Genomic DNA, 57,201 nt, shown 5'->3' with positions numbered 1-57,201 from the left:
TGGCTCAGGCCAGGCTGGCCTATGACAAGGAGTGGTACTTCCCAGCCATCCGCACCATCAGCCAAGCCCAGTACTGGGATGATCTGGACATCCGCTTCCCCATGGCCCACAAGACGAGCCTGACCCGACAAGCCAAGCTGCGCGGGCTGCATTCGAGCTGGGTGTTCGCCATCACCCGTCAGGAAAGCGCCTTCATGGCAGACGCCCGTTCCCCGGTCGGGGCCATGGGGCTGATGCAGCTGATGCCGGGTACCGCCAAGGAGACCGCACGCAAGTTCAGCATTCCCCTGGCCAACCCGCAGCAGGCGCTGGTGCCGGAAAAGAACATCCAGCTCGGCGCCGCCTACCTGAGCCAGGTGCACGGTCAGTTCAATGGAAACCGCGTCCTCGCCTCGGCCGCCTATAACGCTGGTCCCGGTCGAGTACGCCAGTGGCTGAAGGGTGCCGACCATCTGGCCTTCGACGTATGGGTGGAGAACATCCCGTTCGACGAGACCCGCCAGTACGTGCAGAACGTACTGTCCTACTCGGTGATCTACGGCCAGAAACTCGGCGTACCGCAGCCACTGGTGGACTGGCATGAGCGGTTCTTCGACGACCAATAAGCATATTCCGCAGAAAACAAAGGGCGCCTCGGCGCCCTTTGTTCTTCCAAGTGCCAGCCTCTACTCCAGCACCTCCACCGGCATGCCCACGCGCAGCTCGCCTATGCCACGCGGCAGCAGGTTCTGGCCGAAGTACACCTCGCCATTGCGCTCGCGGTAGGTCTTCAGAGTGGTCAGCGGCTCGCGATCGGCGTTGCGCTCACCGGTCTGCGGATCGATGGTGGTGAGGATGCAGCGGCTGCAGCCCTTGGCCACCTCGAACTCCAGCTCGCCGATGCGGATGCGCTTCCAGCCGTCCTCGGCGTAGGGCTCACTGCCCTGCACCACCAGGTTCGGACGGAAACGCAGCATCTCCAACGGCCGCCCGACCCGCGTCGACAGGTCCTCCAGCGATGCCTGGCCGATCAACAGCAGCGGGAAACCATCGGAGAACGCCACCTTATCGCCGGGCTGGGCGTAGCCGGTGTCGACCTGGCGGGCGCGCGCCTCCGGCACCTGTACCAGCCGGCAGGGACGGCCGATGAAGCGGCTCAGCCAATCGGCTGCCGCGTCTCCGGCATCGGGCACACGAAGGCTGTCACGCCAGACGGTGACGCCACGCAGGTCGGTCTCGGGGTCAGGCACGTCCACATCGAGGCTGCCGAAACCCGGCGCGCTCAGGTTCAGACCACCATCGGCGTTGTACAACGCGCTCAGCTGGCTCATCTGAGGCAACAACCGCTGGGTCAGGAAGCGCCCGCTCTCCGGCTCCACCAGCATCCAGCGGCGGTCGCCGCGCAAGCCCAGCGCCTCCAGCGGTGAGCTGGCCAGGCTTTCGCCACGGGCGGACTTGAGCGGGTATCGGTAGAGAGCGGAGAGCTGCATGGGGGCCTCGAAGTGGATCAGGAATTAACCCTTCATTCATACAAAAGGGCGATGTGATGAGTTTCACGATTTTGCGTAGATTGCCGGTACATAAAACCAATAAAAAAGCTTTTGGTGTAGCCCATGACCAGTTCGACGCTCTCCGCTCCGCTGGAGCAACCTGTTCGCCGCTCCTCCAGTTCCACCGTCCTTTCCCTGCTCGCCTGCCAGCTGATTCTCCTCACTGCCGTGCTGGCACTGGGCGACAACGGCCTACGCATCGTTGCCCTGCTCCTGGCCGGCCCATTGCTGTTGCTGGCCTGGAAGCTCGGCACGGCACGCCCGGCGGAGCGCATGCTGACGCGACTGGAAGCGTTGGGTGGCACCCAGATCGACCTCTGCGACCGTGCGCAAGGTGAGCCCGATAGCCTGGACCACCTCACAGCGCGCCTGCGTCAATGCATTGCAAACCTGCAGCACAACAGCCTGCAGATCGCTCAGGCATCGGCCACCAGCCGCCTGCAGTCCGAACAGGCCGCACGCGAGGCGACGCAACAGCACAGCCTGTCGGAGCTAATCTTCCATGCCAGCGAGCAGACCACCGCGGCCCTGCAGGATATTTCAACACGCACCGGCGGCATCACCGAGATGAACGGCCGTAACCTGGACATGGCCCATCAGTCGCAGCGGCAACTCGATGAGGCCTGCCGGCAGATGCGTGACGTCAATAACACCATGGAAGGCTTTCGCCACAACATCGAGGCGCTCGCGGCGAGCACCACCAAGGTTCGCGAAATCCTGGTCACGGTGCAGGACTTCTCGACCCAGACCAACATGCTGGCGCTCAACGCCGCCATCGAAGCAGCTCGCGCTGGAGAAGCCGGGCGCGGCTTCGCGGTGGTGGCCGACGAGGTACGCAATCTTTCGCAGAAGGTCGGCAGTGCCGCCCAGCAGATCGGCATGCTGCTGGAGGAAATGACCGGCGCTATGAACGGCGCCGATGAGCAGACCCATTGCATGATCGAGCAAACCGCCTCCTGTGGCACAGTGGTCAGCAGCGCCAGCGAACAGTTCGAACTCATGGTGCACGACTTCAATCAGGCCAACGACGACCTGTTGATGGTCAGCAGCGCGCTGGAGGAGCTGCACGCCACCAACCAGGAGACGCACCAGCACAGTAGCCGCATCCGCGAGCTCAGCTTCGCCATTGGCCAGTGCATGAAGCAGAACTTTGCTCAGGCCGACGCCTTGCGTGACACCACCAATCTGCTGGTGCAGCAGCTGTGCAATTTCCGCCTGGGCAGCGGCCGCCTGGAGGCCATCACCGAGATGCTGTTCCAGCGTCGCGACCTGATCGAAGCCCGGCTCGACGAGCTGCATCGCTCCGGGGTCGACCTGTTCGACCAGAACTACCGACCGATCCCCAACACCAATCCGCAGAAGCACGACGTCGCCTGGGTCGAGCCCTATCGCCAGCGCATCCAGCCGCTACTCGACGAGTGGGATCAGGGGGGCAAGGACGGCGTGCTGTATCTGGTGCCGATGACCGAAGGCGGCTACCTGCCAGCGGCCCGCAGCGCAGCCTCGCAGCCACCGACCGGCAATCCGCAGATTGACGCGGCCAAAAGCATGCACCAGCGTTTCATAACGGTGAGCGAGAGCGAGATGAGCAACGTGCGCCAGTGCCAGCACCTGAGCATGGGCACCTTCGTGATCCCAGGCACCAGCACTATCGTGTTCGTGCTCTACACCTCACTCAGGATCAACGGACGTCGCTGGGGCACCGTCAGTGCCGGCATCCTGCCAGCCGCGCTAGGTGTTTAAGAAGCAGAGACCCTATTGCCTCAGGCATCGAGCTCCAGACGCTGGCGGATGACGTCGACCAGCTTGTCTGGCTGGAACTTGGAGAGGAAATTGTCGCAGCCGACCTTCTTCACCATTGCCTCGTTGAAGCTGCCGGACAGAGACGTGTGCAGCACCACGTACAGGTCCTTCAGGCGTGGGTCGTTGCGGATCTCGGTGGTCAGGCGGTAGCCATCCATCTCCGGCATCTCGGCATCGGTAAAGATCATCAGCAGCTTGTCGGTCATCACCTCGCCGGTATCAGCCCACTTTTTCAGTTGCTGCAGGCCCTTGAGGCCATCGCTGGCGCTGTGGGTACGGATGCCCAGCTGCGACAGGGTCTCGCGTAGCTGGTTAAGCGCCACGCTGGAGTCATCCACCAGCAGTACTTCACGGCCCTTGGCCTTGGCCAACAGCGGATCGGCCAGCTTCTCGTCGGATACCTTGGTGCTCATCGGCGCGATTTCCGCCAGCACCTTCTCCACATCGATGATCTCGACGATCTGATCGTCCACCTTGGTGATGGCGGTGAGGTAGTGCTGGCGCCCTGCTCCACCTGGCGGAGGCAGGATGGATTCCCAGTTGAGGTTGAGGATGCGATCCACGCCCCCCACCAGGAACGCCTGCACAGAGCGGTTGTACTCGGTGACGATGATGGTGCTGTTCTCGTTGGGAGTCAGCGGGCGCATGCCGATGGCCTGGGACAGGTCGATCACCGGCAGGGTCTGGCCACGCAGGTTGACCACACCGCAGACGTAAGGGTGACGGTGCGGCATCAGGGTCAGCTTGGGCAGCTGCAGCACCTCCTGCACCTTGAACACGTTGATGGCGAACAGCTGCCGCCCAGCCAGCCGGAACATGAGAATTTCCAGTCGGTTCTCGCCCACCAGCTGGGTGCGTTGATCAACCGTATCGAGAATGCCGGCCATCGCCTACTCCTGTTGTGTTTCATCAGTCTAGCCGAGCCTTGCGGTGGGCCTCTGCCAGATATCGGCCGCCCGCAGCGAGACTGAAGGCGGCCGAGTGCCATCATGCCAGCGACCGCACGGTCATGCCAGACACGGGTATCGGAGCCACCCTTACGCCGCCTAGGGGATGCCCCGATTTCGTCGATGCGCCTGCGCTTCTATCGTTGGCAGCATCCAGTCGACCACCCGAGGCCTCCGCCCCGTGCTTGCCTATTGCCTGCTCTGGTTCGGCCTGGCACTCGCCAGCGCCGGTACCCTGCTCACCCTGCCGTGGCTGGCCGGCGCTGGCCTCCTGCTCGGCGCCGGGGCTGCTCTACCGCTTAGGCCTAGGCCCAGTCCAGCCAGCCTCGCAGATACCGAAGCGACGCCCACACAGGTCGAACCGCCCGCCTATCCGCCGCTGCTGCAGGCCGTTTTGCCGGCCTGGGCCGACAATCTCGGCCAGGTCCGCCACGTGCTGCAAGACAACATCAGCCATCTGTTCGAGCGCTTCGCCAGTCTGAGCCAGCGCCTGGAACACACCCTCGGCCATTCCGAGAGCGTGATCGGCGGAGGCGGTATTACCGAGGGACTGCGCCACGCCAACCAGCGTCTGGACGAAGTCTCCGAGGCCTTTCATAGCGCCGGCGAACGCAAGCGCCAGCTGCTCGCCACCATCGGCAACCTCAACCAGTACGCCAGCGAGCTGCAGGCCATGTCCAAGCACGTGCAGGACATCGCCAGCCAGACCAACCTGCTGGCCCTCAACGCGGCCATCGAGGCAGCACGGGCCGGCGAATATGGCCGCGGCTTCTCAGTGGTGGCCGACGAAGTACGCAAGCTGTCCAGCCTGTCCGCCGAAACCGGCCAGCGCATGGTCGAGAAAGTCGGCGAGATCAACGGAGCGATCCGCGGCACCGTCACCGCTGCCGAGGAAATGTCCGGCAGCGAGGAAGGCAACCTGCGCTATCTCGACGAGGTCACCGGCGAGCTGATGCAGGGCCTGACCGGCAGCCTCAACGAACTCACCGAAACCACCCGCCAGCTGCAGCAGGACGTGCGCGTGACCCAGGCCGACATTCAGGAAATCGTCGTCAGCCTGCAGTTCCAGGACCGCGCCGACCAGATGCTCGACCACCTCCAGGCCGACCTCGGTCGGCTGCAGCGTACCGCCCAGGAAGACCAGCCGGACCTGCACCCCGAGCGCTGGCTGGCCGACCTGCGCCGCCAGTTCACCACCGCCGAGGAGCGCCACGGACGCCGCGGCGCGACGGTGGCCCGGCAAGACGACATCACCTTTTTCTGAGCATCGCCCTTTTCCGAGAGACCACCATGAGCAAGACCATCCTGATCGTCGACGACTCCCTGTCCATGCGCCAACTGGTGAAGATGACCCTCACCGGCGCTGGCCATCAGGTCATCGAAGCGGTCGACGGGCGCGACGCCCTGAGCAAACTCAACGGCCAGAAGATCAACCTGATCATCAGCGACGTGAACATGCCCAACCTCGACGGTATCGGCCTGGTCAAGGAGATCAAGGCGCGCAACGAATACCGCTTCACCCCCATCGTCATGCTCACCACCGAGAGCGAACAGGGCAAGAAGGCCGAAGGCCAGGCCGCCGGCGCCAAGGCCTGGATCGTCAAGCCGTTCCAGCCCCAGCAATTGCTCTCGGCCGTCGAGAAGCTGGCCAGCTGAAATGTTTGACCTGAGCCAGCCCGCCCCTGCCCGCCTGCGCCTTGGCGGCAGCCTGACCATCTACGAAGTGGCCGAGGTACGCGATGCACTGCTCGCTGCCTTCGCAGGCGGGCGCGATGAAACCTGGCAACTGGAGCTGACAGCGCTAGAGGAACTCGACAGCGCCGGCGCGCAGCTGCTCCTGGCGGCACATCGGCATCTGCGCGCGGCAGGTGGCGACCTGCGCCTGGCAGAGCCTGCCGAGCCGGTGCGTGAACTGCTAGTCCTGCTGCACCTGAACGACCTCCTGCCTACGGGAGAAGACCATGTTCGATGAGGATCAGTGGAGCCAACTGCTGCGCGGCTTCATCGAGGAAGGCCGCGACCTGGCCAAGCAAGCCGAGGAATACCTGCTGGTGCTGGACCAGGCACCGGACGACCAGCAGGCCATCAACGGCCTGTTCCGCGCCATGCACACGCTCAAGGGCTCTGCCGGGCTATTCACCCTCACCCCGCTGGTGAACTTCACCCACCACCTGGAAAATCTGCTGATGGCGGTACGCGACGGCCAACGTCAGCTAAGTCCACCACTGGTATCGCTGATGTTGCGCTGCCTCGACGAAATCAGCTCGATGCTCGAGCTGATCGACCCCGACAGCGGCGAGCTGCCAGTGGACGAAGCCCACCAGGGCCAGTTACTCGATGCCCTCGCCGAACAGACCGGGGCCCCACGGCTGATCGCCACCCAGGACATCGATGACGATTGTGTAAGCCGTGGCAGCCTGGAGCGCTGCACTACCTGCGATGCGGCGGGAGCCTGGCACATCTCCCTGCGCTTTCACCCGGATCTGCTGCGCAACGGCTTCGACCCCGCTTCCTTCGTCCGCTACCTGGGCCGACTGGGCGAGATTCTGCACCTGGAAACCCTCGCCGAGCAGATGCCCGATCTGGCCGAGATGGACCCGGAAAGCTGTTACCTGGGCCTGGAGATTGCCCTATGTAGCTCGGCCAGCAAGGCCGAGATCGAGGACGTCTTCGAGTTCATTCACGACTTCTGCACCCTGCGCATCCTGCCGCCGGACAGCGAGCTGGACGACTACATCCAGCTGATCCAGGACCTGCCGGAAACCGACGAGCGTATCGGCCGCATCCTGATCGCCAGCGGTCTGCTCACCGAACATGAACTGGCCGAAGGTCTGAGCCTGCAGGGCGATGCGCAGGACGGGCTCAAGTCGCCGCTCGGCTCGGTACTGGTCGAGGCCGGCATGGTACCGCCCAAAGCAGTCAACGCCGCACTGGCCAAGCAGCAGTCAGCCCGCGAAAAGGCGCCCCGCGAGAGCAGCCACATCCGCGTCGCCGCCAACAAGCTGGACGAGTTGATCAACCTGGTTGGCGAGCTGGTGATCAGCGCCGCTGGCGCCCAACTCCAGGCCCAGCTGCAAGGCAGTACCGACTGCATCGAGAGCAGCCAGACGGTCAACCAGCACGTCGAAGCCATCCGCGAGGCGGCGCTGAAGCTGCGCATGATCGAGATCGGCGACACCTTCAACCGCTTCCACCGGGTGGTACGCGACGTCAGCCAGCAGCTCGGCAAGCAGATTCGCCTGGACATCCACGGCGCCGACACCGATCTGGACCGCTCGGTAATCGACAAGCTGGCCGACCCCCTCACCCACCTGGTGCGCAACGCCATCGACCATGGCATCGAATCCGCCGAGCAGCGCCTGGCCGCCGGCAAAGCGGCCGAGGGCCGCCTGAGCCTCAATGCCTACCACGACTCGGGCATGATCGTGATCGAGGTGGAGGACGACGGCCGTGGCCTGAATACGGAACGCATCCGCGAGAAGGCCATCGAGCGTGGCCTGCTCGATCCGCAGACCAGCCTCAGCGAGGCGGACACCCACATGCTGATCTTCGCCGCCGGCTTCTCCACTGCCGATGCGGTGTCCGACCTGTCCGGCCGCGGGGTCGGTATGGACGTGGTGCGCAGCGCCATCGACGCCTTGCGCGGCAGCATCGAGATCGAGTCCCGCCCAGGCCTGGGCTGCACTTTCCGCATCCGCCTGCCGCTGACCCTGGCAATCATCGACGGTTTCCTGGTCGGCATCGGCGACGAGCACTTCGTCATTCCACTGGAACTGGTCACCGAATGTCTGGAGCTGGACGTCACCCTCGACGGCCGCTACGGCTACCTCAACCTGCGCGGCAAGCCGCTGCCGTGCATCGACCTGGCCGCTCATTTCGAGCTGCCGTCACACATCCACGGCCGGCGCAACATCCTGGTGGTCAGCCTCGGCCGGCAACAGGCCGGGCTGATCGTCGACCGCCTGCACGGTGAGTTGCAGACCGTAATCAAGCCGCTCGGCCTGCTGTTCCAGCACCTGCAGGGCATCAGCGGCTCGACCATCCTCGGTTCCGGGCAGATCGCCCTGATCCTCGATATCGCCAGCCTGCTGCGCCAACTGCAACAGCACATCGAAAGCGAATTCCGTTCCCCCCAACCGCGACCCGACCTGATGGGGTCGTAGGAGATCCACCATGCAATTCATCCGCAACATGAAGATCGGCGTACGGCTGATCGCCGGATTTACCCTGGTGGTGCTCCTCACCGCCCTGGTCGGCGCCCTGGGCATCATCAACCTGGCCAAGGTCAACGAACTGTCGGACCAGATGTACAGCCGCGAGATGCAGGCGCTGGACAGCATGATGAGCGCCAACATGGACCTCATCTACATGGGCCGCCACCTGCGCAGCAACCTGCTGGCCACCTCGCTGCCGGAACGCGAGAGCACGGCCGCGCAAGTGCACGAGGCGATCAAGGCACTGCACATGAACCTGGACAAGGCACGCGCCAGCTTCGACAGCGAGCAGTCACTGGCCAAACTGGCAGCGCTCGACGCCCAGCTCGGTGAATATGAGAAAACCGCGCTGCAGATGCTCGAAGCCAACAAAAACACCGATCTGGCCCAGAACAGCGCCTTCACCGCACTGATGCCGCAGCTTCGCGCCCAAGGCAATGCAGCCGACGCCACCATTGCCGAGCTGGTAGGCCAGAAGAAGACCCGCGCCAAGGAAGCCAACGACAGCATCACCGACATCTACACCGGCTCGCGCACCCAGATGATCGTGCTGATTCTGATCGCCGCCGGGCTGGGCTTCACCATCGGCATATTGGTTACCCGCTCCATCACCCGTCCGCTGAACCGAGCCGTCGGCGTGGCCGACAGCCTGGCCGAAGGTGATCTGAGTGTGACGGTCGAATCCGACAGCCACGATGAAACAGGCCGCCTGCTGGCCTCGATGAAGCACATGACCGAGCGTCTGCGCAGCGTCATGGCCGATGTACGCAGCGCCGCCGACTCGCTGTCCTCAGCCTCCGAGGAAGTCAGCGCAACCTCGCAGTCGCTGAGCCAGGCCGCCACAGAACAGGCCGCCAGCGTCGAGGAGACCAGCGCCTCGGTCGAGCAGATGTCCGCCTCCATCGCCCAGAACACTGACAGCGCCCGGGTTACCGACGGCATCGCCGGCAAGGCCGCCAACGACGCCGTGCAAGGCGGTAGCGCCGTGCGCGAGATGGTCCAGGCGATGAAGCAGATCGCCGACAAGATCGGCATCATCGACGACATCGCCTACCAGACCAACCTGCTGGCGCTCAACGCCGCCATCGAGGCCGCCCGCGCGGGCGACCACGGCAAGGGCTTCGCGGTGGTCGCCGCCGAGGTACGCAAGCTGGCCGAGCGCAGCCAGGTCGCTGCCCAGGAGATTGGCGGCGTGGCCGGCAGCAGCGTGCACCTGGCCGAACAGGCCGGCGCCCTGCTCGACGAGATCGTACCGAACATCCAGAAGACCTCGGACCTGGTCCAGGAAATCACCGCCGCCTCCCAGGAGCAGAGCAGCGGCGCGGCGCAGATCAACATTGCCATGGGCCAGATGAACCAGATCACCCAGCAGAACGCTTCCGCCTCCGAGGAGCTGGCCGCCACCGCCGAGGAGATGAACGCCCAGGCCGGCCAGCTGCTGGAGCTGATCGGCTACTTCCGCCTGGACAACCAGCCCGCCAGCTTCGTACAACGCCGCGCCGAGCCACCACGGCCAAGCAACCTGCGTGAACTGCGCCGAGCCGAGCGTCGCCCGCAGCAGGCACTGCCAGACGAAGGCCAGTTCGTCAGTTTCAACTGATGGGGGTTGCATGAACGCCATCACCGCTACCCGCAGCAACGAGGTACTGGACGACAGCGTCCAGCACCTGTCCTTTCGCGTGCGCCAGGCGCGCTACGCGCTGCCGATCGAACTGGTGCGGGAAATCATCGAATACGGCCAGGTCACAGCCGTACCGATGATGCCCTCCTTCATCCACGGCGTGATCAACCTGCGCGGCAATGTGGTGCCGGTGCTCGACCTGGCGGCACGCTTCGGCCTCGACCTGACCGAGCCGGGCAAACGCACCTGCATCGTCATCATCGAGCTGGAGCTGGACGGCAATGGCCAGGCACAGCGCATCGGCCTGGTCGTCGATGCGGTGGACGCCGTGCTCGATATCGACCCGCGCGACGTAGAGCAGGCACCGCCGTTCGGCACCGGTATCCGTACCGACTTCATCGCCGGCATGGCCCGCGACGAGCAGGGCTTCACCATCATCGTCGACGTGCGCCGGGTGCTGTCGCTGGACGACATCCGCCAGCTGAGCCTGGCGCAACAGGCGGGCTAATGGTCCATCGGCACCTGCCCAAGCTGTCCGACGGCGAGTTCCGCTACCTGCAGCAGATGATGGTGGAGGTGTCCGGCATCCACATGGCCGACAGCAAGCGCATGCTGGTGGCCGGGCGCCTGATGTCGCGCCTGCGCGAGCTGGACCAGGGTGATTTCTACGAGTACGTCAACTTCCTGCGCCAGCCGGCCAACCAGAGCGAGCGCCGGCTGGTGATCGACCTGCTGACCACCAACGAGACCTACTTCTTCCGCGAGCCCAAACACTTCGACTTCCTCGGCGAATGGGTCGCCAGCCAGCGCGGCCCGATCCACCTGTGGAGCGCCGCCAGCTCTTCCGGCGAGGAGGCCTACAGCATGGCCATGACCCTGGCCGAACACGCCCGCACCCCGCACTGGTCGATCTTCGCCAGCGACCTCAGCCTGCGTGTGCTGGAACGCGCGCGCCAGGCCATCTACCCACTGGAACAGTCCGCCCAGTTCCCTGCCGGCTGGCTGCAACGTCACTGCCTGCGCGGAGTCGGCGACCATGAGGGCAGCTTCCGCATCGGTCAGGCGCTGCGCCACCGAGTGGCCTTTGCCGAGCTCAACCTGATGCGCGACCTGCCGCCGGAGGTCGGCCCCTTCAACGTGATTTTCCTGCGCAACGTGCTGATCTATTTCAGCAACCCGGACAAGCGCGCCATCGTCGAGCGCCTGGTCGGGCGGCTGCGTCCCGGCGGCCTGCTGTTCATCGGCCATGCCGAGAGCCTGCACGGCTTCCCACTGCCGCTACGCAACGTTCGCCCCTCTGTGTTCGAGCGAGTCTGAGGTTGCCATGATCAAGGTTTTCATCGTCGACGACTCGGCCCTGGTCCGTCAGGTGCTCACCGCCTGCATCGACGGCCACCCCGGCATGCGCGTGAGTGGCCAGGCCGCCGACCCGCTGTTCGCCCTGGAAAAGATGAACAGGGATTGGCCCGACGTTCTGGTACTGGATGTGGAAATGCCACGCATGGACGGCATCACCTTCCTGCGCAAGATCATGGCCGAGCGCCCGACCCCCGCGATCATCTGCTCCACCCTCACCGAGGCCGGTGCCAACATCACCCTAGAGGCGCTGGCCGCTGGCGCGGTCGGTGTGTTCACCAAGGCCCGCCTGGGCCTGAAGGACAGCCTGCAACAGATCTCCGGCGACCTGATCAAGCAGATCGAAACCGCCGCCCGTAGCCAACCGCACGCCATGCCACGTGCCTCGGCAGCACCGACCAGCGCCACCACTCCAGCCCCAGCGGCAGGAACAGCCAAGGCAGAACGCGGCGGCAGCGTCGGCTTCGCCACCACCGACCGGGTGGTCGCCCTTGGTACATCCACCGGAGGTACCCAGGCTCTTGAAGTACTGCTGCGCCAGTTACCGGTGGACTGCCCGGGCATCGTCATCGTCCAGCACATGCCGGAGAAATTCACCGCGGCCTTCGCCCAGCGTCTCGACGGCCTCTGTCGCATCGAGGTGCGCGAGGCCAAGCACATGGACCGGGTACGTATCGGCCTGGCCCTGATAGCGCCAGGCGGCCGCCATATGCAACTCAAACGCAGCGGCGCGCAGTACTTCGTCGAGGTGCTGGACGGGCCACCAGTAAATCGGCACAAACCCTCGGTGGACGTGCTATTCCGCTCCGTCGCCCGCCACGCCGGGCCCAACGCCCTGGGTGTGATCATGACCGGCATGGGCGACGACGGCGCCCGCGGCCTGCTGGCCATGCGCGAAGCCGGCGCCCGCACCGTGGCCCAGGACGAGGCCAGTTGCGTGGTCTTCGGCATGCCCAAGGAGGCTCTCCGCCTGGGCGCAGCGCAGAGCAGCGAAGCGCTGCAGAACCTGCCGGCGCTGATCGTCCAGTATGGAAGGACATGACCGTAGGTCCTTTCGGCAGAACCTTGACCACTCGGACGAATCCTTAGCTAGAGTGAAACCACCTAGCCCCGACGTCGACCTGTGGTCGACGCCCTGTCGGACACGGGGCAGAACGGGAGGGAACCGGACGATGCTTTCCCTTGTTGCGCCTTGCGCAGCCTGCTGCAGAGCAGGCCTTGGGACGCGGCCATGAGCTGCCGCGTCCTCCTCGCGGATGACCACGCACTGATCCGAATCGGTGTGCGAGCGATGGTGGATGAATTGCCCGGCTTCGAGATCGTCGGCGAGGCCGAGGACGGCCAGCAGGTGGTCGAACAGGCCCGCGAACTGAAGCCGGACATCATCCTGCTCGACATTTCCATGAAGGACGTCAGCGGCCTGGAAGCTATCAAGCCGTTGGCCGAGGTCGCTCCGGCCAGCAAGGTACTGATGCTCTCCATGCACAGCGAAGCCGGTGTGGTGCTCGACGCCCTGCGACGCGGCGCCCATGGCTACCTGCTGAAGGATGCAGCCATGGCCGAGTTGCACCTGGCGCTCTGCGCCATCGGCCGCGGCGAACGCTACCTGAGCTCGGCCATTGCCCAACCGGTAATCGAACAGGCGCTGTCCAACGAACAGTTAACGACCGATCACAGCCTGACACAGCGCCAAGTGGAGATCCTGCGCCTGGTCACACGTGGCACCTCGACCCGCGCCATCGCCGAAGGCCTCAGCCTCAGCGTGAAGACGGTGGAGGCGCATCGCGCACAGATCATGAAGCGCCTGGACATCCACGACGTGCCGGGGCTGGTGCTGTATGCCCTGCGCGAGGGCATCATCCACGCCGACGACTAACTGTCCTGCAGCAGCGGAGAGATATCCGGCAAGTGCAGGCGCAGTGCGCCGGAGCGCGCGGAGAAGCGCAGACGCTGGCCTTCCATGGGCTCGCCATCCAGGTTGATATCCAGCCCTTCTGGTGCCTCCACCTCCAGCCAGGGCAGGCGCGCGCTGACCGACACCGACTCCACCCCGAGCACACCGCCGGACAGCAGAGTGCCCAGGGTACCGACCATGTCCTGTGGCGCCGGCACGATGCAGATGTCTAGCAGGCCATCATCGATACGCGCCTGCGGGCAGAGGGCGTGACCACCCCCTGCCTGGCGGCCGTTGCCGATACCCAAGGCGAGGAAGTCGCCCTCCCAGGCGAAGTCCGGTCCCTTGAAGCGACCGAATGCGGCATGGACTTCGGAGAAGCGGGTCAGACCGGTGAGGAAATACGCGGCACCGCCCAGCAGCTTCTTCAACTCTTCGGATGTGTTGGCGGTGACCTTGGAACCAAAACCACCGGTGGCCATGTTGAGGAACAACTGGCCGTCCACTTCCCCCAGGTCGATCGGGCGCGGCTCGAACTCCAAGAGAGACAGGGCCTCCACCGGTGCCAGCGGGATGCCGGCGGCGCGGGCGAAATCGTTGGCAGTGCCCAATGGCAGCAATGCCAGGGAAGCATCGCTACCGGCCAGTGCCATGACCTCGGCGACCTCGCGCAGGGTGCCATCGCCGCCGCCGGCGATCAGCGTCGGGTAGCCGGCGGCCAGCGCCTCATCCACCAGTCGGGCGGCATCGCCGCCTTCCCAGGTCAGGCGCACAGCCAGCTGCCAGCCGTTTTCGCGTAGCGCCATCACGGCGGCCCGTACTTCCTCATTCTGCGCCTGCTTGCCATGCAGGATCAGCAGTGCTTTGCGCTCTGTAGCCATAGTCCCTCCCTTGCTCGAATACAGCAGACCACCACCGATGAATGAAGTGCCTTCGACAAAAACCAACGGTTTTCAGTATGCGTAGTACGCCGCAACCCCGCTCAGCCAGGGCAAGAGGGACAGCATGAATAGCCCAGCACAGAGCAGCAGGCCACGCCAGCCACGGGTGTGCAGCAGATAGGCCGGCAGAACCACCGGCCAGAGGAAGAACAGAAAGGCGCCGAACTCGTAGGGGCGGTGATAGCCGTGCCGCTTGGCGTCCGCCAGACACCAGTAGGCCAGCATCAGGGCAAAGGCCCAGCTCATCAGGCTCTCCGCCTCACGCGAGGGGTAGTCGCCCGCATACCCCATCACCGCGTAATGCAGGATCGAAATCCCGATTACCAATCCCCATACGATCTTCATGCACATCCCTGTCGTCAGCCATGCCGCGGCAGTTTCCATCGCCGCACGGCGAGTAGGCAATGACTAAGCGGGATACCCGGTGATCTCGCGAATGCTGCCGTACAGCGGCTTGAGCTGTTTGTACATGCGCAGGTAGACCTCGCGGTACAGCCGCTCGTAGACCGCCACCGCCTGCGGGTTGGGCTGGAACACCTTGCCGACGCGGGTCATGGCGGCGATGGCCGTGGGGAAGTCCGGGTGCAGGCCGAGGCCGACGGCGCAGTCGATGGCCGCGCCCAGGCCGGAGGTTTCGTACAGGTGCGGGCGCTCGGCCGGCAGGTTGAAGATGTCGGCAGTCAGCTGCATGGCCGCGTCGCTCTGCGAGCCGCCACCGGAAATGCGCAGGCGCTCGATGCGCGTGCCGGAGCGTTTCTCGATGCGCTCGCGGCCCTGGCGCAGGGCGTAGGCCAGGCCTTCGAGGATCGCCCGGTACAAGTGCGCACGGGTATGCACATCGCCGAAGCCGATGATCGAGCCCTTGGCTTCCAGCCCCGGCTCGCGGATGCCCGGCGACCAGAACGGCTGCAGGGTCAGGCCCATGGAGCCCGGCGGCACGCTGTTGACCAACTCGTCGAACAGGGTCTCGGCCTCCACGCCCAGCTCCAGGCCGCGCTGGCGCTCGGCATGGCCGAACTGTTCCTTGAACCAGCTGACCATCCAGAAGCCACGGAAGATCATGACCTCGGTGTTGAAGTGATCGGGAATCGCCGCCGGATACGGCGGAATCAGCGGAATGGTCTCCAGGTACTTGGCGCGGGTGGTGTTGATGGTCGCCGTGGTGCCATAGGACAGGCACGCCGTGCTCGGATCCACACCACCGGCGCCGATCACCTCGCAGGCCTTGTCCGAGGCCGCCGCGATCAACGGCAGTCCTTCAGGAATACCGGTGTGGGCGCTGGCCTCGGCGGTGATTCTGCCGATGCGCTCGCCCGGCTTAACCAACTCCGGCAGCATGTCCGGACGCACCGGGATGGCCTGCCACTTCCAGTCGCTGGGCTTGGCCCAACACAGGCGCTTGTAGTCGAACGGCAGGTAGGCAACGCAGCTGCCCACAGAATCGACGAAGCGGCCACTCAGGCGGTGGGTGAGAAAGCCCGAGAGCAACAGGAACTTGTGGGTGCGAGCCCAGATGTCCGGCTGCTGCTGGGCGACCCAACTGGCCTCGGCCTGGGCGCGGAAGTAATCCACCGTCGCCTCTTCGCGAATCAGCTTGAACAGCCAGCCCCAGGGCCCGGTGATACTGCCTTCCACCTCGGCGCGACGCTGGTCCAGCCAGAGAATGGCCGGGCGCAGCGGCTTGCCGGCCTCGTCCACGTTGATCAGGGTGCCACGCTGGGTGGTGACCGAAACACCGGCGATCTGGCCTCTGTCGATCTCGACGCTGGCCCACAGCCGGCGGCAGGCCTCGCCCAGGCTGGCCCAGTAGTACTCCGGGTCCTGCTCGGCCCAGCCGGGGTGCTCGGAATAGTAGGGTTCGAGCTCCACCTTGCCCTTGCCGACCAGGTTGCCGGCCAGGTCGAAGAGCAGCGCGCGTACGCTTTGGGTGCCGTTGTCGATGGCCAGCAGGTAGCGTTGTTCGGTCACGTCGGTTTCCAGGCAGTTCAAGGCAGGCTGTAGCAGCGATGCCACAGCGCCAGATAGCGTTGTTGTTCTTGTTCCCAGCGTGCATCGCTCCAGCCCAGGCGCGGCTGGCACAGCGCGCGGATGCGCGGCAGCTCGTCCGCGGCACCGCCCGCCAGCAGCAGGCCGATGCGGGTGCGGCGCAGCAGCAGGTCGTCCAGGTGCAGCACCAGCTCCTCATCGCAGGCCAGGGCCAACTCGGCCCACAGCGTGTTGCTGGCGCCGATACAGTCGCTGCCGAGTTCGTCGATCAGCCGTGCCAGGCGCGGCAGTGCCGCACCATGGCGACCGGCCAGGCGGCGCTGCTGGGCCATGCCCAGGCCGGGCAGCGTGTGCGAATCGGCGCTACGAAACACCTGCTGACCGGCGTCCATCACCTCGCGGTCGACCATGGGCGCACAGGCGCGCAGCACTTCCAGGGCCAGCAGGCGGAAGGTAGTCAGCTTGCCGCCAGCCAGGGTCACGCAGCCGGGCTCACTCCACAGCGCATGCTCGCGCTTCTCGTCCGAGGGCTTGCGCCCGGCGCTCTCCCCTTCGCTGACCACCGGGCGCACGCCTGCCCAGGTGGACAGCACATCGGCGCGCCCGATGCCGGCATGCGAGAACACACTGGCGCAGGCCGCCAACAGGTAATCCACTTCTTCGGCGCTAATGCGTGCGTCCTGGCCCAGCGACTCGCCGTGGTCCAAGTCGGTGGTACCGACCACCGTGGCGCCTTCCCAGGGAAAGACGAACACAGGGCGCTTGTCCTCGGCATACATGAAGCTGATGGCCTGAGCCACCGGCAGGCGCCAGGCCGGCAGCAGCAGATGGCTGCCGCGCAACGGGCGGATGCGCTCCAGGCCAACCTTCTGCCGCAGCTCATCGGCCCAAGCACCAGTGGCCTGGGCCACGGCGCGGGCGCGGAAGGCAACGCGCTGGCCGCTCTCCACGTCCTCGGCCACCAATCCGACCACTCGGCCATTGTCGCGGCTCAGCTCGACCACGCGCACGCCATTGAGCGCCTCGCCGCCATCGGCACGCGCCTCGCCCAGCACACGCATGACCAGCCGCGCATCGTCGGTGACCGCATCGGTAAAGCAGGTGGCACCGAGCAGCGTCTGCTCCTGCAGGCCCGGCGCCAGGTAGCGCAGCTCGGCCAGCGGGTGATAGCGGTGCAGGCGCTGGCCGGCCAGGGCGTCGTACACGCTGAGCAGGCCGCCGAACACCTTGGGACCGGGGAAGCGGCCACGGTAATGCGGGAACAGGAACGGCAGCGGGTCGACCAGGCCCGGCGCCTCGCCGAGCAGGCGCTGGCGCTCACGCACCGAGTCGCGGGTCAGGCCCAGCTGGCCCTTGGCGATATAACGCAGGCCGCCGTGAACCATCTTCGACGAACGACTGGAGGTGCCCCAGGCGAAGTCGCGCTGCTCCAGCAGCAGACAGCTCCAGCCACGCCGGGCCGCTTCGCGCAGGATGCCGGCGCCGGTGATGCCGCCGCCGACCACGATCAGGTCCCAGTCGCGCGCCGCCAGTTCCGGCAGCGCGGCTTCACGCCAGGTGGCGTTCCAGCTCATCTCAGTCTTCCAGCAGTACGCCAGGGGCCAAACGCTGTTCAGGGTCGAAGTGCTGGGCCATGGCCTTGAGCGCCGCCATGCCCAGCTCGCCCTTCTCCGCGGCCAGGTACGGCGCGTGGTCGCGACCGACGCCATGCTGGTGGCTGATGGTGCCGCGGTTGCCGGCGATGGTCTGGCAGGCCGCGTGCTTGAGCTTGCTCCAGCGCGCCAGGGTCTGCTCGTAACTGCTGCCCGGGCGGAACACGTAGGTGGTGTAGATGCTCGAACCCTCGCCATAGACGTGGGACAGGTGGGTGAACACGTGGACCTGCTCGCCCTCGTCCGCCAGCCCCTGGCGCAGGCTGGCCTCGACCTTGTTCAGCAGATTGTCGACGTTGCTCCAGTCGGTCGCCGTCTCCAGGGTGTCCACCGCGTAGCCGGCTTCCCACAGGCCGTGACGCAGGTAGGGGAAGCGGAAGCGGTTTTCCGCCCACTTCTTGCCCAGCAAGGTGCCAGTGAACACGCCGCCCTCGGCGCGCAGGATGCGCTTGGCCTGTTTGACCGACAGGGCGTTCTGCGCGCGATTGCCGGTGACGCCGAAGGTCAGCATGCACTTGCCGGCGCGGGCGCCACGCAAGGCCAGGTATTTCTCCAGCAGGGCGATCTGCTCGGGGTGGCCGGCCAGGGCCAGCTGGGTCTCGGTCTCGATGGCGTTGGACAGGCGCAGCATCGACAGCGGCACGCGCGCCTGGGCCAGGGCGCGAATACCGGCCAGGGCCTGCTGCCAGCTGGGCAGGAACACGGCAAAGAACTTCTCCTGCTCGGCCAGCTTGGTCACACGCACGCGCACCTCGGAGATCACCCCGAAACGCCCTTCGCTGCCGAGAATCAACTCGCGCAGGTCCGGGCCGGCGGCCGAGGCCGGGAAAGTCGGAATCTCCAGGGTGCCGGCGAAGGTCTCGACCTTGCCGCCGGCGAACAGCTGCTCGATGCGCCCGTAGCGCAGCGACTGCTGGCCGCTGGAGCGGCTGGCCACCCAGCCGCCGAGGGTGGACAGCTCCCAGGACTGCGGGAAGTGACCGAGGGTGTAGCCGCGGGCGCGCAGTTGCGCCTCCACCTGCGGGCCGCTGGCGCCGGGGCCGAAGGTGGCGATCTGGCTCTGCTCATCTAGGTCGAGCAGTTGGGTCATGCGCTCCAGCGACAGGGTCAGCACCGGCTTGTCACCTGCTGCCGGGTTGATGTGCCCGGCCACCGACGTGCCGCCGCCGTAGGGGATGACGATGGCGTCCTGCTGCTGCGCCCAGATCAGCAGCTCACGAATCTGCGTGGCAGTTTCCGGCAAGGCCACGCCATCGGGGAACACGCCGAAATCGCCGGAGCGCATGGCCAGCCAGTCCGGCAGGCTCTGGCCGCGGGCATGACGCACCCGCACTTCGGCATCGACACTGACCAGCGGATGGCGAGCGCTCAGGCGCGACTGCGGCACGCGGGCCAGTACCTGTTCCAGGCTGGCGTCGGCCAGACGCTGGCCAGCGCCAACGCGCTCGGCGAGGAAGGCGCCGCCATGCGCCGGCAGTTCAACCTGGGTGGCTTCGTCGCCCCATCCGTTCCAACGTCGCATCCGTCCTTTCCTCACAGTTCCGCTGATGATCGATGGCTGCCTATACTAGCCAGCCGCCCGCTCCGGTCACTGTCGAATCGGGACAGCGGCTGTCGCCAATCAAGACAAGCAGAACAACAAGAATCAACCATGTTGACCCTCGGCTATACCTCGGTCCCCGCCCTGCTCAAGTATCTGCGTCACGCCGAACACCTCGGCCTGGACGTGGAAGCCGCTCGCGCCGTTGCAGGCATCAGCGCCGAGGACCTGGCGGACAACGGCAAACGCCTGCCCAGCGAGGTGCACGAGCGCCTGCTGGAGCACCTGATGCAGGTCTCCGGCGACCCGCTGTTCGGCCTGCATGCCGCGCGCTATGTGCAACCCGGCTCATGGAGCGTGCTCGGCTACATCACCATGAACTGCGCGACCCTGGGCGAAGCGATGAGCCGCATCGTGCCCTACGAGAAACTGGTCGGAGACATGGGCACCAGCTGCGTGGAACTGGCCGGCGACCATGTGCGGCTGATCTGGAACTGCCGCCATGAGCACCCGGGCATTCGTCGGCATATGGTGGAGAACGTGTTGGCGTCGTGGATGCTCTACGCCCGCTGGATCGCCGACATGGACCGCTCGCCGCGCGAGGTCTGGTTCGAGCACTCGCGCTCCACTGAGGCCGAGCAATCGGAATATGAAGAGGTATTCGGCTGCCCGGTGCAGTTCGAGCAACCGAGCAACGCCCTGCTGGTGCCGCTGGACTACCTGAGCATTCCCCTGCGCCAGGCCGACGCCAACCTGCTGCGCACCCTGGAAGAACACGCACTGACCATGATGGCCGGGCTGGACGACAACGAGCCGCTGCCGCAACGGGTGAAGAACGCCCTGCGCCTGCTGCTCAAGGACGGCCTGCCGCGCAAGGAAAAGGTCGCCGAGAAATTCCACATGACGGTGCGCACCCTGCAGCGTCACCTGCAACAGGCCGGCACCAGCTACCAGGAAATCCTCGACCAGCTGCGCCAGGAACTGGCGCAGCACTACCTGCTACGCAGCGATCTGGCGATCCAGGACATCGCCAGCTACCTTGGTTTTACAGAGTCGAGATCGTTTCATCGGAGCTTCAAAGTCTGGACCGGTATGACGCCAGGGATGTATCGTGAGCAGTATCAGAAGGCCATTATCAATAGTTTGCCGACGCACGATAATCTGTGATCAAATCGACAAAAAATCGGCGATGAACGGACACCGAAAAACACTCGCCAATAAATTGACTGCCCTTGTCAACTATTGAATCCAGAACCGCTGGCCAGGAAGCAGGCCGTCCGGGAGGGAGTTTTTTGCGCCCGCAATCGATCGATAAGCAGCCCATTACCAAAGTGGGCTTCGTTCAGTATTTCGTTGCCTTTACACGGCTCCTGCACGGATTCACCGCAGTGCTGCCCGGCGTGCTGCTGACCTGGGCACTGAACGGTGAAAGCGCGCTGACCGAACACTATGCAGCGTTGCTGGTGTTCTTCGGCTTGATCACAGTGCTGATCTTCCAGTCCACCGGCGTCTACGACGACGAGCTATTCAGCAACATGCTGCGCTTCCGGCTCATGTTCTTCAGCTGGCTGGCGGCTTTTTCCCTTCTGGCATTCATGCACCAGGCTCTGGGGCTCTTCCCGCTCATACCCATACAGCAACTACTGACCTGGTTCGTGGCCGTACTCCTGTTACTCGGTGCAGAGCGCCTGCTGCTGTTAGGTGGCCTGCATCTGCTGGCACGCACCGGCCGCCATCTACAGAACGCGGTAATACTGGGCGGCACCGACAACGGCGTGAGAATCGCCGAATACATGCAACGCAACGCCGACATACGCCTTGGGTTGATCGGTTTCATCGACGATCGCAACACGCGGGTCGAGGATACGCTGGCCAACCTGCCGGTACTGGGTGACACCAAGCTGCTGGAGCAGATGATCCGCGAAGATCGTGTGCAACAGGTTCTGGTCGCCCTGCCCTGGAGCGCAGAGACCCGCATCGGCCATGTCGTCGCCCGCCTGCGCAAACTGCCCGTTACCGTGCTGCTCGCTCCCGACATGCTGGCGCTGCGTCACTCCCACAATCGCATCACGGAAGTATCCGGCCTGCCGATGTTCAATGCCTCGGAACTGCCGCTACGCGGCTGGTCGCCGTTGATCAAGCGCCTCGAGGACCTGATTCTGGCCAGCCTTGCCCTGATCGCCATTTCGCCGCTCATGGCGCTGGTGGCCATCGCTATCAAACTGGACTCCCCAGGTCCTGTGCTGTTCCGGCAGAAGCGCTACGGCTACAACAACCGACTGATCGAGGTCTACAAGTTCCGCTCGATGCATCACAAGATGGCCGACGCGAACGCCGAGAAACAGACCACCCGCGGAGACTCCCGTATCACTCGGGTAGGTGCATTCATCCGCCGTACCAGCCTGGACGAGCTTCCACAACTGTTCAACGTCCTGCTGGGCAGCATGTCGATGGTCGGACCGCGCCCGCATGCCACAGCTACCAAGGCTGCCGGCATTCTCTTCGAGGACGCAGTCGAGACCTATAGTGCCCGGCACCGGGTGAAGCCCGGCATCACCGGCTGGGCACAGATCAACGGATATCGCGGGGAAACGGACACGCTCGAGAAAATCGAGAAGCGCGTCGAGTTCGATCTGGAATACATCGAACATTGGTCGGTCTGGTTCGACCTCTACATTCTTTGCCGAACGCTGCCGGCCATCGTGGTGACCAAGGAGGCATACTGATGAGCGCCCTGATTCCCTGCATCGTCGCCGGCGGTTCCGGGACCCGCCTCTGGCCAGTGTCGCGCGAGGCTCGCCCGAAGCCTTTCATGCGTTTGCCTGACGGCGAAAGCCTGCTGCAAAAAACCTTCCTGCGCGCCAGTCGCCTGCCCGGTGTGGATCGCGTGATCACCGTGACCAATCGCGAGCTCGTGTTCGGCACGCAGGATCACTACCGTGAAGTCGATGCGCGCCATCTGCCACTGGACTTCATCCTGGAGCCCTGTGGCCGCAATACTGCCCCAGCCATCGCCGTAGCAGCTCTGTATGCGCAGCGTGAGTACGGTGATCACAGCCAGTTGCTGATTCTTCCCGCCGATCACTTGATCGGCGACGAGGATGCTTTTGCCCAGGCGGTTTCGCTAGCCCGTAATCTCGCTAGTAGCGGATACCTGACAACCTTTGGTGTCCAGCCGACTCGCGCCGAAACGGGCTATGGCTATATCGAAGCGGGAGAGGCACTGGCCGGCGGCGGGCAACGCGTAGAGCGCTTCGTTGAAAAACCGGATAGCACAACCGCGCAGGCGTATGTAGACGGCGGCAACCATCTATGGAATGCGGGCATGTTCTGCCTGCAGGTGGACAATCTGCTCGACGAGCTGGCGCGTCACGCCCCGGACGTGCTGGAAAATGCCCGCATGAGCCTGAACGGCTCGGCGCTTCTGCGCGGTGAGCACTCCACTCAGTGCGAGCTTCCCCAGGGCACCTTCGCGCTCGCGCCCGATATCTCGATCGACTATGCCCTGATGGAGCGTTCGGACAAGGTTGCCGTAGTGCCTTGCGACCTGGGTTGGAGCGACATCGGCTCCTGGCAAGCCATGCGCGAGCTGTCACCCAGCGATGAGGCCGGCAACCAGGTCAACGGCGAAGCCATTCTTCACGATGTACGCAACTGCTTCATAGACAGTCCCAGTCGACTGATTGGGGCCGTAGGGGTGCAAGACCTGATCGTAGTGGACACCCCGGACGCATTGCTGATCGCCGATGCCGACCGCAGTCAGGACGTCAAGTACGTGGTCCAGGAGCTCAAACGGCGAGGGCATGAGGCCTATCGGCTACACCGCACGGTGAATCGCCCCTGGGGTACCTACAGCGTCATCGAGGAAGGCTCCAACTTCAAGATCAAGCGCATCGTGGTTCGCTCGGGAGCGGCATTGTCGCTACAGATGCACCACCACCGCAGCGAGCACTGGATAGTGGTCAGCGGCATGGCCAGGGTGGTCAATGGCGAACGTGATTTCCTGCTGGATACCAACCAGTCCACCTTCATTCCCGCCGGCCACAGCCATCGCCTCAGCAATCCAGGCATCATCGACCTGGTCATGATCGAGGTGCAGAGCGGCGAATATCTGGGTGAAGACGACATCGTTCGCTTCGAGGACATCTACGGCCGCATCGCGAGTACCGAGACGAAATCCTGATGCGCACCGCCCTGATCATCCCGACTCGCAACGCGGGCGCTCATCTCGACCGTCTGCTGCCTGCTCTCGCCGCCCAGACGTTGCAGCCGGATGAATTTCTGGTGATAGACAGCTCTTCGCGCGACAGCACGGTGGCACGCCTGCGGGAAGCTGGCGCACGCGTCGAGGTGATCACGCCCGACCAGTTCAACCACGGCGGCACGCGTCGCCTGGCCAGCCAGCAGGTAGAGGCGGACGTACTAATCTATCTGACCCAGGACGCCATTCCGGCAAGGCCCGATAGTTTCGCGCGCATCGTCGGCGATCTGTGCAGCGAGGACGACATTGGCGTGGCCTACGGGCGCCAGCTGCCACATCCAGGCGCAGGCTTGCTCGGCGCTCAGTCGCGGCGTTTCAACTACCCCGCCGACGGCCGTACCAAGCGCCTACGTGATACATCCAAGCTCGGCATCAAGACCTGCTTCAGCTCCGACTCCTTCTCGGCCTATCGACGCGATGCATTGGAGGCCGTAGACGGATTCCCCCAAGACGTGATCGGCAGCGAGGATGCCTACGTCGCCGCGCGGATGCTGATGGCCGGCTTCGCCGTTCGCTATGCCGCGGCTGCCGAGGTCTACCACTCACACGATTACCGCATCGTCGAGGAGTTTCGCCGTTACTTCGACATCGGCGTTTTCTATGGGCGTGAAAGCTGGATTCGCGAGGCATTCGGCTCAGCCAGCGGAGAAGGATTGCGCTACGTCAAGGCTGAACTACGGGCATTGTCAGCCGCTGGCGCGCTCTGGCGAGTACCGGAAGTGCTGCTGCGCACGGCCATGAAGCTTCTGGGCTATCGTCTCGGGCAGAAAGAACACCTCTTCGATGTCGCTCTGAAACGCCGACTCAGCATGTTTCCGGGTTACTGGAAGTGAATATTGGTTCTCAAAGGAAAGTCCCCATCATGAGAGCGTTTCTGCTGCTTGTTCTGACGTTGGGCCTGGCGGCCTGCACCACTCCGGCCCGTGTCGGCCTGCCCGACTCCGACACTGTCGAAGCCGGCCAGGCAGCCGCGCTGACCCTCGTCGACCTGCCGCCGGTGCAGGAGCGTATCTATCCGGGTGATGTCTTGCGCATCGTTCGCGAGAGCGGTGAGACACCTACCATCTCGGCCTTCACAGCCAACTCCATCTACGAGCTGACGCTGTACACCGTGATGAACGACGGCGCCTTCTTCTACCCCTTCATCGGCAGGGTGGAGGCGGCGGGCAAGACAACCGAGCAACTGGCAACCACGCTGCGCGAGCGCATGGCTCCTTACTATCGCGAGCCGGGCGTTACCGTGAACATCAACCAGGCCCCGGGCAACACAGTCTTCGTGGGTGGTTCGGTGCGCAACCCCCAGCCTTATCCGACCAATATCGCCACGACGCTCGAGCGAGCGATCATCGCCGCTGGCGGTGTCATGCCGAACGCCGACAGTCGCCACGTTGCGCTACTGCGTTCGGATGTGGATGGGCGGTACAAGACCTACTTCGTCGACTTCAGCCAGCTTCTCCACGGCGGAGACCAGGGCAGGCAGGCCATCGCGCTGCAACGGGGAGACGTGGTGTTCGTACCCAAATCCGGTGTGGGAGACCGTATCGAGGGTGTCGATCTGTATCTCAATCAGCTGATTCCTTTCACCAAGTCAATCGGCATCGGGGCCAACTATGACCTCCGTGGCAACGACAATTAATCGCTAGGGAACAGCCCATGATCGAAATCCGCACATTCCGTGATCTTCTGCGCCTGTTCTTCATATTCTTTCGAGAATTCAAACTGGCGGTCCTTGCTACATTCGCGATGGTGGTGCTCGGCGCGTTCCTGCTGCCAACCTCCTACGAATCAAGCGCCCGCCTGCTGGTGAAGCCGGGCCGCGACACCAACACCATGCCCATCGAAGTGGCAGACCGGCAGTCCATCATCATGCCGGCTACCCAGCGCGACCCCATCCTGGACGAGGAGCGCATGCTCACCGGCCGCCCCATCAGTCGCCAGGTTGCCGAGCGCTATCTTGAACAACTGGCCGACGCGCCGCGCCCCGAAGGCTTCCTCGCTACCACCAAGTACTACGTTGGCAAGGCAACGAGTGCAGCTCTTGAGCTGGTCCGGGATTTCTTCCAGTTGCTCGGACTCTCGGAAGAGCAGACTCCCGTTGATCGCCTGGCCACCAAACTGACCAAAAACTTCAGCGTAAGCCACGCCCCTGGCTCATCGGTCATGGAGATCACCTTCCGCTGGAGCGACCCAGCGGTTGCGCAATCGGTAGTCCAGAGCTGGGTCGACCTCTACATGGAAGAGCGGACCCGGGCGCTCGGCCGCCGCAGCCTCTATGACTTCTATCTGACCCAGAGCGAAACCAGTACCGCTGACATCCTCAAGTACAAGAAGGAGCTTGCAGCACGCCTGAACGAGCTGGGCGCCGTCGGCATCGAAGCACACCTGCAGAATCTCTCCGAGCGAATCAACCAGCTGCGTGGCGACCGCTTCAACACCTGGCGCCTGATTTCCTCGACCGAAGGAAGCCTCGCCACGCTCGACCAGCAGATCCGCAGTCTGCCGGCCGAGGTACGAACCGTTCGGGAAATGGCCCTGAATCCGATCCATCAGGATCTGCTGCGAACGCTCAATGCCAAGCTGGCGGAGCGGGAAGACCTGCTACGCACCTTCACCGAAAATGCACCGCCGGTTAAGAGCATCGACGAAAACATCGCCTACCTGCAGAAGCGAATCAAAGCCGAGTCGGCCAACATCCAGGTCTCGCAGAACCAGGCACCGAACCCGATTGCCGAGCGCCTACGCAGCAACTTCATGGACCAGCAGTCCGATCTCGCTCGCCTTAAGGCACAGCTGATCCGCCAGGACGAGCAACTCAAGCTACTCGAGGACGAACGAGCCAAAGCGCTTTCCGTAGAGCCCGACCTCGCTCGCATGCAGCGCGAACTGGCAGCGGCCGAGAAGAACTTCGTGCTCTACAACGAAAGCCTGGAGAAGGCTCGCATCGACCGCGAGCTGGACAACAGCCGCATCAGCAACATAGCCATCATCGAACAAGCCACCTTCAACCCCAGCCGGGTGTTCCCCAAGAGCCTGCTGATGATCTTGCTGGCGCTGCCGCTGAGTGTTCTGGTCGGCTTCCTGGTGGTCTATCTCTGCTACCTGCTTGATCAACGCATCCATGATGGCGGCCGCTTTGCCAGCAAGTTCGGTATTCCGCTGTGGACCTCGCTGCCAGAAGTCACCGGCGACCCGACCAGGAACAGCGGCTTCGTCGCAGCGCTCTATCGCCTCTATGGGCTGCTGCCACTCGACCGGATCGCGGAACACGGCCTGGTCCTGGGCCTGACGGCAGCGAGACGCGGCGAGGGCGTCAGCTTCATCATCGGCCACCTGCGCCAGCTGCTTGAGGAGCGCGGCCACAAGGTCCGTATTGGTGATGGTCCGGCTCAACCGGGAGAAGTCGTACTGCTGGATGCCTCGGCCCTGCTCTCGAACCCCCAGGCCTTCGTCAGCCTGCGCAGCGCAGATCTGGTCGCGCTGGTCGTCGAAGCCCAGCAGAGCAACGTGCCGACAGTGGCTCACGCCATCAACATACTGAACACCGCATTCGCCAAAGTAGATGGCGTCATCATCAACCGGCGTCGCTTTGAAGTGCCCGACCGAGTCCTGCAGGTAATGGCCAAGGCGCGGGGCGCATTCTGATGCGAGTTGCCCTGCTCGCGCCCTTGCCACCCGAGCAAACCGGAATAGCCGATTACGCCGCGCTGCTGCGCGCCGCGCTGGAAGTGTCCGGTGTCGAGGTGGTCACTCCGTTGGCCGGTTGCGGCAATGATCCGGAGCGAGCCGTCGGCAGGGTACAGGCATTCGACTGGAGCACCGTCGATCTGGTGCATGCCGAACTGGGCGGCGGGCGCCTCGCCGAGTTTCATGCGCTGCGCGAACTGCGCACACGTTTCCCGCAGTTGCCGTTGACCGCAACCGTCCATGATCCCGAGCGCCTGGTCTGGCGCCGGGCGTCGCTGCCATGGCCGCTGTCCCTGGCCAGCTCCCTGCCCTCTCCCTGGCCGCAAGCGGCAACGGTGCTGGCTGACCCACTGTGCCTCCATGAAGAGCGCCGCCTGGCAGGCAGCCTGAGTGGTCTGATCACCCTGACCGCGACAGGACGCGCGTGTCTGATCAAGCGGATGCGCCTGGATGCAGACAAGGTGCATGTCATCCACCATGGCAACCAGGAGCTCGCTCCCGCTCCGCTCCCCCCTCTCGCTCCCATACGACTGCTGTATTTCGGGTTCATCTATCGGGGCAAGGGTATCGAAGACCTGCTCGATGCCCTGGCACTGGTCATCGAGCGGCAGCCGCATGCTGCCGAACGTCTGAAGCTTACACTCGCGGGTGGCAGCGCCCCCGAGACAGCCTTCGAACCCGGCGAAAGTTATCTCGATCAGTTGCGTCGGCGCATTGTCGAAAAGGGACTGGCGTCGCTGATCGAATGGCGTCTGGACATCCCTGCGACCGAAATCGCGGAGCAGATCCAGGCACATCACGTGATGGTGCTGCCTTACCGGGAGTCGAAGAAGCTGTCGCTGCTGGGCGCCCAACGTGGCACCAGTGGCGCGCTGTCCTGGGCAGCGGCTTGTGGTCGAGGAGCAATCACCTCCGACGCACGGGCTTTTGCGGAGGAAGTCTCGACGGGTAATGGCACCACGTTTCCTCAGGGCGATGTCCAGGCGTTGGCCGCCCGACTGCAAGACCTGCTGGAGCAACCACAGCTTTGCCAGCAGTGGGCCGGACGGGCCGCCGAAATCGGGCGGGAACGGCTCTGGTCGGTAACCGCGAAGCGTTTCAAGGCGCTGTTTGCCGATCTGTGTGGAGGATAGAAATCATGCGGAACAGACGCTATCTCTGGCTGATGCTTCCCATAGCCTGCCTGGTGGTGGGCGCCGCCGTATTCAGCGTGCGCGATGCCGAGGCAGAAATCACCAGCCTGAAACCCAGCAGAACCGTAGTATGGAAGGACTACCTGGGGGTCAATGCCCAATTCCACTTCTTCCCTGAGGCCAACTACCGCAAGCAGATGACCCGTCTGCGCGAACTGGACCTGCAATGGGTTCGCATCGCCATGCACTGGGCCATACTTGAGCCTACCCGCGGTCAGTACTACCGCCCCTTCGACGAAGCCGCCCAGGCGATGATCGAAAATCAACTGAAACCCGTGGGTTTCCTGGCGGGATCGGCGCCGTTCGCCACCAGCGCCCCAGCCAACTCACCCTACCAGGACTCATATCCTCCGACCAACAATCGCCTCTACAGCGACAGTCTGACCCGATTCATCGAGCGCTATCCGAGCTTCCAGGCCTGGCAGATCTGGAACGAACCCAACCTCCCCTCCTTCTGGCGCCCCCGGGAAGACCCCAACGCCTATGCCGCATTACTGGTCGACGCTGTCGATACCGTGCGCCGGCGCTTTCCCGATAAACCACTTGGCACCGCCGGCATGGCTTACTTCAGCCAGATGCCATCGCGCAATATGGAGCTGATGCTCAAGGCGCTGCTGGAAAAAGGGCTTGCCAGCAAGAACCTCATCGTCTCCTACCACCCCTACACCGAGTACCCCGAAGGCAACTCGGTAGGCAAGAACGAGCTTCTAGACACCGTTCGCTATATCAACGGCGGGCTTCGTGGCGCAGGCGTCAAGCAGATCTGGGCGACCGAGTGGGGCTGGTCCAGCTACGCAGGCCCCGAGGAAATGCAGGCCATCATCGGCGTCTCCGGACAGGCGGATTACACCCTGCGCCGGCTCGCCTTGATGAGCGCTCTGGATTTCGACCGCATATTCCTGTTCAACCTGAGCGATCTGGATGCCCGTGCGAGCGTTCGTGATCAGTCATACGGGCTGCTGGATCTGAATGGCAATCCGAAGCCGGTCTATCAGGCGCTGAAGAATTTCCTCCGGGTGACCGGCCCGAAACTTGCCCCGGCGGACCCTCCTGCGTTCTCCAACGCGCCGAAGGATCTCTACAGCATCGCGTGGAAGCGCAACGATGGGCGCCGGCTACTGATGCTATGGAGTGCATCGGCCGGCAAGCTGCAGCTTCCCGGCGCCCGGCAGGCCACGCTGTACGACCCCCTCAGTGGCAAGGAGCAAAACCTGGCCACGGACGGTGGCAATCTGTCGGTGCAGCTCAAGCCCAGCCTGCAACTACTGGTCTGGGATTGATAGATGTCGCTGAAGATCCTCTGGGTACTGCCTTATCTCCCCTGGCCCACCAGCAGTGGCGGCAAGACGCGTCAGTATCATCTGCTGCGAACGCTCGCTGCTGCAGGTCACCGCATCACGCTGCTGGTACAGAGCAAGACGCCCATGGACGAGGACAGCCGTCAGGCGCTCGAGCCGTTTCTGGAGCGCCTAATAGTGTTACCACGCCGCCCTCTGCGCAGCCTGAAGACCCTGATTGCGTTGGTCGCGTCACCGCTACCCATGCTTGCCAGCATCAACGGTTTCGCCCCAGCGCTGACCAGGCGTTTCGCCGACCTGCTGGAGGAGCCCTGGGACATCGTCCAGATCGAGCACAGCTATAGCTTCCAGCCGTTCGAGAAACCACTGCGCCAAGCCGGGCAACCCTTCATCCTGACGGAGCATAACGTCGAGTCTGCATTGGGAGGCGCCACTTATGATCGCTTTCCCACGTGGATGAAGCCGCTGATCCTGCTCGACCAGTGGCGCTACCGGCGCTGGGAGAAACGCGTCATGCGCCAGGCGGAACGAGTGGTGGCGGTAACCGCAGCCGACGCCGTCACGCTCGGCCGGATCACCGCTGGGCCGGTCCCCGTGGTAGTCAATGGAGTGGATTGCGCCCGCTATTCGGCCGTGGCGCCCACCTACGATAGCGACCGACTGCTGTTCATCGGCAACTACGAGTATCCACCGAATATCGATGCCGTGGAGTGGGCGATGAACGATGTGATGCCGAGAGTATGGAAGGAATATCCAGCGGCACGCATCACGATAGCAGGCCATGCGCTGCCTCAGGACTGGCCCCTGCGATGGCCGGACCACCGCATCGAATGGCATGGTTTCGTTCCGGATCTGACGGCCCTGCAATCCCGCTCCGCGCTTTTCTTTGCTCCACTACGCCAGGGCGGCGGCTCGAAGCTCAAGGTGCTGGAGGCGATGGCAGCAGGACTGGCGGTGGTGACTACCTCACAAGGAGTTTCCGGCCTGGCCGTCAGCCCTGGACTCGAATATGACGGCGGCGATGATGCCGACGCCCTGGCCCGAGCGGTATTGCGCCAGCTGGCGAATCCAGCTGGTGCTGCAGTTGTCGGCGCGGCAGGCAGAGCCTATGTTCAGCAAACTCATGACTGGGCATCGGCCGCCGGCCAGCTCGAGGCAGTCTATGACGACTGCCTGACCACTCGCGCCAAGGAGACCCACGCATGCGTGTAGGGTTGGACTACCGTCCAGGGATAAGCAACCCCAACAACGGCATAGGCCGCCAGAATGTGGCGCTGGCCTCCGTCTTGAGCGACCTTCCCGGCGTAGAACTGCAGCTGTTCACCCCGGCTCCGCTGGATCATCCGATCAGGGCCAAGGCCCATTGCCCGGCTTGGGACTGCTCCGTCGATGGGCAGCATCGCCTGCCTCGCCGCCTGCGCTTCGAACTCGGCTACCTGCCAGCAGCATTGAAGCGGGCCGGCATAGACGTGCATATCAGCACCTTCAACATGGGGCTGCCCCTGCCGCCACGCCCGCGAGGCATACGCTACGTGCTGCAGCTTCACGACCTGTTCCAGCTGCACCTGAAGAATCGCCATAGCTCCTGGCTTCGCGAAACGGTCTATCGCATCAGCGACAACCTGTCGATTCGCTACTCTGTGAGCGTGGCAGACCGAATCTGGACACCCTCCCGTTTCAGTGCGGATGAAGTCGCACGCACCTTTCCCTGGGCTGCCGACAAAGTCCGGGTCCTGCCCAATCTGGTCCCCACCTGCACGCTGCAGCCAACCGCCCCCCCCACGGATCTGCCGAAGCGTTTCTGGCTGGCCGTTGGCACGCGGGAGCCGCGCAAGAACATCCCCTGGTTCGTGGAACACTGGGCCCAGGCCCGCTCGACAGACCCGACGGTTCCCGACCTGGTGCTAGTCGGCGGCGGCGAGTTCGTTCCGCCCCAACAGCGGAACCTGGCGGGGCTACACCTGATGCCCACACTCGACGATGCCGAGCTGCAAGGGCTCTATCACGCAGCGGAACGCTTATGGCACCCGTCATACGCCGAAGGCTTCGGCTTGCCGGTGATAGAGGCGATGGCTGCGGGCACGCCAGTTGCGGTCGCAAGCGGCACCTCTCTTGACGAGATAGTCCCGCCGGGTACCCCACGCTTCAGCCCCCACGACGGAGCAGCACTGGAGGTGTTGATGCATGAACTGGCCCATGCTCGGCCCAGCGATCCCCAGGCCCTGCGCACCTGGGCTCAGCGCTTTTCCGAGCAACCCTACAGAGCCAGGGTGACGGAGCTTCTGCAGGAGCTACAGGCATGAGTTCTTCCTTCGGGATGCCCCTCGCTGCCGCAGCGGGCCTGCTGTTCGGCGTTCTCCTGTGGTTTCTGTCCCCGCTGAAAGTGGCGGTGCTGATAGTCGCCATGGTGATCGGGCTGAACCTTCTCCGCCGCCCGCTGCTGGGCCTCCTGCTGTTTGCAGTGATAGCCACCTTTCTTCCCTACTCCACCATCAGTATCGGCGTTCGGACGACGGTATCCGAGTTGCTCATCCTCGTCGTGTGGGCTTGCGTGATGTTCCAGAACATCTTCGAGGAACCACGTACGAAACAGGCGGCGGGCCCTACGGAGCGCTACGTGCTAGCGCTCATACTGTTCAGTGCATTCCCATTTCTGGTCGGCCAGCTTACCGTCAATGCCGAGGGCAGCGGCATCGCCAACTGGATACGCTGGCTGGCCAACGTCTCGCTGCTTTTCCTCGTGGCGCGCCTGGTGCATGACGAGCCGACCCGTGAGCGAATGGTCCAGGCGCTGCTGCTGGGCACACTGGCGATGCTGCTGCTGTCGCTGCCGATTTTCCTGGTAGAACGCTCCGCCGCCGCAATAAACCCCCTGCTCACCAAGCTTGGCTACGCCACGCTGGACGAAGTCATCAGAGATACGTCCGGTGCCGTTTTCCTGCGGATGGGTTCACCCTGGATTCACCCCAATACTCTAGGTGGAGCGATGGCGCTGGTGCTTCCGCTGGCCCTCTGCTACGGCATAACCCGACAAAGCTGGCGGCGGGCGCTGGGGATTTCAGCCGGTGTCCTTGGCGTGATCGCTCTGCTGCTGAGTGGCTCACGCGGCGCTCTCGTGAGTCTGGCGGTCGTCCTGGTCTGGATGGCAGTACGCCGCGTACCGTTCACCGGTCGTCTGTTGCTCACCGGCTCGGCACTGGGACTGCTGCTGGTACTGTCCTACCCGCCCCTGCAAGAGCGGATCTCGACCATGTTCGAGTTCAGCGATGCCAGTACCTCGGTCCGTTTCGATGAATACGCCAACTTCCCAAGGGCAATGGCCGCATACCCCTTCGGCATCGGTTTCAAAGTCGAGCCGCCAGTCCCGGGAACCGACCTTCTCGGTATTTCCAACCTCTGGCTGAACTTCATCTATCGGCTTGGCCTACCCGGCATGTTGCTGTTCATCGCCGCGACTTGGAGCTGGTGGAAGGAAACCCGCCCACGCAGCGCCCGCATCGACCTGACATCGGACAATGCCATCTGGCTGGGCACGACGGCCGGCCTGCTGGCAGCGCTATTCAGCGGCCTGTTCGATCACTATTTTGGCTTCCAGCCGGTACTGGTCGGGTTGTTCTGGATAATGATCGCCCTGAATCTGCAGGAGTCTCGCCGCCTGCGCGCAACGGACCAGGCGATAGCCGAAGGCGACTCCGCACAGCCTCAGAGAACCTGACCCGATGTTCGGCTCCACACTCTGGCTGACCCTCGCCACTCTGATCGGACTCGCCGCCGGCTTCGCCCGGGAATGGTTACTGGTGGACGCATGGGGAGCCAGCCTGCGTAGCGACGCCTTCCTGGTAGCGCTGTTCCTGCCCGAAGCAGTAAGGATGGCGATGGCGACCGGGCTCTTCAGCTCCGCAGCCCTGCCGCTGTATCAGGAGCGTGATGCCTCCCAACAGGCAGCCTGGCTGTCCGCGCTGACATCCAGGGTTCTCGCGGTTGGGCTGGGCGTCGCCATCCTCTTTCATCTGGCAGCACCTCTCTGGGTTTCGCTGATCGGCCCAGGCCTATCGGCTGAGGGCCAGATACTCGCCCGGCAGAGCCTGCAGCTGCTGGCGTGGTGCGTGCCGGGCTTCCTGCTGCATGCCTTGCTGTGCATTCCCCTGCAGGCCCATGCCCGCTTCGTGCTGGCGGGACTCGGCTCTCTTCTGTTCAACTTTCCGCCGGTAGTTTACCTGGCCCTGCAGGGTGGCCAGGCCGAACCAGTCGGCCTGGCAATGAGCTGCGTGGCGGGCAGCCTGCTGATGCCTCTGGCGCTACTCCCGGCGATGCGAGGCATGGGCTGGCGCCCATGGCGTGTTCAAGCCAAAGACCGTTGCGGTCAACAGTTGCTGCAACGACTCGCACCGCTACTGGCGAGTACCCTGGCCAGCCAGGGTCTTGCCCTGCTGGAGAGGATGGTGGCGTCACTGCTCGGCGAAGGCGCAGTCACCTGGCTTAACTTCGCCCGAAAGCTGATCAACCTGCCCATGGTCGCGCTCATGAGCCTGAATCAGGTGCTTCTGGGGCTGATGGGCGGCAAGTCGGAAGCGGAGCGGCTAGCACTGCTGAGGCGTGGCACGGCCATGGCCACGCTGTTGACCCTGCCGGTGGCGGTCGGCGTGGTAGGGGCAGCAGAACCCTTGATAGCCCTGCTGCTACCCTCCCAGGCCAGCGGCGGCATCCTCGCCTCCCTGCTCGGCTGGTTGAGCCTGACACTGCTGTTCGCGGCCTGGAATGCCCTGCTGGCACGCTACGCCTACGCAGTTGGCGATACCCGCCTGCCCCTGGCATGCGAGTTGGGCGGCAATGCCCTGAATGCCTTGCTGCTATCGCTTCTGCCCTGGTGGCTCGGTTTGAAGGGCATCGCCGTGGCGGCGTTACTGGGCGTGCTGCTAACCGGTCTGCTGCTCATGCGCAAGCAGCGGCTGCTGGCGCAGCTGGACTGGAAACGGCAATGGGGAGCCGGCCTTCTCATGCCGATTCTGGCGCTGCTGATCCCAATGAACGTTCCGGGTGGCTGGTGGCAACTCGGGGCTGCCACCGTAGCGGGGCTTGCGCTAATGCTGGCTTCGGCGCTGCTGCTCAGGCCCTGGCAGGTACGCTAGAACGACCTCAACGAGGCGCGCCGCCCGCGGCAGCACCTTCCTCTGGCTTGCCGTCCTGCCCCGCTCGTACGTAATGGCTGTTCTTGAGCAGCCAGCGCTTCTCGACTCCGTGCCACATCAACGCAGCGCCGCAGAGCGTCAGGCACACTGCCGCCCCCAGCGCCAGCCAGGGTTGAGCCTCGAAGGCCCCGAAGTGGACCAGCGTCTGCACGATGGGAAAATGCAGGATGTAGACGCCATACGAGAAGTCGCCGAACTTGCAGAAGTTGCCGACGTAGTTATACAGCGCGAAGAAAATGACCAGGACACCCAGAGCGAGGGGCTTGAGCGCCTCGATCTCGATTATCGAGCGACCAAGGAAGTAGAGGACGGAAAACGCCAGCAGCCATTTCAGGTGGCGCTCGAAAAGGGGCAAGAGGTAATAGAGCAACGCGCCGGCAATGAAGAAACGCAATTGCCCCGGCAACTGTTTCTCCAGCAACTCGTACATCCCGCGCCCGGTGCTCTGGTGCAAGTGCAGCATGAGCTGCGAGTAGGCTGTAGAGGCGACGTACAAGGCGATCAGCACACGGAGGTAGCCAGCCCTCCTGCTCAGCCAGACGATCACGGGCACGCTCAGATAGAACATCACCTCGATCTTGATGGTCCACAGCGCACCGTTCACCGAGGCCAGGCGATTCTCGGTGAACACGCCGGGCAAATCCGGCTGCAGGAAATTCAGAAACCCGAGGTTGAACCCCAGGTAACAAAAGAAATCGGTCGACAGGAAATATCCTGTCAGCGAGCGGTCGCTGATACCAAACAGCAGGATCGCCGCCAGCGTGACCGACAGGAAATAGGCCGGATAGATCCGACGGCTTCGCTTCTCGACGTAGTCGGCCAGAGAGCGTGACTTCTCATAGCTCATGAAGATCAGGAAACCACTGATCACGAAGAACGACTCGATGGCTATCTTTCCGGACAGCAGCGTATCGATGATCGTCAGATCGGCTGCCCCCGATAACTCATGTGCATGCAGCAGGCATACCGCCAGCGCCAGCAACAGACGAATGAGGTCGAAGTTGTTCTGCCGCAGACGCGGACTATCGATTCTCATACCCTTACCATTACTCGACTGGCTTTGCCGCCATCTTGGCGCCCACTTCCTGGGGCGGTTTTCTACTGAACATCCGCTTGCCCAGTCGGTTCGCGCCGTTCATCAGTGGCTCCTCGATAAGCCGGAAGCCAACCAGGCCATACACCATCACCGCCGTGAACATGAGCACGATGAGGACGATATTGCCTGCCACACTCGGCGTCGCAGGACCCAGCAGTACCCAGAGCTTCCCGACCACTCCCAGTACGAGCAGGTGGGAAAGGTAGGTCGTGTAAGAGCTATCACCGATAGCGACCATGATGCTGGGGATACGCAACTTGCCACGACGCTCCAGCAGGGTGGCACCGATCGTGAGCAGTCCGAACAGACAACCCAGGCTGAACACCCGAACCAGTCCCTCACCGCGGAAAAGACCGAAACTGTAGCCCACGGGTACGCCGACGAGGGGAACGAACAGCAGCATGCCCAATGCGAGGCGATTGGAAACACGCTCGCTGACGGGATTGAAATAGAACAGCGCAATCAGACTGCCGAGCACGAACTCGACGGCGTAGGGATGCAGGATGAGCCGCAGGACTGGCCCCATGCTCGAGGTATCAACAACCAGATTGATCCCGATGATCAATCCGGCCCAACCACCCAGTATCCAGGGCAGGTAGCGCTCGCTACAGAACATGAGCGAGGTGAACACGAGATAGAACCACATCTCGAAAATCAGCGACCAGGCGACCATGACCAGCGGCAGGCTCTCGTCGGGCACCAGGAAGAACGACTTCCACAGATTGGGGCCCTCATGGGCGCTGTTGACCCAGGAAGGCATGGCGAGAAACACCGCCAGCGTAATGAAGAAGTAGACCCAGTACGGTGGATAGATCCTGGCCACACGGGCATAGGCGAACTTGAGAATTTCCCTAGGCACCTGGAATCGCCCACGCGACACCATCACCATGATGAAACCGCTGACAACGAAGAACCAGTCAATGAACAGCTGGTTGAAGTCCTTGATCGCCGTTGGCAACAAGGACAAGCCTGCGTACTTTTCCTCCGCAAATGTCATGTGGCCAATTACTACGCCAGTCAGACCTATGCAGCGAAACGCCTGCAGACTGTTCAGCTTCGACATGCCGTGCTCCGGAACCTTGAAAAATGATCAACTGCACATGACCGGGCGCTGCCGCTATAACTAGCGCCAACAACTTGGCAGACAGAAGCAAAGAGAGCCCACAGGGCCTGGAGGTGTATTATGCGGCAGGATGCCATCATGGTTGTGATCCTGGCAAGGCGAGACGACTCGATAGGCAAGCCGCAACCTTGCCACCAACACTCGACCTAATAGTGGACACACAAGCCTGACTTGCTCAAAAGCGAAACCAGACTCAAAGACGGAGTCATCTTATGATTCACGAGACTTCAATCAGGAACACTGCGCTGCTCCTGTCGATATTTTCGCTGGTGATTCCCGCATTGGCCAATGCAGCCGACGACGACCCGGTGAGAATGCTTATCAAGCAATACGACAGGGACATCTATTCCACGATGGATGATCTTCTCTATATCCGGACTCATCAGTGCCTGGAGCCGGCATATAGCGAAAACGCGATTCTGTTCTATATCCCCTACTCGGATGACAACAAGCTCCAGTTCAGCTCGAAGGTCGAGTGCAAGGTTCTGGAGGTCTATGACCGCGGGGCCCACTACAGCAAGGAAGGACGCTGAGCACGCCCGCTTGCGTATTTCAGGATAACTGCCTCCGCCGCCATCGATCCGTAGCGGAAACGGGCTCAGCCCAGCAATTCACTCAAAGCGACGAAGCGCACCGGCTCACCCTCCACCAGCGTGCGCCCCTCTCGAATTTCCACCAGCCCATCCGCCCAGGCAGCGCTGCGTAGCACTCCCGAGCTCTGATTCGGGTGGATGATCGCCTGCCCATCCTCCAGACGCGCTCGCAGGTATTCGCGCCGTGTGCCGGACTTGGGCCAGGAGAAACCGGCCGGTACCTCGATCATGCGCGGTGCGACATCCTGAACGCCCATCCGACGCAGCAGATAAGGACGCGCCAGCAGAGCGAAGGTAACCAGCGTAGACGCCGGGTTGCCTGGCAGACCGAGCACCGGTATGCCACGGAAGCGACCGCAAGTCAGCGGCTTGCCAGGCTTGATGGCCAGCTTCCACAGTTCGAGCTCCCCTTCTTCCCGCAGCACCTGACCCAAAAAATCGGCTTCACCGACCGATACGCCACCCGTCGAGAGAATGAGATCGCTACCGACCTGTGCTGCCAGGATCTCCCGGGTTCGCTGCGGATCATCGGGCATGATTCCGGCATCACGGACCTCGCACCCGACGCGGCGAAGCCAGGCCATAAGCAGCCGGCGATTGCTGTTGTAGATCTGTCCGGGAGCGAGTGGCAATCCCGGCTCCACCAGTTCATCCCCGCTGGAGACAAGGCTGACGCGCACCCTGCGCCACACCATCAACCTCGCGTAACCGAGCGAGGCCGCCAGCCCCAGCTCCACCGGCCCCATGCGAGATCCGGCTGCCAGCACCTGCTCTCCGGCTCGTACCTCCTGACCCTGCAATCGAACATGTTGTCCTAGGCCGAGCGGCTGCACGAAGTACACATGGCCGTCTCGAAGTTCCACGTTCTCCTGCATCTCGACGGTATCGGCGCCATCTGGCAGCGGAGCACCGGTGAAGATCCGCGCGCAGGTCCCAGGCAGCAGAGGCTCCGGCGCCTGGCCGGCGAGAATACGCTGGCTGACAGGCAGCGGTTTTCCCTGCCAATCCGCATGCCGCAATGCATAGCCGTCCATCGCGCTGTTCGGCCAGGGTGGCAGATCCAACGGCACCAGCAGATCTGACGACAGCACACGCCCGTCGGCCTCGTCGAGCGGCACCTCCTCCTGTTCCAGTGGCACGCCTTGATCGGCCATCGCCAGCAAACGCTGAAGCGCCTCCTCGACCGGGATCAGGCTCATCCGCGGCTCTCGCAGGCGTCAGCCTTCTTCAGATGAGGAACGAAATTGCAGGGACGGTGGCGACTATCCAGTTGCTCACCGAGGATGCCGTCCCAGGCGGTACGGCAAGCGTTTGTCGAGCCCGGCAGGCAACAAACCAACGTTCCGTTGGCGAGCCCGGCCAATGCCCGCGATTGAATGGTCGATGTACCTATGTCTGCCAGAGAGACATGTCGGAAGAGCTCCCCGAAGCCATCCACATGCTTGTCCAGCAGGCAGGCAACCGCCTCGGGAGTACTGTCGCGCCCCGTGAAGCCGGTACCACCGGTGATCAGCACCACCTGCACGTCATCCTCGGCAATCCACCGCGCCACCTGTGCTCGAATACGATACAGGTCGTCCTTCAACAGCACTCTAGCGGCGAGCTTGTGCCCCGCCAGGGTGAGCCTATCGACGAACAACTGGCCAGACGTATCCGTTTCCAGGGAGCGGGTATCGCTGACGGTGAGAACGGCAATGTTCAGGGGCGTGAAAGCCGCTTCGGCCTTGTGACTCATGGCGGTATCCGGTTGTGGGGAAAGTCAGGCCGGTGTTATATCACGCGCCCAAGCTGGAATTCCCTGATGACCGTCAATGCACCTCTCCCCTGCTCCATCCTGCTGTTGGCCGGCGGCCAAGGCCACCGCATGGGTGGTCGGGACAAGGGATTGCTGCACTGGCAGGGGAAACCACTGGTCGCTCATCTGCACGCGGTAGTGCGACCGCTCACCGATGACCTGATCATTTCCTGCAACCGCAACACCGAGCAATATCGGCCCTATGCGGATCGACTGGTGGCTGACGGGGAGGAAGGCTACCCGGGCCCCTTCGCCGGAATTCTTGCCGGCCTCGCCACCGCGCGCTATTCACATCTGCTGGTTCTACCCTGCGATGCTCCCAAGGTGGACGCCCCCTTGATCCAGGCAATGCGAGCAAGAGCCGAGCAAGACCCGGACAAGGCTGTGCTGATCCGCCGTGGCGAGCAGTGGGAGCCGCTCTTCTGCGTGCTGCCCATAGCATTCCTGCCTTCGTTGCAGAATGCGTGGCGTGCCGGGGAGCGCAGCCCCCGACGAGCGCTGATGCCGCTGGGAATACACGAGCTCGCTTGCGCTGAGCACGACCCCCGGCTGGCAAATCTGAATACCCCGGACCTCCTCACCAGTGCCACGCCAGCCGCCGACATCCAGACTTGAGGCGGCCATCACAGCCTGCCCCACCTGCACAGTGACCATCACGAGAATCAACGAGACCGCAGGCCAGAACGACACCACCGGTACAACTCCAAGACCAATACCATCGGCAAAAAAATTCAGCTAAGACCTTGTGCAACAAAACTTTTTCGGTAGAATGCGCGCCATCCTTCGGAGCGTAGCGCAGCTTGGTAGCGCGTCTCGTTCGGGACGAGAAGGTCGCTGGTTCGAATCCAGTCGCTCCGACCATTTCCCGGTTTCCTCAGCTGTAACCAGCGACTCAGGAAACACTTCAGAAAAGCCCGCCTAGTGCGGGCTTTTTTGTTTCTCCGCCCAACCACTGGGTATTAGAGCAGAGTCGACACCATCAGCCCCAGAGCCCGATTGCCTTGCTCTCTCGTGGAGAGCGGCAATGTGACAAGCGAAACAACAAGGTATGATGGCCAGATAACATCAATGAGGTTGTTATGGCTGTTACCAGGTTCGCTGTTGCAACGCTTGCATTGGTCCTGGTGACCGGATGCGGCTTGAAGGCCAGGACCTTCAACGAAGGTGGCCGAGGCTATGCGATAGGCTTGGGCAAACACTCAGGCCCGGTCTGCCTGCTTCCGGGGAAAACACCGGAGTCCGTGAAAAAGACCTATATCGGCGTGCTCAAGGGGCGCAAGGGATCACCAGGGAGCTTCGAGCCAGTGCGCCAAACCATGGTCGAGGAGGCTCGGGCCATAGGCGCCGATCTGCTGGAAGACACCACGATGCGGCAGGACCTGGCGTTTCGAGGAATCTTCTTCATTCGCCCGATCGGAGAAGGGATCGCCTATCAGCTCGAGAATCCAGAAGATTTTGACTGCGTGGCCAACGGTGGCCTGCTGTATCAAGGCATTGGTACTCCGCCCAAACGCCTGGCACCAGCGGCGACGGTCCAACCAGCCTCCACCGCCCCTCCGCCATCACAAGCACTCTCGTATGACCAGTGCATGGCTCGAGTCCTTAGAGTCCAAGATGAGCGCCTGCGGCTTGAATCCATGTCGCTATGTGATGGCGTGAAGTAGAAGGAACCGCTCATGATCCTTAGAAACATTGCAGTAATCGCTTGCATGACTCTGCTCACGGGATGCGCCTTTGGTGTCCGCGTGGACTATCGGGCAGCAGCTCCGAATATTCCACTCAAGCCTTCGACCGAGAAGAAGGTCATCGAAGTAGCCACATCCGACCAGCGCCCCTACATCCTCAGCGGGAAGAAAGGACCGCACTTCGTGGGCGTATCTAGGGCGCTCTACTACAACCCCTACAACATCACCACCGCGAGCGGGCTTGGCCTGGGCACCGATCTGCAGACTGCCATCATATCGGCGCTATCCCGCAACTACGCAGTCGAGGCCAAAGCAAGCCATAACCGAGATCGCGCTTCAGCCCCAGGTGCTCACCTGCTGGTACTGTCCATTCGCGAGTGGAAATCCGATGCCTACATGAGCGTGAGGTTCGACTACGACGTGACGGTGGAGGTCAAGGACGAGCGAGGCCAAGTCCTGGCCAGCAAGAGCGCGAAAGGTAGTGGAGCGATCACGAACTTTCTCACTGCTGGCGCCGACGTCCTCAATCAGGTGCTGACGGATCATGAAATCACCATGGCGCTGGATAGCACACTGATCCCACAGGCCGCACAGGTACCAGCGCTGCTCATACCTGCCACCTCCTCCCAGTCAGCAACAGACCAGTACGACAACTGCATCAGGCGCGTACTCAGAATCTCCGATCCGCAACTTCGCATCACCGCGATGACTGCATGCGATAGCGCCAAGTAGGGCGAGCGGCAAAAAAAACGGGAGCCACTCAGGGCTCCCGCACTCGATTCTGTAGAGTCAAAAAACCACGGAAGGGGACACCTAGCCGCGGCTACAACCTCACCAGCGCTCCCGAAGGAACGCAGGCCTTAATTTGGCATGAAACAAGCGTTTGATTTGTAGCTCTTCGTTGTTATCGTGCAAAGAAATGTAAACGGTTGGCCCGCCTCGGCCACCCACGGCAGAATGCCGTCCATGAGTACGCACTTTCCCGACTTCTTCCAGCTTCAGCCTACCCCCGCATCGCTACAACCGGCAGCTACCTGCCTGGTGCGCGCCCGCTTCGATCACACGCGGCTAGCCGCGGATGATTTCCGATACTGCTCAGTTGAACCGATACGTGGCGTAGCCAAGCGACAGGGTGAGTACCTCGCAGGTCGCCTCTGCGCGCGCGAAGCCCTGCACAGGCTGTGCGGACAGCCTATGGTTCCGGGAAGAGATGAAGACGGCGTGCCCATCTGGCCGGAGGCTGTCGTGGGCTCCATCACTCACGGGGCCGGTGAAGCCCTCGCCATCGTCGGCAGCCGTTGCCAGTGGAGCGGCCTGGGACTGGATGTGGAAAAGCGCCTGGGCGCCGAGCGCGCCGCCAAGCTGGCCGGCGAGATTCTCACTCCGCGAGAGCTGGAACGCGCGACCGGGCTGGCGCCCGCCCCCTTTGCGCGCCTGGTCACCCTGACCTTCTCGCTCAAGGAAAGCCTGTTCAAGGCGCTCTACCCACTGCTACTCACCCGCTTTTACTTCCACGATGCCGAGCTGCTCACGTGGAGCGAAGACGGACAAGCCGAGCTGCGTCTGCTGATCAACCTGAGTCCAGAGTGGGGCACAGGAGCCAGGCTGAGTGGTCAGTACACTGAATTCGACGACTACCTGCTCAGCCTGGTAGCGATCCCATCAGGCTAAACGAATGCCTGCTCACCGAAACCTCGTGGCAGGCGTTGCCGTCCCGGCAGGCCGCTGAGGCGCTGTACCCAGGCAGTTCGCCAATCGTTGCTGGCTCGTGCGTTCTTCTCCCGGCGCGCCGCACGACGAGCCGCATTGCGCGTCGTGCGGCGCGCTTCGGTGAAAGCTTCCGTCTTGCGACAGTTGCGGCACTTCACCTTGTTCAGCTCGGTGGTGGAAGGCAGCTTTTCTCCATGGGAGCCACAGGCGAGGTGGCCGGAGACTTTGTAGTGCATGACCATCGGGGCATCTCCTGCATTCGGGCGACCCGGCCCTGATCGACCGACTCGGTATCCCTGCAAGAATTCCGACCCCTGGAGCGCCGCTGCGGTTCAGGCTGAATGACCAGCGCGCCAGGGCTGCAGCCTGCGCGGTGCCCAGAAACGCCAAGGCGGGACGCGACACCTGCGTGCCCCGCCCCGCCTGTTGATCGGCCTTTCTAAAGAGCTGGATCAGGCCAGTTCGCTACGCAGCTGGCGCGCCGCCGCCACCATGTTGACCAGCGCCGCTTCGGTCTCCGGCCAGCCGCGGGTCTTCAGGCCGCAGTCCGGGTTGACCCACAGACGCTCGGCCGGCACGCGCTGGGCGGCCTTCCTCATCAGGCGAACCATTTCGGTGCTGTCCGGCACGCGCGGCGAGTGGATGTCGTACACGCCTGGGCCGATCTCGTTGGGGTACTCGAAGCGCTCGAAGGCGTCCAGCAGCTCCATGTCCGAACGCGAGGTCTCGATGGTGATCACGTCGGCATCCATGGCGGCGATGGACTCAATCACGTCGTTGAACTCGCTGTAGCACATGTGGGTGTGGATCTGGGTTTCGTCACGCACGCCAGAGGCGGTCAGGCGGAACGACTCGGTGGCCCAGTCCAGGTAGCCCTGCCATTGCGCCTTGCGCAGCGGCAGGCCTTCGCGGAAGGCGGCCTCGTCGATCTGGATGACCTTGATGCCGGCCGCTTCCAGGTCGACCACTTCGTCGCGGATGGCCAGGGCCAGCTGACGCGCCTGCTGCTCGCGGGAGATGTCGTCACGCGGGAAGGACCACATCAGCATGGTCACCGGGCCGGTCAGCATGCCTTTCATCACCTTGTCGGTGCAGCGCTGGGCGTACTCGATCCAGGCAACCGTCATCGGCTGCGGACGGCTCAGATCGCCGTAGATCACCGCCGGTTTCACGCAGCGCGAACCGTAGCTCTGCACCCAGCCGAAGCGGGTGAAGGCATAGCCGTCGAGCTGCTCGGCGAAGTACTCGACCATATCGTTACGCTCGGCCTCGCCGTGCACCAGCACGTCCAGGCCCAGTTGCTCCTGGATGCTCACGGCATGGCGAATTTCGCTGTGCATGGCTTCGGTGTACTCGGCCTCGGACAGCTTGCCGGCCTTGAACGACTGGCGGGCCAGGCGAATGGCCGAGGTCTGCGGGAAGGAACCGATGGTGGTGGTGGGGAATGCCGGCAGATTCAGGCGGGCACGCTGCACCTCGATACGGGCGGCAAACGGCGACTGACGCTGGCTATCGGCGGCGCTGATCGCGGCCAGGCGAGCCTGCACGGCCGGCTTGTGGATACGCGGTGACTGCGCACGGCTGGCCTGTACGGCGCGGCTTTCGGTCAGCGCGGTCTGGACCTTGGCGCTCTGCGGGTCGTTCAGCGCGGCGGTGAGTAGGGCCACTTCGGCGCACTTCTGCACGGCGAAGGCCAGCCAGCTCGCAAGTTCCGCGTCCAGCTTGTCTTCGCGGGCCAGGTCGACCGGGCTGTGCAGCAGCGAGCAGCTCGGGGCGACCCACAGACGCTCACCGATACGCTCCTGGGCCTGTTGCAGTACCTCCAGGGCCTTTTCCAGATCGGCGCGCCAGACGTTACGGCCGTTGACCACGCCCAGCGACAGCACCTTGTAGGCCGGCAAGCGGTCGAGGATGGTGGGGAACTGTTCCGGAGCGCGCACCAGGTCGATGTGCAGACCGTCCACCGGCAAGCCGGCGGCCAGGCCGAGGTTGTCTTCCAGGCCGGCGAAGTAGGTGGCGATCAGTTTCTTACCCGGCTCTTTCTGCAGCAGGTTGTAGGCGCGCTCGAAGGCGTTCTTCCAGTCCTGCGGCAGGTCGAGGGCGAGGATCGGCTCGTCGATCTGCACCCACTCGATGCCCTGGGCAGCCAGGCGCTGGAGGATTTCACCATAGAGCGGCAACAGGCGTTCGAGCAGGTCCAGGCGGTTGAAGTCGCTGCCCTTCTCCTTGCCCAGCCACAGGTAGGTCAGCGGGCCGATCAGTACCGGCTTGAGGTTATGGCCCAGGGCCTTGCCCTCTTCCACTTCTTCGAACAGCTGTTCCCAGCTCAGGCTGAACTGCTGGTCAGCGCTGAACTCGGGGACCAGGTAGTGGTAGTTGGTGTCGAACCACTTGGTCATCTCCTGGGCGTGGGCACCGCCGCAGCAGCTGTGCTGAGTGACGCCGCGCGCCATGCCGAACAAGGTCTCCAGGGTGGGCTTACCGCCGTGGGTGTGGAAACGCTCGGGGATCACGCCGAAGGTCAGCGAGTGGGTCAGCACCTGGTCGTACCAGGCGAAGTCGCCAACCGGCAGCAGCTCGATGCCGGCGTCCTTCTGGATCTGCCAATGAGCGGCACGCAACTCGCGGCCAACGGCGCGCAAGCCGGCTTCGTCCAGCTCGCCTTTCCAGAATGCCTCCTGGGCCTTTTTCAGTTCGCGGTCGCGGCCAATGCGTGGGAAGCCGAGGTTGTGTGCCAATGCCATCTGTCTATCTCCAGTGTTCGTGAATGGCGCACATTCTCGACAGCCGGCACTGCATGAGACAAACTCAACATATTCGTGATGATCACAAGTTTTACTCATTGAGATTCGCTCATGTTGGAATTGCGCCACCTCAAGACCCTGCACGCCCTACGTGAGACCGACAGCCTGGTGGAGGCCGCCGAGCGCCTGCACCTGACCCAGTCGGCGCTGTCGCACCAGTTCAAGGAGCTGGAAGAACGCTTGGGGATGCAGCTGTTCGTGCGCAAGACCAAGCCGGTGCGCTTCACCAGCGCCGGCCTGCGCCTGCTGCAACTGGCCGACAGCCTGCTGCCGCAACTGCGCGCAGCGGAGCGCGATATGGCGCGCCTGGCCGGTGGCACCGCAGGGCGCCTGCACATGGCCATCGAATGCCACAGCTGCTTCCAGTGGCTGATGCCGACCATCGACCAGTTCCGTGATGCCTGGCCGGAAGTCGAGCTGGACCTGGCCTCGGGCTTCTCCTTCGCCCCGCTGCCGGCACTGGCCCGTGGCGACCTGGACCTGGTGGTGACCTCCGACCCGGTGGACCTGCCCGGTATCACCTACGTGCCGCTGTTCACCTACGAGGCGCTGCTGGCGGTGGCCAACCAGCACGCGCTGGCCAGCCGGCCCTATATCGTCCCCGAGGACCTGGAGAAGGAAACCCTGATCACCTACCCGGTGGAGCGTGATCGTCTGGACATCTTCACCCGCTTCCTCGAACCGGCCGACGTGGAACCGGCCCAGGTGCGCACCTCCGAGCTGACGGTGATGATGATGCAGCTGGTGGCCAGCGGCCGTGGCGTGTGCAGCCTGCCCAACTGGGCGCTGCACGAGTACAGCTCGCGCGGCTATGTCACCGCCAAGCGCCTGGGCGAGCGCGGCCTGTTCGCCACCCTGCAGGCCGGCATCCGCAGCGACATGCTCGATGCACCCTTCATGCGCGACTTCCTGCTCACCGCCAAGGACACCTCCTTCGCCACCCTGGCCGGGGTCAGCGCCGCGCGCGGTTGAAGCGAGGCGGCAAGACGGCGCCGCTGACGCTACCCTTGCCTGGCGCACCAGCCATAAGGAAGTCCCATGAGTCTGTCGCTGCTGAATCGCTATGCCTTCTTCGCGTTCTGCGTGCTGTTCACCCTGCTCAGCCTGCCCTTTGTCGGCGCCCATGAATGGTTGTGGGCGCTGACCCTGCTCGGCGCACTGCTCAGCCTGGTCGGCATCAACGACTTGCTGCAGACGCGCCAGGCGGTGCGGCGCAACTACCCGATCCTCGGCAACATCCGCTACCTGGTGGAGAGCATCCGCCCGGAGATCCGCCAGTACCTGCTGGAGGCCGACGGCGACAAGCTGCCGTTCTCCCGTGCACAACGCTCGCTGGTGTATGCGCGAGCGAAGAACGAAGGGGCCGACAAGCCGTTCGGCACCCTCAGCGACGTGTACCAGAGCGGCTTCGAATTTATCGGCCACTCCATGCTGCCGGCCGATCACTGCGACCCCGCCACCTTCCGCGTCACCGTCGGCGGGCCGCAATGCCGCCAGCCCTACTCGGCCTCGGTGTTCAATATCTCGGCGATGAGCTTCGGCTCGCTTAGCGCCAACGCCATCCGCGCCCTGAACCAGGGTGCCCAGCTCGGCGGCTTCTACCACGACACCGGCGAGGGCAGCATCAGCCCCTACCATCGCGAGCATGGCGGCGACCTGGTGTGGGAGCTGGGCAGCGGCTATTTCGGCTGCCGTGGCGAGGACGGTCGCTTCGACCCCGCGCGCTTCGCCGAGCAGGCCGCCAGCCCGCAGGTGAAGATGATCGAGATCAAACTCTCGCAAGGCGCCAAGCCCGGCCACGGCGGCATCCTGCCCAAGCACAAGGTGACCGAGGAAATCTCCCTGACCCGTGGCGTACCCATGGGCCAGGACTGCATCTCGCCGGCGCGCCACAGCGCCTTCTCCACGCCGATCGAGCTGCTGCAGTTCATCGCGCAGCTGCGCGAGTTGTCCGGCGGCAAGCCGGTGGGCTTCAAGCTGTGCCTTGGGCATCCCTGGGAGTTCATGAGCATCGCCAAGGCCATGCTGGAGACCGGCATCCTGCCCGACTTCATCGTCATCGATGGCAAGGAAGGCGGTACCGGCGCGGCACCGCTGGAGTTCACCGACCATATCGGCGTGCCGCTGCGCGAGGGCCTGCTGCTGGTGCACAACACCCTGGTCGGAATCAACCTGCGCGACAAGATCCGCCTCGGCGCCAGCGGCAAGATCGTCAGCGCCTTCGACATCGCCAGCGTCATGGCTCTGGGCGCCGACTGGGCCAACTCGGCGCGCGGCTTCATGTTCGCCATCGGCTGCATCCAGTCGCAGAGCTGCCACACCAACAAGTGCCCGACCGGCGTGGCCACCCAGGACCGCCTGCGCCAGCGCGCCCTGGTGGTGCCGGACAAGGCCCAGCGGGTGCACAACTTCCACCGCAACACCATGAAGGGCTTGGCCGAGATGATCGCCGCGGCCGGCCTCGGCCATCCCTCGCAGATCGAGGCCAAGCACCTGGTGCGGCGCATGTCGGCCAGCGAGATCAAGCTCTACTCGCAGCTGCACGTATTCCTCAAGCCCGGCGAGCTGCTCGACGGCAGGATCGACGGCGAGTTCTACCGACGCATGTGGGCCATGGCCAGGGCCGAGAGCTTCGCGCCGAGCGCGACTTCTTAGTCAGCTAACGATTCATTACACTCCGGCCTTTCCTCCCGCGAAAGGCCGCAGCCCATGCGCACCCTGTACCAGTTCCCGATCTCCCACTACTGCGAGAAGACCCGCTGGCACCTGGACCACAAGGGCCTCGATTACCGGGTGGACAACCTCTTCCCCGGCTTCCATCGTCTGCAGAGCAAGCGCCTGGCCGATATCGTCACCCTGCCGATCCTGCGTGACGGCGAGCAGGTGGTGGGCGACTCTACCGCCATCGCCCTGCACCTGGAGCAGCGCTACCCCGAGCGGCCGCTGCTGCCGCAGGACGCCGAGCAGCGCGCGCAGATCCTGGAGCTGGAAGAACGCTTCGACCGCCTCGGCGTGCACGTGCGCCGCTGGCTGTACGGCCAGATCGAAGACTGGAGCACGGTGATGCACGCCATGCTCAAGGTCTACCGCCCCTGGTTCGGCTTGCGCGACCTGATGAAGCCGCTGCTGATTGATGGGGTGAAGAAGCTCTACGGTATCCGCCCGGACCGGGTGGCCAAGTCCCGCGAGGAGCTACTGGCCGGGCTCGACCTGATCGAACAGCTCACCGGCGGCGACCCGGCGCGCTATCTGGTCGGCGACCAGCTGAGCCTGGCGGACGTAGCAGCTGCCGCGCTGTACGGCCCACTGTTCACCCCCGCCGGCACGCCCTGGGAACACATTGCAGGCCACGGCCCGGAGACCCAGGCCTTCCTCGACCAGCTGTTCGCTCGCCCGGCCGGCCAATGGGTGCTGCGCCGCTACACAGAGGACCGTGCGCACTGCTGATACGGCCTCCCGCCCCCAGCCGGAATGACCGCTGGTCATGCCGGCGCATCAACCGGCAACCTGCGAGAGTCAGAGCGTTATCGAGCCTGCGGACGGAACGGGTCCGTCCGTGCCAAGCGAGTACGCACCATGACGCAGAGCGGCCGTGATTTGCGCATCGACCTCTTCCGTGGGTTGGCGCTGGTATTCATCTTCTGGGACCACATTCCCGGCAACCCACTGGGCCAGGTCACTCCACGCAATTACGGTCTGAGCGACGCCGCGGAGATCTTCGTGTTTCTCGCCGGCTACGCCGCCGTGCTGGCCTACGGCAAGCTGCTGCAGCGCGACGGCTACCTGGTCGCCTGCCTGCGCATCCTGCGCCGGGTGTGGGTGCTCTATGTGGCACACATCTTCCTGCTGGCGGTGCTGATGGGCATCGTGTTCTTCACCAACAACCACGTCGAACAGAAGGATTTTGTCGGCGCCATGGGCCTGGACTATTTCCTCAGCCACCCACAGCAGGCGGTCACCGATGAGCTGCTGCTGCGCTTCAAACCCAACCTGATGGACCCGCTGCCGCTGTACATCGTGCTGCTGGGCGCCCTGCCGGTGTGCCTGCCACTGCTGCTGCGCTGGCCAGTGGCGCTGCTCGGTGGCTCGTGCCTACTCTACCTGCTGGCACCGCTGCCCGACATGAACCTGGCCGGCCCACAGGGCGGCGAGTGGTTCTTCAATCCGCTGGCCTGGCAGTTCCTGTTCTTCCTCGGCGGCGGCGCGGCCCTGTACTCCCAGCGTCGCCCGGCGGATGCCCCGCGCCCCAGCGCCACCAACCCGCTGTTCATCGTCTGCGCCGTGTACCTGGTACTGGGCGCCGCCCTGGCTCTGTCGTGGAAACTGCCACTGCCGGACGACTGGATGCCGCAGGCGATGGCCGACCTGATCTACCCCATCGACAAGACTGACCTGTCGCCTCTGCGCCTGCTGCACTTCCTTGCCCTTGCCTACTGCGTCGCGGTGGTACTGCCGACCGGTGAATGGCTGACGCGCTGGCCGGCGCGGGAAATGTGCCGTATGGGCCAGTACTCGCTGGAGGTGTTCTGTCTCGGCGTGGTGCTGGCGCCGTTGGCCGATGCCGCCAACAACCTGCTCGACGAACACTGGCTGGTGCGTATCGCCACCGCCATGGTCGGCCTGGGTCTGATGATGGTGCTGGCGATCTGGCTGGACTTCATCAAGAACGTCGGCCAGCGCCGCACCCGGCCGGCGCCACAGGAATTACCGCCGCAGTTGCTCTATGGCGCCCGTTAGCAACGGCGCACCCTACGGTATGACACCTTCCCGTAGGGTGGGCCGTGCGCACCGATGAAGGTCAGACCGCCTGCAACAGCAGGGACGCGGGCTTGCCGGTCCGGGGATGCAACGGCTCCACTTGTTTCTCCAGCGTCCAACCGGCATCGGCCAGCAGCGCCAGCCAGGACTCCAGGGTACGAAAGTACCAAGGCATCGCTTCGGGGAAGCCTTCGCCGAAACCTTCGAAGCGCTCGAGCCTCCAGCCATCCTCATAAACCTCACCGGTGCTATATGGATGCACGGTCTGGATCAGCAACCGACCTCCAGGCCGCAGGAGGTCACGCCAGCTTTGCAGCGGCAGCTGCAAGTGCTCATCCAGCAGAGCAAAGTTGCACAGCAGCAGATCGAATTTCCCCAGCCCTGAGCCAGCCAGATCGGCATACCCGCACACGTGATACTGCCCTGCCCCCATGGCCTGCGCCGAGGCGATCAGCGTCGCACAGGCATCGACCCCGACCATTTCTACACCCGACGCCTCCAGGGCGCGACACAGCCAACCCTCACCGCAGCCGATGTCCAGCGCACGCTTAGGATGCAATGCCTGCGCAGCGGCAACGATGGCCGTATCGGTAACCAGCCTCCGGCTCTCGATCCGCCCTTCGCGCACCGTGCGCGTCCAGCCCTCCGCGTTGGATTGCCAGCTGCGCGCCAGGCGTTCCTGGTGTTCATCCATCGCCATCTTCCGTCCCTCATCCGCCTCAGCGACTAAGCTTGTTCTCAAGGCATCCCGTATCGAGAAGCAGGTTGGTCGATCATGGGCGCACTATGGCAAACGGAGGCATCCCAGGCTGCGCTCCATGTGAGCGAACCGGACCTGGCCGTTGCCTCGAACGCACAGCGGTCCCATCTGAAGCCGATGGTCTGGCTTCTGTTGGCTGCCCTCTTGGTGGTGCTCGGCCTGCTGGCCTGGCACGAGCTGCGCACCGCCTTCTTCCAGGCCCGCGAGTTCAGCCACTATGCCACGCGCCTGGACTACCGGGTGGAGCCCGGCGCCAGCGAGCATATCGCCTTCCCCCGTGACGGCCCCTTCGACAAACGCCTGGGCTACGCCCATCTGCCGCTGCTGCTGGAGCGCCTGCAACAGCGACATTTCCTGATCACCACACAAGCTCGCCAATCCCCAGCTCTGCTGGCCTACGGCGAACACGGTTTCTTCCCCCCCTTCAGTGAAAAAGTCCAGGCCGGCCTGGCCATCAGCGATTGCCGTGGCGAGCCGCTGTACCTGTTCCACTACCCGCACCAACTCTACCCAGGCTTCGACGACATCCCGCCGCTGGTGGTGAATAGTCTGCTGTTCATCGAGAACCGCCATCTGCTCGACCAGGACCAGCCGCACGCCAACCCGGCGGTGGATTGGCCGCGCTTCGCCAAGGCGGCGCTGTCACAGGTGGGCAAGAACTTCGCGATGCAGGAGCAATCGGCCGGCGGCAGCACCCTGGCCACCCAGCTAGAGAAATACCGACACTCGCCGGATGGCCTGACCCTGTCGGCCATGGAGAAGCTGCGCCAGATGATCTCAGCCAGCGTGCGCGCTTACAGCCAGGGACCGGATACCTACGCCGCGCGCCAGGAGATAGTGCGCGACTACCTGAACAGCGTGCCGCTCTCCGCAGCGCCGGGCCACGGCGAGGTGCACGGCCTGGCCGATGGTTTGCGGGTATGGTTCGGTGCCGACTTCACGCGGGTCAACGCCCTGCTCGACCGCCAGCGCACACCGGCAGCGAGCAACGCCGAGCGTGGGTTGGCGCTGCGCCAGGTGCTGGCGCTGATGATCGCCCAGCGCCGCCCCTCCTATTACCTGGCCCAGGGTCGCAAGGAACTGGAGGCGCTGGTCGACAGCCACATCCGCTTGCTGGCCACAGGCCGCGTGATCGACAGCGCGCTACGCGAGGCCGCACTGGCGCAGAAGCTGAGCTTCCGCGATCTGGAGCAGTATCCGGCGATCCAGCCGGTGCAGGGCAACAAGGGCATCAGCGTGGCGCGCTCGCGGCTGTCCACGCTGCTCAACATGCCGCTGTACGACCTCGACCGCCTCGACCTGGCCGCCACCAGCACGCTCAACGACGATCTGCAGCAGAAGGTCAGTCGCTACCTGCGCCAGCTGGCCGACCCCGAGTTCGCCGGCCAGGTCGGCCTGTATGGCGAACGCCTGCTGTCGCCGGAGAAGACCGCCGAGGTGCGCTACAGCTTCACCCTGTTCGAGCGCAGCCCGGACGGCGCGCGGGTACGGGTGCAAACCGACAGCACCGACCAGCCGTTCGACATCAACGAGGGCAGCAAGCTGGAACTGGGCTCCACCGCCAAACTGCGCGTGCTGACTACCTACTTGGAGGTGATCGCCGAGCTGCATGGCCGCTACGCCGGGCAGAGTCCCGAGACGCTACGCAAGGTCGAGGTGGCGCCGCAGGATCACCTGAGCCGCTGGGTGCTCGACCAACTGATCGCCCAGCCCGACCTCGGCCTGCGCGACACGCTCGAAGCCGCGCTGGAGCGCAAGTACTCAGCCAGCCCCTACGAGACCTTCTTCACCGGCGGCGGCGCGCACACCTTCAGCAACTTCAAGCGCGAAGACAACGCGCGCATCCCCACCCTGCGCGTGGCCCTGCAGGAGTCGATCAACCTGCCCTTCATCCGCCTGCTGCGCGATCTGGTGCGCTACAGCACCTACCACGGCGCCAGTAACAGCGCCGCCCTGCTACAGGACGACAAGCACCCGCTACGCGAGGGCTACCTCAAGCGCTTCGCCGACCGCGAGGGCACCACCTTCCTCCTGCGCTTCTGGCGCAAGTACCAGAAGCAAAGCGCCCAGGAGCGCCTCGACACCTTCCTCGAAGGTCTGCGCCCCACCGCCGTACGCCTGGCCGCCGTGCACCGCTATCTGATGCCGGAAGTGGACGAAGCGACCTTCGCCGCCTTCATCCGCGCCCACGCCAACGTCAAGGCCGAGAAGCTGACCGACAAGAAGATCCACGGCCTGTACCTGGACTATGGCCCCGGCGCCTGGAGCCTGCCTGACCAGGGCTACATCGCCCGTGTACATCCGCTGGAGCTGTGGTTGCTGGGCTATCTGATCGAAAAACCGCAGGCGACCTTCAAGGATGCCGTGGCCGCCAGCGCCGAGGAGCGACAGGAGGTCTACGGCTGGCTGTTCAAGACCCGCCACAAGAGCGCCCGCGACAGCCGCATCCGTACCCTGCTGGAGGTCGAAGCGTTCCTCGACATCCACCAGCGCTGGCAGCGCCTGGGCTACCCGTTCGAACACCTGGTGCCGTCGCTGGCCACCGCCATCGGCAGCTCGGGCGACCGCCCGGCGGCGCTGGCCGAGCTGATGGGCATCATCCAGAACGACGGTATCCGCCAGCCCAGCGTGCGCATCGACCGACTGCATTTCGCTGCAGATACCCCCTATGAAACGCTGCTGCAACAGGACAGCCAGCGGGGCGAGCGAGTGATGCCCTCGGAAGTAGCCGCCACCCTGCGCGGTGCCCTGTCACAGGTGGTCGAGGCCGGTACCGCGCGACGCCTGCACGGTAGCTTCCAGTTGGCCGACGGCACGCCGTTGGTGCTTGGCGGCAAGACCGGCACCGGCGACAACCGTATCGAGAGCGTTACACGAGGCGGCCACGTGTTGAGTTCACGAGCCATGAACCGCACAGCGACCTTCGTCTTCTACCTGGGCCCACGCCACTTCGGCACCCTCACCGCCTTCGTCCCGGGCCAGGCGGCGGAAGGCTTCCGCTTCACCTCGGCGCTGCCGGTGCAGGTGCTCAAGGGCATGGCACCGATCCTCACGCCCTACCTGGAAGCGGCCGGGCAGACTGGCTGCGGCCTGCCGCCAGCACCACCACGGGTGCGCCTGCTGTAAACACTGCGGGCACAAAAAAGCCGATGCAGAGGCATCGGCTTCTTCTGGACGTGCTTCAGCTTACTCGGCCTTGGCCTTGTCAGCGGCATCCTTGATCAGGGTCTGCAGCTCACCCTTCTCGAACATCTCGGTCATGATGTCGCTGCCACCAACCAGCTCACCGCCGACCCACAGCTGCGGGAAGGTCGGCCAGTTGGCGTACTTCGGCAGGTTGGCACGGATTTCCGGATTCTGCAGGATGTCCACGTAGGCGAACTTCTCGCCACAGGCCATCACCACCTGCGCGGCGCGCGACGAGAAACCGCACTGCGGCGCATTCGGCGAGCCTTTCATGTACAGCAGGATGGTGTTGTTGGCGATCTGCTCTTTGATGGTATCGATAATATCCACGACTCACCTCATCTGAACTACCCCGGACCTGTGCCGGGCGCGGTGCGGCGATTGTACACGAAAGACCTACTAGCGGGCTCGGGGATGGGACGACATGCCACAGCCTGGCTCTCTCCGGACTCGGGCAACTAGACTGCAAACATGCACCGGCAGGAGTCGAGGACGATGCAGTGAAGTGGCTGACCAAGGCAGTAAACGTGCTGTGCATCTCCGGCCTCGCGCAGGGTGCCCTGGCCGACACCTTCGAAGTCGGCTTCTACGACTATCCACCGATGATGATCGAGGACGGTCGCAGTGGCATCTACCAGGACATTCTCAACGAACTGGCCAAGCTCACGGGCGATCGCTTCGACGTGCAGTACCTCCCCTATCCGCGCATCGGCCTGCTGTTCAACGAAGGTCAGCTGGACCTGGAACCTGGCGTCTATCCTGGCTGGGTAAAGAGTCAACCGACCCCCGGACTCTTCTCCGCCCCCTTCGGCAAGGTGGTCGATGTCATGGTGTTCGCCCCACACAAGGCCTTTCCCGTGAAGCAACCGGAAGACCTGCGCGGCAAGTCGGTGGGCATGGTGCGTGGCTATGCCTACCCCGAACTGGCTCCGCTGATCGCCTCCGGCCAGTTGGATAGGCGCAACGCCCTGAACGAACAGCAGTTGCTGGACATGCTGGCCAGATCACGCTTCGATCAGGTCATCGCCAACAAGGCCGTCGCCCAGTACAACCAGCTCCAGGTCGAGGAATACCGGCAGCTGGAGCTTGGCGACGTGATCAGCGCCTATGACGTGAGCATGCGTGTCCACCCGAAACATGCCGCCTGGCTGGAGCGGCTGGACGCGGCAATCATCCAGCTCAAGCAGCAGGGCACCATCGACAAGATCTACGCACGCTACGGCGTACATCTGTAGCCGTATTCAGGCCGCCTCGACGCGCACCGGAACGCCGTTTAACGCGGCATTACCGGACACGGCATCCAGCTGGCGGTCGTCGGTCAGATCATTGGCGCTGGCCCCCGGCTGAGCGCTGGCGATGCCCATCTGCACACCCGGGCGGGCATGCCCCCAGCCGTGCGGCAGGCTGACCACGCCGGGCATCATCTCGTCACTGGCTACCGCCTCCACCTCGATCATGCCAACCCGCGACTGCACCCGTACTCGCTGACCATCGGCCAGGCCGCGCCCGGCCATGTCCTGCGGGTGCATCAGCAGTTGATGACGCGGTTTGCCCTTCACCAGGCGCTGGTAGTTGTGCATCCAGGAGTTGTTGCTGCGCACGTGGCGACGGCCGATCAGCACCAGTTCGCCCTCGGCCGGCAACGGCTCGGCGGCGAAGCGCGCGAGATCCGCCACCAGCAGCTCCGGCGCAGCCTCGATGACCTTCGCCTCGGTCTTCAGCCGCGCAGCCAGGTTCGGCTGCAGCGGGCCCAGGTCGATGCCATGCGGTGCTTCGCGCAGCGTCGCCAGGCTGAGCTTGTGTTCGGACTTGTCGCCGTAGGGTCCGAAACGCAGACCCATGTCGATCATTTGCGCAGGCGGCATGGTCGGCTTGAGCTCGGCGCCCTGCCTGGCGGCGAAGGCCTTGGCCAGGCCGACGAAGATCTCCCAGTCGTCCAGCGCGCCTTGCGGCTTGGCAAGCACCGGCTCGTTGAAGCGGGTGACGTTGCGCACGGCGAACACGTTGAAGGTGGTGTCGTAATGATCGTGCTCCAGCGGCGCGGTGGGCGGGAGGATCAGGTCGGCGTGGCGGGTGGTCTCGTTGATATACAGATCGACCGAGACCATGAAGTCCAGGCCGTCCAGTGCCTGCTCCAGCTGGCGACCGTTGGGCGTGGACAGCACCGGGTTGCCCGCCACGGTGACCAGCGCGCGAATCTGTCCCTCGCCGGGAGTGAGCATCTCCTCGGCCAGCGCCGCCACCGGCAGCTCGCCACCGTATTCCGGTAGGCCGGAGACGCGGCTCTGCCAGACGTTGAAGTGGCCACCCGAGGTGGTCGCCACCAGGTCCAGCGCTGGGCTGGTGCACAGCGCGCCACCGACACGATCGAGGTTGCCGGTGACCAGGTTGATCAGCTGGATCAGCCAGTGGCACAGGCTGCCGTACGCCTGGGTGGACACGCCCATGCGTCCGTAGCACACCGCCGACTCGGCAGCAGCGAAGTCGCGGGCCAACTGGCGTATATCCTGCGCCGGCACGCCGCAGCGCGCGCTCATGGCTTCGGCGGTGAACGACGCCACGGCCGCCCTCACCTGCTCCAGG

General features: G+C 63.9%; 50 protein-coding genes and 1 tRNA gene (2 of these 51 running past the window's edge). 35 read left to right on the top strand and 16 right to left on the bottom strand.

Annotated features, from left to right (window positions below):
- On the top strand, positions 1-605 hold the final stretch of the coding sequence (locus IB234_RS10450) for a transglycosylase SLT domain-containing protein (protein ID WP_192317205.1). The gene continues 1,324 nt to the left of window position 1, outside the view; 605 of the gene's 1,929 nt are visible here — the last part of the coding sequence; its start codon lies off the left edge, out of view; it ends in the stop codon at positions 603-605.
- Between the two features lie 60 nt (positions 606-665).
- On the opposite strand, the gene IB234_RS10445 is transcribed toward IB234_RS10450, so the two are convergent.
- A complete protein-coding gene (locus tag IB234_RS10445) occupies positions 666-1,469 on the bottom strand; it encodes an MOSC domain-containing protein (RefSeq protein ID WP_192317203.1) in 804 nt (267 codons plus the stop codon).
- A 123-nt stretch (positions 1,470-1,592) separates the two neighbouring features.
- On the opposite strand from IB234_RS10445, the gene IB234_RS10440 reads away from it, so the two are divergent.
- Complete coding sequence (locus IB234_RS10440; protein ID WP_192317200.1) at positions 1,593-3,272, top strand: methyl-accepting chemotaxis protein; 1,680 nt, start codon at positions 1,593-1,595, stop codon at positions 3,270-3,272.
- Positions 3,273-3,292: 20 nt separating this feature from the next.
- Here the strand turns inward: IB234_RS10440 and IB234_RS10435 are convergent, their stop codons facing one another.
- Positions 3,293-4,219 carry a chemotaxis protein CheV gene (locus IB234_RS10435; RefSeq protein WP_192317198.1) on the bottom strand — a complete coding sequence of 309 codons (927 nt, stop codon included), beginning with the start codon at positions 4,217-4,219 and terminating at the stop codon, positions 3,293-3,295.
- 166 nt (positions 4,220-4,385) lie between these two features.
- Between IB234_RS10435 and IB234_RS10430 the strand changes: the two genes are divergently transcribed.
- The 9 genes from IB234_RS10430 to IB234_RS10390 all read left to right on the top strand — a co-directional run bounded on the left by IB234_RS10430 (position 4,386) and on the right by IB234_RS10390 (position 13,346).
- Positions 4,386-5,543, top strand: coding sequence for a methyl-accepting chemotaxis protein (locus IB234_RS10430; RefSeq protein WP_192317196.1), 1,158 nt, complete (start codon positions 4,386-4,388; stop codon positions 5,541-5,543).
- A gap of 26 nt (positions 5,544-5,569) precedes the next feature.
- Complete coding sequence (locus tag IB234_RS10425; protein ID WP_192317194.1) at positions 5,570-5,935, top strand: response regulator; 366 nt, start codon at positions 5,570-5,572, stop codon at positions 5,933-5,935.
- A 1-nt stretch (position 5,936) separates the two neighbouring features.
- Positions 5,937-6,251, top strand: a complete 315-nt coding sequence (locus tag IB234_RS10420) for a lipid asymmetry maintenance protein MlaB (protein ID WP_192317192.1) — start codon at positions 5,937-5,939, stop codon at positions 6,249-6,251.
- Positions 6,241-8,442 carry a chemotaxis protein CheA gene (locus IB234_RS10415; RefSeq protein ID WP_192317190.1) on the top strand — a complete coding sequence of 734 codons (2,202 nt, stop codon included), beginning with the start codon at positions 6,241-6,243 and terminating at the stop codon, positions 8,440-8,442. The genes IB234_RS10420 and IB234_RS10415 overlap by 11 nt, the downstream gene beginning before the upstream one ends.
- Before the next feature lie 10 nt (positions 8,443-8,452).
- Positions 8,453-10,093, top strand: a complete 1,641-nt coding sequence (locus IB234_RS10410) for a methyl-accepting chemotaxis protein (RefSeq protein WP_192317188.1) — start codon at positions 8,453-8,455, stop codon at positions 10,091-10,093.
- 10 nt (positions 10,094-10,103) lie between these two features.
- Positions 10,104-10,622 (top strand): chemotaxis protein CheW, encoded by a 519-nt coding sequence (locus tag IB234_RS10405; RefSeq protein WP_192317186.1) that lies wholly within the window; start codon positions 10,104-10,106, stop codon positions 10,620-10,622.
- Complete coding sequence (locus IB234_RS10400) at positions 10,622-11,431, top strand: CheR family methyltransferase (protein WP_192317184.1); 810 nt, start codon at positions 10,622-10,624, stop codon at positions 11,429-11,431. The genes IB234_RS10405 and IB234_RS10400 overlap by 1 nt, the downstream gene beginning before the upstream one ends.
- Before the next feature lie 7 nt (positions 11,432-11,438).
- On the top strand, positions 11,439-12,512 hold the full coding sequence (locus IB234_RS10395) for a protein-glutamate methylesterase/protein-glutamine glutaminase (RefSeq protein ID WP_192317182.1): 1,074 nt from the start codon (positions 11,439-11,441) through the stop codon (positions 12,510-12,512).
- Between the two features lie 189 nt (positions 12,513-12,701).
- A complete protein-coding gene (locus IB234_RS10390; RefSeq protein ID WP_192317180.1) occupies positions 12,702-13,346 on the top strand; it encodes a response regulator in 645 nt (214 codons plus the stop codon).
- Here IB234_RS10390 and yegS read toward each other — a convergent pair.
- The 5 genes from yegS to IB234_RS10365 all read right to left on the bottom strand — a co-directional run bounded on the left by yegS (position 13,343) and on the right by IB234_RS10365 (position 19,465).
- Positions 13,343-14,245 carry a lipid kinase YegS gene (gene yegS / locus IB234_RS10385; RefSeq protein WP_192317178.1) on the bottom strand — a complete coding sequence of 301 codons (903 nt, stop codon included), beginning with the start codon at positions 14,243-14,245 and terminating at the stop codon, positions 13,343-13,345. The two genes, IB234_RS10390 and yegS, sit on opposite strands and share 4 nt — an antisense overlap.
- A gap of 72 nt (positions 14,246-14,317) precedes the next feature.
- Positions 14,318-14,650 carry a hypothetical protein gene (locus tag IB234_RS10380; RefSeq protein ID WP_192317176.1) on the bottom strand — a complete coding sequence of 111 codons (333 nt, stop codon included), beginning with the start codon at positions 14,648-14,650 and terminating at the stop codon, positions 14,318-14,320.
- A 63-nt stretch (positions 14,651-14,713) separates the two neighbouring features.
- Complete coding sequence (locus tag IB234_RS10375; protein WP_192317174.1) at positions 14,714-16,273, bottom strand: FGGY-family carbohydrate kinase; 1,560 nt, start codon at positions 16,271-16,273, stop codon at positions 14,714-14,716.
- Between the two features lie 17 nt (positions 16,274-16,290).
- Positions 16,291-17,865, bottom strand: a complete 1,575-nt coding sequence (locus IB234_RS10370) for a glycerol-3-phosphate dehydrogenase/oxidase (RefSeq protein WP_192317172.1) — start codon at positions 17,863-17,865, stop codon at positions 16,291-16,293.
- Between the two features lies 1 nt (position 17,866).
- Positions 17,867-19,465 (bottom strand): FAD-binding oxidoreductase, encoded by a 1,599-nt coding sequence (locus IB234_RS10365; RefSeq protein ID WP_192317170.1) that lies wholly within the window; start codon positions 19,463-19,465, stop codon positions 17,867-17,869.
- Between the two features lie 129 nt (positions 19,466-19,594).
- On the opposite strand from IB234_RS10365, the gene IB234_RS10360 reads away from it, so the two are divergent.
- The 12 genes from IB234_RS10360 (at position 19,595) to IB234_RS10305 (ending at position 35,048) form a co-directional block, all read left to right on the top strand.
- Positions 19,595-20,650 (top strand): AraC family transcriptional regulator, encoded by a 1,056-nt coding sequence (locus IB234_RS10360; RefSeq protein ID WP_192317168.1) that lies wholly within the window; start codon positions 19,595-19,597, stop codon positions 20,648-20,650.
- Positions 20,651-20,775: 125 nt separating this feature from the next.
- Entirely contained in the window at positions 20,776-22,209 is a 1,434-nt protein-coding gene (locus IB234_RS10355; RefSeq protein WP_192317166.1) for an undecaprenyl-phosphate glucose phosphotransferase, read from the top strand.
- Positions 22,209-23,666, top strand: coding sequence for a mannose-1-phosphate guanylyltransferase/mannose-6-phosphate isomerase (locus IB234_RS10350; RefSeq protein WP_192317164.1), 1,458 nt, complete (start codon positions 22,209-22,211; stop codon positions 23,664-23,666). Before IB234_RS10355 ends, IB234_RS10350 begins: the two co-directional genes overlap by 1 nt.
- Positions 23,666-24,577 (top strand): glycosyltransferase family 2 protein, encoded by a 912-nt coding sequence (locus tag IB234_RS10345; protein WP_192317162.1) that lies wholly within the window; start codon positions 23,666-23,668, stop codon positions 24,575-24,577. The genes IB234_RS10350 and IB234_RS10345 overlap by 1 nt, the downstream gene beginning before the upstream one ends.
- 29 nt (positions 24,578-24,606) lie before the next feature.
- Entirely contained in the window at positions 24,607-25,380 is a 774-nt protein-coding gene (locus IB234_RS10340) for a polysaccharide biosynthesis/export family protein (protein ID WP_192317160.1), read from the top strand.
- A gap of 17 nt (positions 25,381-25,397) precedes the next feature.
- Complete coding sequence (locus IB234_RS10335) at positions 25,398-27,386, top strand: GumC family protein (protein WP_192317158.1); 1,989 nt, start codon at positions 25,398-25,400, stop codon at positions 27,384-27,386.
- Entirely contained in the window at positions 27,386-28,561 is a 1,176-nt protein-coding gene (locus IB234_RS10330; RefSeq protein WP_192317156.1) for a glycosyltransferase, read from the top strand. Before IB234_RS10335 ends, IB234_RS10330 begins: the two co-directional genes overlap by 1 nt.
- Positions 28,562-28,593: 32 nt before the next feature.
- Positions 28,594-29,901, top strand: a complete 1,308-nt coding sequence (locus tag IB234_RS10325; RefSeq protein WP_412547918.1) for a beta-xylosidase — start codon at positions 28,594-28,596, stop codon at positions 29,899-29,901.
- Positions 29,902-29,910: 9 nt separating this feature from the next.
- A complete protein-coding gene (locus tag IB234_RS10320; RefSeq protein ID WP_192317806.1) occupies positions 29,911-31,131 on the top strand; it encodes a glycosyltransferase family 4 protein in 1,221 nt (406 codons plus the stop codon).
- A complete protein-coding gene (locus IB234_RS10315) occupies positions 31,122-32,222 on the top strand; it encodes a glycosyltransferase family 4 protein (RefSeq protein WP_192317152.1) in 1,101 nt (366 codons plus the stop codon). Before IB234_RS10320 ends, IB234_RS10315 begins: the two co-directional genes overlap by 10 nt.
- The gene (locus tag IB234_RS10310; RefSeq protein WP_192317150.1) at positions 32,219-33,634 is read left to right on the top strand and encodes an O-antigen ligase family protein; all 1,416 of its coding nucleotides are present in this window, start codon (positions 32,219-32,221) and stop codon (positions 33,632-33,634) included. The genes IB234_RS10315 and IB234_RS10310 overlap by 4 nt, the downstream gene beginning before the upstream one ends.
- 4 nt (positions 33,635-33,638) lie before the next feature.
- On the top strand, positions 33,639-35,048 hold the full coding sequence (locus IB234_RS10305; protein WP_192317148.1) for a lipid II flippase MurJ: 1,410 nt from the start codon (positions 33,639-33,641) through the stop codon (positions 35,046-35,048).
- Between the two features lie 7 nt (positions 35,049-35,055).
- On the opposite strand, the gene IB234_RS10300 is transcribed toward IB234_RS10305, so the two are convergent.
- Together IB234_RS10300 and IB234_RS10295 are read right to left on the bottom strand one after the other, a co-directional pair.
- On the bottom strand, positions 35,056-36,144 hold the full coding sequence (locus IB234_RS10300; protein WP_192317146.1) for an acyltransferase family protein: 1,089 nt from the start codon (positions 36,142-36,144) through the stop codon (positions 35,056-35,058).
- 10 nt (positions 36,145-36,154) lie between these two features.
- Positions 36,155-37,267, bottom strand: coding sequence for an acyltransferase family protein (locus IB234_RS10295; RefSeq protein ID WP_192317144.1), 1,113 nt, complete (start codon positions 37,265-37,267; stop codon positions 36,155-36,157).
- 272 nt (positions 37,268-37,539) lie between these two features.
- Between IB234_RS10295 and IB234_RS10290 the strand changes: the two genes are divergently transcribed.
- Entirely contained in the window at positions 37,540-37,860 is a 321-nt protein-coding gene (locus tag IB234_RS10290) for a hypothetical protein (protein WP_192317142.1), read from the top strand.
- 65 nt (positions 37,861-37,925) lie between these two features.
- Here IB234_RS10290 and glp read toward each other — a convergent pair whose 3' ends face one another.
- A complete protein-coding gene (glp, locus tag IB234_RS10285; RefSeq protein WP_192317140.1) occupies positions 37,926-39,119 on the bottom strand; it encodes a gephyrin-like molybdotransferase Glp in 1,194 nt (397 codons plus the stop codon).
- On the bottom strand, positions 39,116-39,655 hold the full coding sequence (moaB, locus tag IB234_RS10280; RefSeq protein ID WP_192317138.1) for a molybdenum cofactor biosynthesis protein B: 540 nt from the start codon (positions 39,653-39,655) through the stop codon (positions 39,116-39,118). The genes glp and moaB overlap by 4 nt, the downstream gene beginning before the upstream one ends.
- Before the next feature lie 66 nt (positions 39,656-39,721).
- Here moaB and mobA point away from each other — a divergent pair, with 66 nt between their 5' ends.
- From mobA to IB234_RS10255, 5 genes are all read left to right on the top strand, one after another.
- On the top strand, positions 39,722-40,330 hold the full coding sequence (gene mobA, locus IB234_RS10275) for a molybdenum cofactor guanylyltransferase MobA (RefSeq protein WP_192317136.1): 609 nt from the start codon (positions 39,722-39,724) through the stop codon (positions 40,328-40,330).
- A 169-nt stretch (positions 40,331-40,499) separates the two neighbouring features.
- A tRNA-Pro gene (locus IB234_RS10270) sits at positions 40,500-40,576 on the top strand.
- 218 nt (positions 40,577-40,794) lie between these two features.
- Positions 40,795-41,379, top strand: coding sequence for a hypothetical protein (locus IB234_RS10265; protein WP_192317134.1), 585 nt, complete (start codon positions 40,795-40,797; stop codon positions 41,377-41,379).
- Between the two features lie 12 nt (positions 41,380-41,391).
- Positions 41,392-42,132, top strand: a complete 741-nt coding sequence (locus IB234_RS10260; protein ID WP_192317132.1) for a hypothetical protein — start codon at positions 41,392-41,394, stop codon at positions 42,130-42,132.
- A gap of 225 nt (positions 42,133-42,357) precedes the next feature.
- Complete coding sequence (locus tag IB234_RS10255) at positions 42,358-43,071, top strand: 4'-phosphopantetheinyl transferase family protein (protein ID WP_225580467.1); 714 nt, start codon at positions 42,358-42,360, stop codon at positions 43,069-43,071.
- On the opposite strand, the gene IB234_RS10250 is transcribed toward IB234_RS10255, so the two are convergent.
- Positions 43,068-43,352, bottom strand: coding sequence for a hypothetical protein (locus tag IB234_RS10250; protein WP_192317127.1), 285 nt, complete (start codon positions 43,350-43,352; stop codon positions 43,068-43,070). The two genes, IB234_RS10255 and IB234_RS10250, sit on opposite strands and share 4 nt — an antisense overlap.
- Before the next feature lie 210 nt (positions 43,353-43,562).
- Positions 43,563-45,854 carry a 5-methyltetrahydropteroyltriglutamate--homocysteine S-methyltransferase gene (gene metE / locus IB234_RS10245; RefSeq protein ID WP_192317125.1) on the bottom strand — a complete coding sequence of 764 codons (2,292 nt, stop codon included), beginning with the start codon at positions 45,852-45,854 and terminating at the stop codon, positions 43,563-43,565.
- Positions 45,855-45,965: 111 nt separating this feature from the next.
- Here metE and metR point away from each other — a divergent pair, with 111 nt between their 5' ends.
- The 4 genes from metR (at position 45,966) to IB234_RS10225 (ending at position 50,651) form a co-directional block, all read left to right on the top strand.
- Positions 45,966-46,886 carry a transcriptional regulator MetR gene (gene metR / locus IB234_RS10240; protein WP_192317123.1) on the top strand — a complete coding sequence of 307 codons (921 nt, stop codon included), beginning with the start codon at positions 45,966-45,968 and terminating at the stop codon, positions 46,884-46,886.
- A 66-nt stretch (positions 46,887-46,952) separates the two neighbouring features.
- Positions 46,953-48,569 (top strand): FMN-binding glutamate synthase family protein, encoded by a 1,617-nt coding sequence (locus tag IB234_RS10235; protein ID WP_192317121.1) that lies wholly within the window; start codon positions 46,953-46,955, stop codon positions 48,567-48,569.
- 54 nt (positions 48,570-48,623) lie between these two features.
- Positions 48,624-49,361, top strand: a complete 738-nt coding sequence (locus IB234_RS10230) for a glutathione S-transferase family protein (protein WP_192317119.1) — start codon at positions 48,624-48,626, stop codon at positions 49,359-49,361.
- Positions 49,362-49,490: 129 nt separating this feature from the next.
- Entirely contained in the window at positions 49,491-50,651 is a 1,161-nt protein-coding gene (locus IB234_RS10225; protein WP_192317117.1) for an OpgC family protein, read from the top strand.
- Between the two features lie 61 nt (positions 50,652-50,712).
- Here the strand turns inward: IB234_RS10225 and IB234_RS10220 are convergent, their stop codons facing one another.
- The gene (locus IB234_RS10220) at positions 50,713-51,366 is read right to left on the bottom strand and encodes a class I SAM-dependent methyltransferase (protein WP_192317115.1); all 654 of its coding nucleotides are present in this window, start codon (positions 51,364-51,366) and stop codon (positions 50,713-50,715) included.
- An 81-nt stretch (positions 51,367-51,447) separates the two neighbouring features.
- Between IB234_RS10220 and IB234_RS10215 the strand changes: the two genes are divergently transcribed.
- Positions 51,448-54,558, top strand: a complete 3,111-nt coding sequence (locus tag IB234_RS10215) for a transglycosylase domain-containing protein (protein WP_192317113.1) — start codon at positions 51,448-51,450, stop codon at positions 54,556-54,558.
- Positions 54,559-54,618: 60 nt separating this feature from the next.
- On the opposite strand, the gene grxD is transcribed toward IB234_RS10215, so the two are convergent.
- Positions 54,619-54,948, bottom strand: a complete 330-nt coding sequence (gene grxD, locus IB234_RS10210) for a Grx4 family monothiol glutaredoxin (protein WP_192317110.1) — start codon at positions 54,946-54,948, stop codon at positions 54,619-54,621.
- Positions 54,949-55,118: 170 nt separating this feature from the next.
- Between grxD and IB234_RS10205 the strand changes: the two genes are divergently transcribed.
- Positions 55,119-55,853, top strand: coding sequence for a substrate-binding periplasmic protein (locus IB234_RS10205; protein WP_192317108.1), 735 nt, complete (start codon positions 55,119-55,121; stop codon positions 55,851-55,853).
- 6 nt (positions 55,854-55,859) lie between these two features.
- On the opposite strand, the gene IB234_RS10200 is transcribed toward IB234_RS10205, so the two are convergent.
- Positions 55,860-57,201, bottom strand: the 3' portion of a protein-coding gene (locus IB234_RS10200; protein ID WP_192317106.1) for a molybdopterin oxidoreductase family protein. Its footprint extends 764 nt past the window's final position; only the last 1,342 of its 2,106 coding nucleotides appear in the window; its start codon lies beyond the right edge, outside the window; its stop codon occupies positions 55,860-55,862.

It is taken from the genome of Pseudomonas sp. PDM16, from assembly GCF_014851865.1.
Lineage (GTDB): Bacteria > Pseudomonadota > Gammaproteobacteria > Pseudomonadales > Pseudomonadaceae > Aquipseudomonas.
This window is presented reverse-complemented; position numbering and strand designations above follow the sequence as displayed.

What these genes read in the sequence shown, in the direction of transcription:
- IB234_RS10445 (WP_192317203.1), bottom strand. Translation starts at nt 1,469, where the DNA reads ATGCAGCTCTCCGCTCTCTACCGATACCCGCTCAAGTCCGCCCGTGGC.
- IB234_RS10440 (WP_192317200.1), top strand. Translation starts at nt 1,593, where the DNA reads ATGACCAGTTCGACGCTCTCCGCTCCGCTGGAGCAACCTGTTCGCCGC.
- IB234_RS10435 (WP_192317198.1), bottom strand. Translation starts at nt 4,219, where the DNA reads ATGGCCGGCATTCTCGATACGGTTGATCAACGCACCCAGCTGGTGGGC.
- IB234_RS10430 (WP_192317196.1), top strand. Translation starts at nt 4,386, where the DNA reads ATGCCCCGATTTCGTCGATGCGCCTGCGCTTCTATCGTTGGCAGCATC.
- IB234_RS10425 (WP_192317194.1), top strand. Translation starts at nt 5,570, where the DNA reads ATGAGCAAGACCATCCTGATCGTCGACGACTCCCTGTCCATGCGCCAA.
- IB234_RS10420 (WP_192317192.1), top strand. Translation starts at nt 5,937, where the DNA reads ATGTTTGACCTGAGCCAGCCCGCCCCTGCCCGCCTGCGCCTTGGCGGC.
- IB234_RS10415 (WP_192317190.1), top strand. Translation starts at nt 6,241, where the DNA reads ATGTTCGATGAGGATCAGTGGAGCCAACTGCTGCGCGGCTTCATCGAG.
- IB234_RS10410 (WP_192317188.1), top strand. Translation starts at nt 8,453, where the DNA reads ATGCAATTCATCCGCAACATGAAGATCGGCGTACGGCTGATCGCCGGA.
- IB234_RS10405 (WP_192317186.1), top strand. Translation starts at nt 10,104, where the DNA reads ATGAACGCCATCACCGCTACCCGCAGCAACGAGGTACTGGACGACAGC.
- IB234_RS10400 (WP_192317184.1), top strand. Translation starts at nt 10,622, where the DNA reads ATGGTCCATCGGCACCTGCCCAAGCTGTCCGACGGCGAGTTCCGCTAC.
- IB234_RS10395 (WP_192317182.1), top strand. Translation starts at nt 11,439, where the DNA reads ATGATCAAGGTTTTCATCGTCGACGACTCGGCCCTGGTCCGTCAGGTG.
- IB234_RS10390 (WP_192317180.1), top strand. Translation starts at nt 12,702, where the DNA reads ATGAGCTGCCGCGTCCTCCTCGCGGATGACCACGCACTGATCCGAATC.
- yegS (WP_192317178.1), bottom strand. Translation starts at nt 14,245, where the DNA reads ATGGCTACAGAGCGCAAAGCACTGCTGATCCTGCATGGCAAGCAGGCG.
- IB234_RS10380 (WP_192317176.1), bottom strand. Translation starts at nt 14,650, where the DNA reads ATGAAGATCGTATGGGGATTGGTAATCGGGATTTCGATCCTGCATTAC.
- IB234_RS10370 (WP_192317172.1), bottom strand. Translation starts at nt 17,865, where the DNA reads ATGAGCTGGAACGCCACCTGGCGTGAAGCCGCGCTGCCGGAACTGGCG.
- IB234_RS10365 (WP_192317170.1), bottom strand. Translation starts at nt 19,465, where the DNA reads ATGCGACGTTGGAACGGATGGGGCGACGAAGCCACCCAGGTTGAACTG.
- IB234_RS10360 (WP_192317168.1), top strand. Translation starts at nt 19,595, where the DNA reads ATGTTGACCCTCGGCTATACCTCGGTCCCCGCCCTGCTCAAGTATCTG.
- IB234_RS10350 (WP_192317164.1), top strand. Translation starts at nt 22,209, where the DNA reads ATGAGCGCCCTGATTCCCTGCATCGTCGCCGGCGGTTCCGGGACCCGC.
- IB234_RS10345 (WP_192317162.1), top strand. Translation starts at nt 23,666, where the DNA reads ATGCGCACCGCCCTGATCATCCCGACTCGCAACGCGGGCGCTCATCTC.
- IB234_RS10340 (WP_192317160.1), top strand. Translation starts at nt 24,607, where the DNA reads ATGAGAGCGTTTCTGCTGCTTGTTCTGACGTTGGGCCTGGCGGCCTGC.
- IB234_RS10335 (WP_192317158.1), top strand. Translation starts at nt 25,398, where the DNA reads ATGATCGAAATCCGCACATTCCGTGATCTTCTGCGCCTGTTCTTCATA.
- IB234_RS10330 (WP_192317156.1), top strand. Translation starts at nt 27,386, where the DNA reads ATGCGAGTTGCCCTGCTCGCGCCCTTGCCACCCGAGCAAACCGGAATA.
- IB234_RS10325 (WP_412547918.1), top strand. Translation starts at nt 28,594, where the DNA reads ATGCTTCCCATAGCCTGCCTGGTGGTGGGCGCCGCCGTATTCAGCGTG.
- IB234_RS10315 (WP_192317152.1), top strand. Translation starts at nt 31,122, where the DNA reads ATGCGTGTAGGGTTGGACTACCGTCCAGGGATAAGCAACCCCAACAAC.
- IB234_RS10310 (WP_192317150.1), top strand. Translation starts at nt 32,219, where the DNA reads ATGAGTTCTTCCTTCGGGATGCCCCTCGCTGCCGCAGCGGGCCTGCTG.
- IB234_RS10305 (WP_192317148.1), top strand. Translation starts at nt 33,639, where the DNA reads ATGTTCGGCTCCACACTCTGGCTGACCCTCGCCACTCTGATCGGACTC.
- IB234_RS10300 (WP_192317146.1), bottom strand. Translation starts at nt 36,144, where the DNA reads ATGAGAATCGATAGTCCGCGTCTGCGGCAGAACAACTTCGACCTCATT.
- IB234_RS10295 (WP_192317144.1), bottom strand. Translation starts at nt 37,267, where the DNA reads ATGTCGAAGCTGAACAGTCTGCAGGCGTTTCGCTGCATAGGTCTGACT.
- IB234_RS10290 (WP_192317142.1), top strand. Translation starts at nt 37,540, where the DNA reads ATGATTCACGAGACTTCAATCAGGAACACTGCGCTGCTCCTGTCGATA.
- glp (WP_192317140.1), bottom strand. Translation starts at nt 39,119, where the DNA reads ATGAGCCTGATCCCGGTCGAGGAGGCGCTTCAGCGTTTGCTGGCGATG.
- moaB (WP_192317138.1), bottom strand. Translation starts at nt 39,655, where the DNA reads ATGAGTCACAAGGCCGAAGCGGCTTTCACGCCCCTGAACATTGCCGTT.
- mobA (WP_192317136.1), top strand. Translation starts at nt 39,722, where the DNA reads ATGACCGTCAATGCACCTCTCCCCTGCTCCATCCTGCTGTTGGCCGGC.
- IB234_RS10265 (WP_192317134.1), top strand. Translation starts at nt 40,795, where the DNA reads ATGGCTGTTACCAGGTTCGCTGTTGCAACGCTTGCATTGGTCCTGGTG.
- IB234_RS10260 (WP_192317132.1), top strand. Translation starts at nt 41,392, where the DNA reads ATGATCCTTAGAAACATTGCAGTAATCGCTTGCATGACTCTGCTCACG.
- IB234_RS10255 (WP_225580467.1), top strand. Translation starts at nt 42,358, where the DNA reads ATGCCGTCCATGAGTACGCACTTTCCCGACTTCTTCCAGCTTCAGCCT.
- IB234_RS10250 (WP_192317127.1), bottom strand. Translation starts at nt 43,352, where the DNA reads ATGGTCATGCACTACAAAGTCTCCGGCCACCTCGCCTGTGGCTCCCAT.
- metE (WP_192317125.1), bottom strand. Translation starts at nt 45,854, where the DNA reads ATGGCATTGGCACACAACCTCGGCTTCCCACGCATTGGCCGCGACCGC.
- metR (WP_192317123.1), top strand. Translation starts at nt 45,966, where the DNA reads ATGTTGGAATTGCGCCACCTCAAGACCCTGCACGCCCTACGTGAGACC.
- IB234_RS10235 (WP_192317121.1), top strand. Translation starts at nt 46,953, where the DNA reads ATGAGTCTGTCGCTGCTGAATCGCTATGCCTTCTTCGCGTTCTGCGTG.
- IB234_RS10230 (WP_192317119.1), top strand. Translation starts at nt 48,624, where the DNA reads ATGCGCACCCTGTACCAGTTCCCGATCTCCCACTACTGCGAGAAGACC.
- IB234_RS10225 (WP_192317117.1), top strand. Translation starts at nt 49,491, where the DNA reads ATGACGCAGAGCGGCCGTGATTTGCGCATCGACCTCTTCCGTGGGTTG.
- IB234_RS10220 (WP_192317115.1), bottom strand. Translation starts at nt 51,366, where the DNA reads ATGGATGAACACCAGGAACGCCTGGCGCGCAGCTGGCAATCCAACGCG.
- IB234_RS10215 (WP_192317113.1), top strand. Translation starts at nt 51,448, where the DNA reads ATGGGCGCACTATGGCAAACGGAGGCATCCCAGGCTGCGCTCCATGTG.